Annotated in this window: 49 protein-coding genes and 1 riboswitch (1 of these 50 running past the window's edge); of the genes, 20 read left to right on the top strand and 29 right to left on the bottom strand. The window is 66.7% G+C overall.

Features of this window, described 5'->3' with window-relative positions; all coding sequences use genetic code 11:
• On the bottom strand, positions 1 to 312 hold the 5' portion of the coding sequence (locus VGK32_00385; protein HEY3380188.1) for a sigma-70 family RNA polymerase sigma factor. The gene continues 180 nt to the left of window position 1, outside the view; only the first 312 of its 492 coding nucleotides appear in the window; the start codon lies at positions 310 to 312; the stop codon falls past the left edge of the window.
• 213 nt (positions 313 to 525) lie between these two features.
• Between VGK32_00385 and VGK32_00380 the strand changes: the two genes are divergently transcribed.
• A complete protein-coding gene (locus VGK32_00380; GenBank protein HEY3380187.1) occupies positions 526 to 4,365 on the top strand; it encodes an ATP-binding protein in 3,840 nt (1,279 codons plus the stop codon).
• A 162-nt stretch (positions 4,366 to 4,527) separates the two neighbouring features.
• A complete protein-coding gene (locus tag VGK32_00375; protein HEY3380186.1) occupies positions 4,528 to 5,076 on the top strand; it encodes a hypothetical protein in 549 nt (182 codons plus the stop codon).
• A gap of 45 nt (positions 5,077 to 5,121) precedes the next feature.
• On the opposite strand, the gene VGK32_00370 is transcribed toward VGK32_00375, so the two are convergent.
• The 6 genes from VGK32_00370 to VGK32_00345 form a co-directional block, all read right to left on the bottom strand.
• Entirely contained in the window at positions 5,122 to 5,601 is a 480-nt protein-coding gene (locus tag VGK32_00370; protein HEY3380185.1) for a YbaK/EbsC family protein, read from the bottom strand.
• Positions 5,602 to 5,852: 251 nt separating this feature from the next.
• Complete coding sequence (nrfD, locus tag VGK32_00365; protein HEY3380184.1) at positions 5,853 to 7,112, bottom strand: NrfD/PsrC family molybdoenzyme membrane anchor subunit; 1,260 nt, start codon at positions 7,110 to 7,112, stop codon at positions 5,853 to 5,855.
• Between the two features lie 7 nt (positions 7,113 to 7,119).
• Positions 7,120 to 8,043: a 4Fe-4S dicluster domain-containing protein gene (locus tag VGK32_00360; GenBank protein HEY3380183.1), complete on the bottom strand. Its 924-nt coding sequence runs from the start codon at positions 8,041 to 8,043 to the stop codon at positions 7,120 to 7,122.
• A 14-nt stretch (positions 8,044 to 8,057) separates the two neighbouring features.
• Positions 8,058 to 8,585, bottom strand: coding sequence for a hypothetical protein (locus VGK32_00355; protein ID HEY3380182.1), 528 nt, complete (start codon positions 8,583 to 8,585; stop codon positions 8,058 to 8,060).
• A complete protein-coding gene (locus VGK32_00350) occupies positions 8,582 to 9,067 on the bottom strand; it encodes a cyclic nucleotide-binding domain-containing protein (protein HEY3380181.1) in 486 nt (161 codons plus the stop codon). The genes VGK32_00355 and VGK32_00350 overlap by 4 nt, the downstream gene beginning before the upstream one ends.
• A gap of 68 nt (positions 9,068 to 9,135) precedes the next feature.
• Positions 9,136 to 9,447, bottom strand: a complete 312-nt coding sequence (locus VGK32_00345; protein HEY3380180.1) for a hypothetical protein — start codon at positions 9,445 to 9,447, stop codon at positions 9,136 to 9,138.
• A gap of 333 nt (positions 9,448 to 9,780) precedes the next feature.
• Here VGK32_00345 and VGK32_00340 point away from each other — a divergent pair, with 333 nt between their 5' ends.
• The gene (locus VGK32_00340; GenBank protein HEY3380179.1) at positions 9,781 to 11,652 is read left to right on the top strand and encodes an ATP-binding protein; all 1,872 of its coding nucleotides are present in this window, start codon (positions 9,781 to 9,783) and stop codon (positions 11,650 to 11,652) included.
• Positions 11,649 to 12,995, top strand: coding sequence for a sigma-54 dependent transcriptional regulator (locus tag VGK32_00335; protein ID HEY3380178.1), 1,347 nt, complete (start codon positions 11,649 to 11,651; stop codon positions 12,993 to 12,995). The genes VGK32_00340 and VGK32_00335 overlap by 4 nt, the downstream gene beginning before the upstream one ends.
• Positions 12,996 to 13,034: 39 nt before the next feature.
• Here VGK32_00335 and VGK32_00330 read toward each other — a convergent pair whose 3' ends face one another.
• From VGK32_00330 to VGK32_00320, 3 genes are all read right to left on the bottom strand, one after another.
• On the bottom strand, positions 13,035 to 15,626 hold the full coding sequence (locus tag VGK32_00330; protein HEY3380177.1) for an ABC transporter permease: 2,592 nt from the start codon (positions 15,624 to 15,626) through the stop codon (positions 13,035 to 13,037).
• A 257-nt stretch (positions 15,627 to 15,883) separates the two neighbouring features.
• Positions 15,884 to 19,270, bottom strand: a complete 3,387-nt coding sequence (locus VGK32_00325) for a methyl-accepting chemotaxis protein (GenBank protein ID HEY3380176.1) — start codon at positions 19,268 to 19,270, stop codon at positions 15,884 to 15,886.
• A gap of 100 nt (positions 19,271 to 19,370) precedes the next feature.
• Entirely contained in the window at positions 19,371 to 20,831 is a 1,461-nt protein-coding gene (locus VGK32_00320) for an alginate export family protein (GenBank protein HEY3380175.1), read from the bottom strand.
• A 229-nt stretch (positions 20,832 to 21,060) separates the two neighbouring features.
• Here VGK32_00320 and VGK32_00315 point away from each other — a divergent pair, with 229 nt between their 5' ends.
• Positions 21,061 to 21,615, top strand: coding sequence for a hypothetical protein (locus VGK32_00315; GenBank protein ID HEY3380174.1), 555 nt, complete (start codon positions 21,061 to 21,063; stop codon positions 21,613 to 21,615).
• Between the two features lie 505 nt (positions 21,616 to 22,120).
• Here VGK32_00315 and VGK32_00310 read toward each other — a convergent pair.
• Positions 22,121 to 22,768 (bottom strand): class I SAM-dependent methyltransferase, encoded by a 648-nt coding sequence (locus VGK32_00310; GenBank protein HEY3380173.1) that lies wholly within the window; start codon positions 22,766 to 22,768, stop codon positions 22,121 to 22,123.
• A 180-nt stretch (positions 22,769 to 22,948) separates the two neighbouring features.
• A riboswitch (FMN riboswitch) is annotated at positions 22,949 to 23,065 on the top strand.
• A gap of 136 nt (positions 23,066 to 23,201) precedes the next feature.
• On the opposite strand from VGK32_00310, the gene ribD reads away from it, so the two are divergent.
• The 4 genes from ribD to ribE all read left to right on the top strand — a co-directional run bounded on the left by ribD (position 23,202) and on the right by ribE (position 26,847).
• The gene (ribD, locus tag VGK32_00305; GenBank protein ID HEY3380172.1) at positions 23,202 to 24,392 is read left to right on the top strand and encodes a bifunctional diaminohydroxyphosphoribosylaminopyrimidine deaminase/5-amino-6-(5-phosphoribosylamino)uracil reductase RibD; all 1,191 of its coding nucleotides are present in this window, start codon (positions 23,202 to 23,204) and stop codon (positions 24,390 to 24,392) included.
• Positions 24,393 to 24,448: 56 nt separating this feature from the next.
• Entirely contained in the window at positions 24,449 to 25,081 is a 633-nt protein-coding gene (locus tag VGK32_00300; GenBank protein HEY3380171.1) for a riboflavin synthase, read from the top strand.
• Positions 25,078 to 26,283, top strand: coding sequence for a bifunctional 3,4-dihydroxy-2-butanone-4-phosphate synthase/GTP cyclohydrolase II (locus VGK32_00295; protein ID HEY3380170.1), 1,206 nt, complete (start codon positions 25,078 to 25,080; stop codon positions 26,281 to 26,283). The genes VGK32_00300 and VGK32_00295 overlap by 4 nt, the downstream gene beginning before the upstream one ends.
• Positions 26,284 to 26,370: 87 nt before the next feature.
• Positions 26,371 to 26,847: a 6,7-dimethyl-8-ribityllumazine synthase gene (ribE, locus tag VGK32_00290; GenBank protein HEY3380169.1), complete on the top strand. Its 477-nt coding sequence runs from the start codon at positions 26,371 to 26,373 to the stop codon at positions 26,845 to 26,847.
• A gap of 67 nt (positions 26,848 to 26,914) precedes the next feature.
• Here the strand turns inward: ribE and VGK32_00285 are convergent, their stop codons facing one another.
• From VGK32_00285 to pstC (VGK32_00250), 8 genes are all read right to left on the bottom strand, one after another.
• Complete coding sequence (locus VGK32_00285; GenBank protein ID HEY3380168.1) at positions 26,915 to 27,694, bottom strand: phosphate ABC transporter ATP-binding protein; 780 nt, start codon at positions 27,692 to 27,694, stop codon at positions 26,915 to 26,917.
• A complete protein-coding gene (locus VGK32_00280; protein ID HEY3380167.1) occupies positions 27,691 to 28,452 on the bottom strand; it encodes a phosphate ABC transporter ATP-binding protein in 762 nt (253 codons plus the stop codon). The genes VGK32_00285 and VGK32_00280 overlap by 4 nt, the downstream gene beginning before the upstream one ends.
• On the bottom strand, positions 28,449 to 29,333 hold the full coding sequence (gene pstA, locus VGK32_00275) for a phosphate ABC transporter permease PstA (protein ID HEY3380166.1): 885 nt from the start codon (positions 29,331 to 29,333) through the stop codon (positions 28,449 to 28,451). Before pstA (VGK32_00275) ends, VGK32_00280 begins: the two co-directional genes overlap by 4 nt.
• A 29-nt stretch (positions 29,334 to 29,362) precedes the next feature.
• Positions 29,363 to 30,256, bottom strand: coding sequence for a phosphate ABC transporter permease subunit PstC (pstC, locus tag VGK32_00270; GenBank protein HEY3380165.1), 894 nt, complete (start codon positions 30,254 to 30,256; stop codon positions 29,363 to 29,365).
• A gap of 27 nt (positions 30,257 to 30,283) precedes the next feature.
• On the bottom strand, positions 30,284 to 31,207 hold the full coding sequence (locus VGK32_00265; protein HEY3380164.1) for a phosphate ABC transporter substrate-binding protein: 924 nt from the start codon (positions 31,205 to 31,207) through the stop codon (positions 30,284 to 30,286).
• Entirely contained in the window at positions 31,188 to 32,315 is a 1,128-nt protein-coding gene (gene phoU / locus VGK32_00260; GenBank protein HEY3380163.1) for a phosphate signaling complex protein PhoU, read from the bottom strand. Before phoU (VGK32_00260) ends, VGK32_00265 begins: the two co-directional genes overlap by 20 nt.
• A gap of 320 nt (positions 32,316 to 32,635) precedes the next feature.
• Entirely contained in the window at positions 32,636 to 33,484 is an 849-nt protein-coding gene (gene pstA / locus VGK32_00255) for a phosphate ABC transporter permease PstA (GenBank protein ID HEY3380162.1), read from the bottom strand.
• Positions 33,481 to 34,464, bottom strand: a complete 984-nt coding sequence (gene pstC, locus VGK32_00250) for a phosphate ABC transporter permease subunit PstC (GenBank protein ID HEY3380161.1) — start codon at positions 34,462 to 34,464, stop codon at positions 33,481 to 33,483. The genes pstA (VGK32_00255) and pstC (VGK32_00250) overlap by 4 nt, the downstream gene beginning before the upstream one ends.
• A gap of 164 nt (positions 34,465 to 34,628) precedes the next feature.
• Here pstC (VGK32_00250) and VGK32_00245 point away from each other — a divergent pair, with 164 nt between their 5' ends.
• From VGK32_00245 to VGK32_00220, 6 genes are all read left to right on the top strand, one after another.
• Positions 34,629 to 35,330 carry a response regulator transcription factor gene (locus tag VGK32_00245; protein HEY3380160.1) on the top strand — a complete coding sequence of 234 codons (702 nt, stop codon included), beginning with the start codon at positions 34,629 to 34,631 and terminating at the stop codon, positions 35,328 to 35,330.
• 77 nt (positions 35,331 to 35,407) lie between these two features.
• A complete protein-coding gene (locus VGK32_00240) occupies positions 35,408 to 37,165 on the top strand; it encodes an ATP-binding protein (protein ID HEY3380159.1) in 1,758 nt (585 codons plus the stop codon).
• A gap of 36 nt (positions 37,166 to 37,201) precedes the next feature.
• Positions 37,202 to 38,476 (top strand): glucose-1-phosphate adenylyltransferase, encoded by a 1,275-nt coding sequence (locus tag VGK32_00235; protein HEY3380158.1) that lies wholly within the window; start codon positions 37,202 to 37,204, stop codon positions 38,474 to 38,476.
• Positions 38,477 to 38,607: 131 nt separating this feature from the next.
• On the top strand, positions 38,608 to 39,414 hold the full coding sequence (gene pstB / locus VGK32_00230) for a phosphate ABC transporter ATP-binding protein PstB (GenBank protein HEY3380157.1): 807 nt from the start codon (positions 38,608 to 38,610) through the stop codon (positions 39,412 to 39,414).
• A 16-nt stretch (positions 39,415 to 39,430) separates the two neighbouring features.
• A complete protein-coding gene (phoU, locus tag VGK32_00225; protein HEY3380156.1) occupies positions 39,431 to 40,108 on the top strand; it encodes a phosphate signaling complex protein PhoU in 678 nt (225 codons plus the stop codon).
• A 253-nt stretch (positions 40,109 to 40,361) separates the two neighbouring features.
• On the top strand, positions 40,362 to 41,327 hold the full coding sequence (locus VGK32_00220; protein ID HEY3380155.1) for a M28 family peptidase: 966 nt from the start codon (positions 40,362 to 40,364) through the stop codon (positions 41,325 to 41,327).
• Here VGK32_00220 and VGK32_00215 read toward each other — a convergent pair.
• The 6 genes from VGK32_00215 to VGK32_00190 form a co-directional block, all read right to left on the bottom strand.
• Complete coding sequence (locus VGK32_00215) at positions 41,324 to 41,590, bottom strand: hypothetical protein (GenBank protein HEY3380154.1); 267 nt, start codon at positions 41,588 to 41,590, stop codon at positions 41,324 to 41,326. The two genes, VGK32_00220 and VGK32_00215, sit on opposite strands and share 4 nt — an antisense overlap.
• Positions 41,587 to 43,218 carry a SpoIIE family protein phosphatase gene (locus VGK32_00210; protein ID HEY3380153.1) on the bottom strand — a complete coding sequence of 544 codons (1,632 nt, stop codon included), beginning with the start codon at positions 43,216 to 43,218 and terminating at the stop codon, positions 41,587 to 41,589. Before VGK32_00210 ends, VGK32_00215 begins: the two co-directional genes overlap by 4 nt.
• Before the next feature lie 15 nt (positions 43,219 to 43,233).
• Positions 43,234 to 43,509 (bottom strand): zinc ribbon domain-containing protein, encoded by a 276-nt coding sequence (locus VGK32_00205; GenBank protein ID HEY3380152.1) that lies wholly within the window; start codon positions 43,507 to 43,509, stop codon positions 43,234 to 43,236.
• Positions 43,510 to 43,551: 42 nt separating this feature from the next.
• Complete coding sequence (locus VGK32_00200) at positions 43,552 to 44,469, bottom strand: metal ABC transporter permease (protein ID HEY3380151.1); 918 nt, start codon at positions 44,467 to 44,469, stop codon at positions 43,552 to 43,554.
• A gap of 7 nt (positions 44,470 to 44,476) precedes the next feature.
• Positions 44,477 to 45,406, bottom strand: a complete 930-nt coding sequence (locus tag VGK32_00195; GenBank protein HEY3380150.1) for a metal ABC transporter substrate-binding protein — start codon at positions 45,404 to 45,406, stop codon at positions 44,477 to 44,479.
• Positions 45,407 to 45,487: 81 nt separating this feature from the next.
• A complete protein-coding gene (locus VGK32_00190) occupies positions 45,488 to 46,867 on the bottom strand; it encodes a hypothetical protein (protein ID HEY3380149.1) in 1,380 nt (459 codons plus the stop codon).
• A gap of 425 nt (positions 46,868 to 47,292) precedes the next feature.
• Between VGK32_00190 and VGK32_00185 the strand changes: the two genes are divergently transcribed.
• Genes VGK32_00185 through VGK32_00170 form a run of 4 tightly spaced genes read left to right on the top strand, consistent with a single transcriptional unit; the run spans position 47,293 to position 53,039 of the window.
• Positions 47,293 to 47,958: a rhomboid family intramembrane serine protease gene (locus tag VGK32_00185; GenBank protein ID HEY3380148.1), complete on the top strand. Its 666-nt coding sequence runs from the start codon at positions 47,293 to 47,295 to the stop codon at positions 47,956 to 47,958.
• A 47-nt stretch (positions 47,959 to 48,005) separates the two neighbouring features.
• The gene (gene lon, locus VGK32_00180; GenBank protein ID HEY3380147.1) at positions 48,006 to 50,360 is read left to right on the top strand and encodes an endopeptidase La; all 2,355 of its coding nucleotides are present in this window, start codon (positions 48,006 to 48,008) and stop codon (positions 50,358 to 50,360) included.
• A gap of 31 nt (positions 50,361 to 50,391) precedes the next feature.
• Entirely contained in the window at positions 50,392 to 51,513 is a 1,122-nt protein-coding gene (locus tag VGK32_00175; protein HEY3380146.1) for a hypothetical protein, read from the top strand.
• A complete protein-coding gene (locus VGK32_00170; GenBank protein ID HEY3380145.1) occupies positions 51,510 to 53,039 on the top strand; it encodes a radical SAM protein in 1,530 nt (509 codons plus the stop codon). The genes VGK32_00175 and VGK32_00170 overlap by 4 nt, the downstream gene beginning before the upstream one ends.
• Before the next feature lie 42 nt (positions 53,040 to 53,081).
• Here VGK32_00170 and VGK32_00165 read toward each other — a convergent pair whose 3' ends face one another.
• From VGK32_00165 to VGK32_00150, 4 genes are all read right to left on the bottom strand, one after another.
• Entirely contained in the window at positions 53,082 to 53,792 is a 711-nt protein-coding gene (locus VGK32_00165) for a class I SAM-dependent methyltransferase (protein HEY3380144.1), read from the bottom strand.
• Positions 53,793 to 53,822: 30 nt separating this feature from the next.
• Positions 53,823 to 54,527: a methyltransferase domain-containing protein gene (locus VGK32_00160; protein ID HEY3380143.1), complete on the bottom strand. Its 705-nt coding sequence runs from the start codon at positions 54,525 to 54,527 to the stop codon at positions 53,823 to 53,825.
• A 110-nt stretch (positions 54,528 to 54,637) separates the two neighbouring features.
• Positions 54,638 to 56,470, bottom strand: coding sequence for a bifunctional homocysteine S-methyltransferase/methylenetetrahydrofolate reductase (locus VGK32_00155; GenBank protein HEY3380142.1), 1,833 nt, complete (start codon positions 56,468 to 56,470; stop codon positions 54,638 to 54,640).
• Between the two features lie 30 nt (positions 56,471 to 56,500).
• Entirely contained in the window at positions 56,501 to 56,917 is a 417-nt protein-coding gene (locus VGK32_00150; GenBank protein HEY3380141.1) for an NADH-quinone oxidoreductase subunit I, read from the bottom strand.
• Between the two features lie 91 nt (positions 56,918 to 57,008).
• Between VGK32_00150 and VGK32_00145 the strand changes: the two genes are divergently transcribed.
• A partial coding sequence (locus tag VGK32_00145) for a hypothetical protein (GenBank protein ID HEY3380140.1) occupies positions 57,009 to 57,671 on the top strand: 663 nt, incomplete at its 3' end.

Here is a 57,671-nt window from a genome sequence, read left to right as displayed (position 1 = left end):
CCGCATGCGTCCGTGTGCCTCGGCCTCGCCATCCCTCGACGGCTCGGCCACCCGGTCGAGCGGTATCGACTCCGGCCTGCGGCGGTGGGCGCGACGCCGCGACAGCGACACGTGCAGGGCGACCTGGTAGATCCAGGTGGACACCTTCGACGCGCCCCGAAACGACGGCAATGACTGCCACAGTGCGATGAGAATCTCCTGCATGAGGTCGTCCTCATCCCCCGGGCTGGTCGCGTAGGCGCGAGTGATCCTCACGAGAATGCCGCGGTGCTCTGCAAGCCAGCGTCGGAGTGTCGCTTCACGGTCGTTCATGCGTCTGTCAGATGAGTAGCCGGTGACGGTGGTCCATTACAGCCTAGTCCGGCCGCGTCGAAACCGACAGGGATCCGCAAGCACGCTCCACGCGACCGCGACGTCTGCCCTGTCTTCACCGTCACGATCGCGACCACGCCCGACGTCTCGATTCGGGACATGGAAACGGCTCATGGGTGGTGGTATCGACCAACCGGACCGATAACCTAACCGATGGGCTGGTTGAGGACGGTCATTCTCCGGAGCCTGCTCGCGGGCTGTCTGGTCGTAACAGCTCTCCTTTCCTCGACGCTCGGGGCCGACACACCCCAGTCGCCGGTCTCGTCTGTCCCCTCCTCTCCGTTCGCTGACCAGTGGCGCTGGATCCGCTTCACGGTGGCGTCAGGGCTGCCGAGCGATCGTGCGTTCGGGGTCGTGCAGGTGCCCGGTGACGGTCTGTGGGCAACGGCGGCCGGAGGCGTCTCGAGATATGACGGCCACCGATGGCTCAGGGTCCCGGTCGGCCCGGACGAGGTGCCGAGTTCCCTGACCCCTGATGGTCACGGCGGCGTCGTCGGCGTGACCGAGGGCTTGCTGGTGGCTGGAGACGCGCGGGGCCTGCGCACCGTGCGCATCTGGGCCGATGGCGGCAACGTGCGCTTTCTGACGCAAGCGCGCGCGGCAACCGGACCCGTCCTGCTGCTGGGCGGGAACCAGCGTCTCTACCAGTGGGATGGATCCCGCGTCTCCCCGTATGCCATCCCAGCCCCGGTGGGAACCATCGAGCGCCTCGTGCAGGCAGGTCCGCACGCCGTCTGGGCCAGCACGACCACCGGCCTGTGGAGCTTCAACGGCGATCGATGGTCGCTTCGCCTGGCGGATGTCGGCGCGCCATTCATACTCACGGCGGCGCACGAGGGCCCCAATGGACACGCGTCGGCATGGCTCCAACACCCCGGGGAGCTTCGTGGTTTCTTGAATTGGCGGCCCGGCCGCACGCCGACCCGGTCGCAGGGCCCACTGGCCAGTCCGGCCGTTGCGATTGCGAGCCTTCCGAACGGCGACTCGGTGCTGGTCCACACGACGGGCCAGATGACGCTCCGTGTCGGTACCTCGTGGACGGAGTTTCCGCCGGTTCCCGGACGCCTCGGGGATGCCCGGGATGCCGGGTACCTCCCGAACGGCGACCTGTGGGTAGCCACCGACCACGGGCTCTTCTTCTACCGGGCCTCTTCGCCCCGCTGGCGTACCTGGCGACATCCTCCGGAAATGGTCGGAAACAGCGTCAACCGCATCGTGCAGGGCCGCGACGGCACCTACTGGCTGGCGACTGACGGCGGCGTCGAGCATCGCGACCGCGACGGCCGTCTCATGCCTCTGCCGGCGACTCCAGGCGTTCGTGAATCGGTCACCGCGCTGGCGGTGGACGGGAACGACCGCGTGTGGATCGGCAGCGGCGATGGCTTCCTGGGCGTCCGTTGGCTCGACAGACAGGGCTGGCATCGCTTCGCGACCGACCCGGTGCTCGACCGCGCCCACATTCACGCCATCGAGATCGACCGCCGCGGACATGTCTGGTGTCTCGGTCTGGCATTTGGCGCTCAGCGCGGCAACTACACGTCGCACGAGGGGCCGGGCGCGTTCGAGATCGACGAGAACCTGGTCGTGCGCTGGGCGCGTGCGCAGGGACTGCCGAGCGACCGTGTCTATGCGTTCCAGGAAGGGCCCGACGGGGCCCGGTGGTTCGGCACGAGCGGGGGCCTCAGCCGCTGGATGGATGGTCGATGGCAGCATTGGACACCGGCCGAAGGGTTGCGGAGGGATCGAGTCTTCACGTTGGCCATCGACGTCCGTGGCAGAGTGTGGTTCGGACAGCAGGGCCCGGGCCTCGGCTATATCGACGATGGACAAGTTCGCTATGTGCCGAAGGCCGAGGGACTCATCGACACCGATGTGTGGCAGGTGTGCGCGGGTCGCGATGGCCGGTTGTGGGTGGGTGCGACTGGTGGGGTGTCGATGCTCCGCGACGGAGTCTGGACGTCGTTCGACGACCGGTCCGGCCTGTCGAATACCCGCGCATGGCCCTTGCTGCCGGAAGACGACCGCGTGCTGATTGGCACCCGCGGCGGCGGCACGGCGATCCTCGACCTTCGCACCGACAGCGGACATCCGCCAACGGTGGAGTTGTCCGAACCGCTCATCGAGGGCAACAGAGTGGTCGTACGGTGGACACCATTCTCATGGTGGGCCGAGTTGCCAAACGAGGCGGTTCCGACGCGACTTCGCGTGGATGACGGGCCATGGTCACCCTGGAGCACCATCCGGGAGCAGAGCATCCCGAACCTCCCGGCTGGTTCCCATGTGATTGCGATCCAGGCCAAGAACGCGCTGGGCGAAATCTCGCCGCAGCCGGCCCAGATGCACATCCAGATCGCCCCGTCCTTCTACGCGCGACCCGTCTTCTTCGTGCCCCTCATTGTTCTCGCGGCCCTGGCCGGCACGCTCGGCACCGTGCTCGTCGTGAAACAGCGCCGTCACGCCGTCGCGCTCCGCGAGCGCGAAGAGCGCTTCGCCAAAGCGTTCCAGTCGAGCCCGCTGGCGTCTTCGATCACGACTCTCGACGAGAGCCGCGTGGTCGATGTGAACGCCGCTCTGGTCCGCCAGTCCGGGCGCTCCAGGGACGAGATCATCGGCAAGCTGACGCCGGAACTGCTCGGAGGGCTGAGCGGCTACGACCACGACGCCGTTCGTCGAGAGCTCACGACCAAGGGCTACCTCCATGGAGTGCCCATTCACAGCAGGTCGCGTTCGGGAGATCCGGTGGACGCCATCGGGTACTTCGAGGTCTTCGATCTGTCGGGCCGAGCCTGCGTGCTCGCGCAGTTCCTCGACGTCACCGAGCAGCGGCGCCTCGAATCGGAACTGCTGCAGGCGCAGAAGATGGAAAGTGTCGGACGCCTGGCCGGCGGCGTCGCCCACGATTTCAACAACCTGCTGACCGTCATCATCGGTAACACCGCGCTCCTCGATAATGAACTCATGCCGGGGGATCCGCGAAGGTCCGAGATCGAGCAGATCCGGATTGCGTCGGAACGGGCGGAACGTCTCACGCGCCAGTTGCTGGCGTTCGCCCGCAAGCAGCGTGTCGAGCCGCGCGTCGTGGACGTCAACGGCGTGCTCGTGCACACCGATCGGATGCTCCGACGCCTGATTGGCGCGGACATCGAGATCGTGACGCTGCTCGGGAGCGGGCTCGATCGGGTGGAGATCGATCCGAGCCAGTTGGAGCAGGTTGTGCTGAACATGGTGATCAACGCGCGCGATGCCATGCCCAAGGGCGGGACCTTGACGATCCGAACGGCCAACGTGACGCTCGACGAACGAGAGGCCCGGCAACAGCCGGAAGCCGCGCCTGGCCCGCACGTGCTGCTGGAGATAGCCGATACGGGCGAGGGCATGGACCCGGCGACGCTGGCCCGCGTGTTCGAACCGTTCTTCACAACCAAGCCCCAGGGGAAAGGTACGGGGCTTGGACTGGCCACCTGCTACGGCATCATCCGGCAGGCGGGCGGACACATTCGCGCCATCAGTGAGCCGGGGCGAGGGACGGCGTTCAAGGTGTTCCTGCCAAAGACGGACAAGGTACACTCGGCGCCGGAGTCCGACACCGCCGGCGCGACGCTGGCGACGGGGGCGGAGACGATTCTCGTGGCCGAGGACGAAACGCAGGTCCGCCAGTTGGCCGCTCACGTGCTTCGCTCGCGGGGGTACCAAGTGCTCGAGGCCGGGGATGGCAGTGAAGCGTTGTCGATCGCTGAGGGCCACCACGCGTCGATCGACCTGCTCCTCACCGACATCGTCATGCCGCAGATGCGCGGAACGGAGTTGGCGGTTCGTCTGCGGGAGCAGTGGCCAGACGTGGCCGTCCTCTTCATGTCGGGCTACGCCGACAGCGAGGCCACTCGCGACGGTGGGTACGTAGAGCGCTCGGCGTTCATCGCCAAGCCGTTCAAACCGAACGACCTCGGCGCCAAGGTACGCGAACTCCTCGATCAGGCCCCCCCGCGAGGATAGCGGGCGCCTATTCGCCCTCCCGCCGTCCCCCTACGCCCACCCGCCCATCATCCGTGTCCGTCGAGGATGTAGCCGTCCGGGATGGCGCCCGAGGCCGGCAGGCGCGTCGGTTGTGAGACGGATGAGGTTGTGTGCTAGCCTAGCGCCGAACGAGGTGCCACCATGCCCACGCTTGTCCTGCTGATCGCCGCCCTGCTCTTGCCGTCAGGCTCGCTGACCGCACCTGCTACCGCAGAGTCGACCTATCCGAAGAAGTCCGGAATCTACGCAATGACGCCGCAGGGGCCTGTCGAACTGACGGTGAGCGGCGAGCGGAACAACGTGGCGTTGGCGATTGGCCTCAAGAGTTACTACTCTCCCGAGACCTTCGACCGGATTCCCACGGCTGACTCCGTACAGACCTTCTACGTGAGTGCCATGGGCTGGACGCCCAGGGGTGTCCACTTGGTCGTCGGGCGCGAGTACCTCACGAACGCGCTCGACAAGTACCAGCGCTTCGCCGGTCGCGTGGTGCCTCGCGGAGCCGTGGCGTTCGAGATCAAGTCGGCGGATCTCGAATCCCAGGACTTCCTGCTTCGTGCGGTCCGTAAGCTCGCACCGGCCGGTGTCGCGGATGCCGAGCTGGAGGTATACCTGGTGCTCGAACTGAGGAGCACATCGGGGCTGAACGACCGGGACTACCCGATCCGGATCCCGGTGCCCAAGGGGTGAACCGCTGATTCCGTGCCTCCACGCCGGACACACGGGCCGGACGGGCTAGTGCAGGATGCTGTGCCGCCCGATCCGTACGGCCACCGGGTGGACGAGCTCGACGAAGTCCGAGTACGTCATGCGCATCGCGTCCACGTGCGTACCGGCATGGAACGTGATCACGCGGTCGCGTGCCAGTTCCTCATCCACGAAGACTCGCTGGCCGTAGAGTGGCCCGAACGGGGCCATCGCGCCAGTCTCGCACTCAGGATAGAGCCTGGAGAACTCATGTTCGGCGGCCAGGCGCACCTCCCTCGCGCCGGTCGCCGCCCGCAGGGCTGCGAGATCCACCCGGTCGTTGGCCGGCAGCACGGCGAGTACGGGTTTGCCGTCAGCCAGACAGACGACGGTCTTGGCCCATTCGCGGCCGGGAACGTGCGTGGCCGCAGCCTCCTCCTGCGCGGTGAAGGCCACCCGGTGGTGGATGGGCGTGAAGCCGATGCCATGGGTCTCCACGAATCTGCGGATTGACTCCGGTATCGCCATGACGCACCTCGTGAATGGGGGCTCGTTCCAATGTGGGCCGGCAACACGCCCCAGTCAAGCCGGACAACAGGGCGTCGATGTTCCGCCGGTCAACGCTGACAGGGCCAGCGACCGCTCTTCCCAGCCTCGGCTCGAACTTGGCGCCAACGCATCCACACAGCGCTCGACGCGAAACCCGGGCGAAACACGGCACCCTGTGGATCGTCGCCCGCCCGCTCGCGCCGAAAGGCCAGCTCGGAACGCCAGGCTGCTCAGGGCGCGGTCGCGTGAGCCGCCGGGGCCGGCGCGACGTGCTCGTCCTGCGATAGGAATTCGCCGAGTGAGATCGGCACGGCGACCTTGAGCATGAGCGTGAAGATGAGGAAGCCGAGGGCGAATACGCCGGCGGCCACGCGCAGCTCGTTCATCGAGGGGTAGTACTCGTAGATCTCGCCCAGGGCATCTGGTGTCAGCCCCGGGATGATCAGCCCCATCCCTTTCTCGATGTAGCAGCCCGCGTAAGTCGCCAGGCACCCGACGTTGAGTGCGATCCAGTGTCGTCGCGCGCGGGGAATGATGAAGAGCACGAACGCCACCACGTTCAGCGTCACGGCCGACCACGCGTACGGCACGAGCGTCCGGTGCACGCCGAGCCCCGAATACCAGTAGCGCGTGAACAGCAGGTGTTCGGTGTCCGAGTAGTACTCCTTGAAGGCCTCGGCCCCGTGCAGGAACAGATTCAGGAACATGGCATACGCCATCAGTTCGGCGATCTTGCTGATCGCCTGGTCCTGGATCTCGAACGTCGTGAACCGTCGGAGCAACTGCAGGACGATGAGGAGAATCGCGGGCCCGGCGCAGAAGGCCGACGCGAGGAACTGCGGCGCGAGGATTGACGAGTTCCAATACGGTCGCGCGGCCAGCCCGTTGTACAGGAACGCCGTCACCGTGTGGATGCCCACCGCCATCGGGATCGACAACAGCACCAGGGGTACGACGATCCGGGAATTGTAGTGCCGGCCGGAGAAGGCCCTGTACAGGATGTGCGTCACGACGGTGATGTTGACGAGGAAGTAGAGATTCAGGACGAGCACGTCCCATGCGAGGAGCGACCGTGGGAAGTTGAGGTGCCCGACGATCGGGAGGATGTGCCAGAAGCGGTCCGGCCGGCCGATGTCCACGACCACGAACAGCAGGCACATGATGATCGCGCTGACGGCGAGCAGTTCGCCGTAGACGACAATCTCCCGAATCGGCTTCCAGTCGTACACGTACGCCGGGATGACGAGGACCACGGCGGCCGCGGCGACGCCGACCAGGAACGTGAAGTTGCCAATATAGAAGCCCCAACTGACCTGGTCGCGCATCGACGTGATGACCAGGCCCGAGCGGACCTGGTCCGTGTACGCGATCCCACCGGAGATGACGAGCGCCACGAGAAACGCGACCCATGCCCAGTACGCGCGGTTGCCCTGAAGGACGAGTCGGACGCTTCCCGTCACGAACTGCGAGTAGAGGCGGAACGTATTCACGCGCACCTCACGTGGCGTAGAAGTAGAAGAACTTCGGAACGGTGTTGATGTCTTCCTTGAGGACGAGCACGCGCTTGTGCTCGATGATGTACCGAATCTCGCTGTCGGGGTCGAGCAGGTTGCCGAACTTCCGCGCGCCGACCGGGCACGCCTCGACGCAGGCCGGGTAGCGGCCGTCTCTCGTCCGTTGGATGCAGAACGTGCACTTCTCGACGACGCCCTTCGGACGCGGCCGGTTGCCGAGCACGTGAGTCTTCGCGTTCAGCTGTCCCCGGGGAATCGACGGCTCACTCCAGTTGAAATGGCGCGCGCCGTACGGACACGCCGCCATGCAGTAGCGGCACCCGATGCACCAGTCATAGTCGATGACGACGATCCCGTCTGGCTCGGTCCACGTGGCGCCCGTCGGGCACACCTTCGTGCAGGGGGCGTTGCGACACTGCTGGCAGGCGACCGGTACATAGAAGTGGCCCTCCTCGGGCACCTCCCTGGGCGCATAGTAGGGATCGGCGTGCGTGAAATCCACACCGCGGTCCTTGTCCATCTGGAGCACCCTGATCCAGTGGACCTGCGGGTCGCGGGATTGATTGTTCTCGTCCACGCACGCGTAGACGCACCGGCGGCACCCGACACACCGCGAGATGTCCAGAGCGTAGGCGAACAGGACATTCGGCATGGCCGGCGTGTCGGTCACCGTGACCGGCGCGGCGTATCGCTCCGAGTACTCGCGCTCGAGGTCCCGGAGGCGCGCGCGAAGGCGGTCCTTCGACAGTTCGTGCAGGCGCCGCGGACCGCACGCGGTCATCAGCCACCCGGCGGCAGCCGCCGCGACGCACGAACCGAACTCCCGGCGGGACACCCGGGACGGCTTCGCCGGTCCAACGTCCTCGCGCGCGGCAACGGCCGCCGCGGGAATCACGCGTCGATCCATCGCAACTCTCCTGGCTACCGTCCCGGGCGGCCCGGGCGCACGGGTGCGGGCTTGGGCTCGAGGGCCTTGAAGCGCGGCTGGTGCGGGTTGTGGCAGTTGGCGCAGAGCAGGTATGCCTTGTGCCCGTTCCAGTCGCCGGTCCGGCGTCCGTGCACCCCGACCCGCCAGTCGCGATACTTCTCGCCATGACACTGGCCGCACAGGCGATACGACTCGTCGAACGGCACGCGCTCGCCGCCCGCCAGGTGGAGCACGTCGCGGTTCTCGGCGTCGTGGCAGTCGAGGCACCAGCGGTGCTCGGCGTCGTGCGTCAGGATGATGTCGGTGTGCATGTCGGCAAGCGGGCGACGCGTCCGGTTGACCTTCATCGACGCGTGGCAGGCGGAGCACGGGAAGACCCCGTCGGAAAACGGAGGCGGAGGAACTTCGATCCGCTCGGCCAGCCGCTGCGGCAGGCCCTGCGCACTCAGCCCGTCACCAGTCAGCACGACGAGAAGCGAGGCCACGCCGAGCCCGAGCCCGCATCTCGCGCCCGACCTCACAGCGTGCTCCCGGTGCCGTGCGACAACTCGAGCACACGCTTCATCTCGCGCAACCACATCGCCTGGAACACCTGGAGGCGCTGACCGACCGTTGCGGCGACATTCCTCACGACGGCGTAGCCCACCTCGCTATGGCTGGCAAAGTGGGCCAGCATCGCGGCTCGCGGAAATGCGAGGAGTTCCGTGTCGATCTTCGCCGTCGCCTTGAGCGTGAACCGGTGCGGAGGGATCAAGGCAGACCAGCCCAGCGTCTGACCCGCCACCCGCTCCTCGACGAGGATGTCTTCCTCGGATCCGAACACCTGCATGGGCAGCGTGAGATTCACGCGCCCCCGGTCGATCACGTAGAGATGGTCGGCGTCGGCACCCAATTGGAACAGCACCGCGCCGCTCGGAAGCGAATGACGGCGTGCGAGGGCCACCACGGCGTCGGCGTCCTCAGCCGACATGGACTTCAGCAGATCCGGGTAGGTATCCGTCATCGGTCACCCCTGCAGGAAGACGGCCGAGAGTCGAGGCTTCCATCCGAAGCACTCGGGACGCGGTCAGATCAGTGGACGAGCGGCGACTGCGTCCGGCAATTCAGGACATCGACCGAAGGCAAACTGATGAACGACTCGGCGGCCGCCTGCTCGAGGCGCACGTGCTGCTCGATCTGAAGCAGGAGCACTTCCACCGGAACGTGCGGTTGACGATGGAACGCCGCGCGACTTTCGGCAAAGAACCGCTCCGGCGCCAGTTCCATTCGTGGACGAGCGGGCACCTCCGGCGTCGGCTCGGTGCGTGTCGCCGCGCCAAAGGCCGCCGCGGTCATGGCGAGCCCGAACATCGCGAGCGAGAGTGCCATCAGGAACAACATCATCGGCCGCCCCCTGTCTGCGTTGCGCGTTCACGGCTGTGCGCGATCAGGACCGGTACCGTTGTCCACCGGGACACGCGGTCCCGGTGGATGGGGCAGCAGATTCGATGCCATCCCGGGATCGTGCATTCCGCCCCAAGCCGCGATGAATGCGCCAGGGTCATCCCCGCCGCCTGCCATTCTGTCAGGTCCCGTTCTGACAGGATGGCAGGCCGAGCGATCGAGCAGTCGGAAGGGCGGGCGGGCGCTCAGGCGAAGAAGCGGGGCGGCGACTGGCATTTGACGGGAGCAAGCGGGATCTGTCACGATGCGCCACATCCTGGAACCCATAACCTCATGCGCTCGCGTCTGACCGGCACCACCGTCGGCCTGGCGATTGGCATCACCGTGGCCGTGTCCTCGGCTCTGGTGGTTGCTGCGTATTTCTACTCGACCCACCACTTCGAGAGCCTTCTCGAGACCGCGCGTGAGACATGCGTCGCTCAGGGCGAACTGATTCGCGCTGCCCTCGAGCACCAGATGATCGAGAACGACCGGACGCTGATCGCCGAGATGATCGGGACGTTCGGTCGGCAACCGACCATCGAGCGCGTGGTGCTCCTGGACCGCGAGGGGCATGTGCGCTACTCGAGCGTGCCCGCCGATCGGGGCGCCGATCTTCAGATCGGATCGCCAACCTGCCAGGCCTGCCACCGTTACCCGCCCGAGCAGCGCGGATCGAGCCGCGTCATCGAGACGAGTGGCGGCACCATCCTCCGCACGGTTGTGCCATTCCGCAACCGCGACGCCTGCCACAGGTGCCACGGCGCTACGCGGCGGATGAACGGGATCTTGATCCTCGATCGCAATGTTGGCGCCGTGCGCGCGTCCATCAACCGCGACCTCGTCTGGATGGTCGCGAGCACGGGCGTGCTGACCCTGGTGCTGGTCGGCGCCATCGCGGTTGTCGTGCGGTTCGCGATCCTGCGTCGGCTCCAGCGCTTCGAGACGACGGCTCGCCAGATTGTCTCCGGCGACCTCGCCCGGCGCGTAACGGCCGAAGGCTCGGACACGATCTCGTGGCTCGCCCGGGAGTTCAACGTCATGGCCGACTCGGTCACCGGACTCGTCGGCGAGGTTCGAGATCAGCGCGAGCGACTGGAAACCGTCATCAACAGCATCGACGATGGCATCGTGGTCCTCGATTCTGCACGAACCGTCATCGCGGCCAACGACGCCTTCCTGGCGCGCACGGGCGCGCGCCGCGAGGTCGTGCTGGGATGCTGCTGCCGGGACACGCCGGCGGGTGCCTGCGACCTCGAGCAGTGTCCGACCTCCGCCTGCCTCCAATCCGGCCAGCGTCACGTGCGCCTGTACGAGCGCGCGACCGCTGACGGAAGCGTTCGGTGGGAGGAAATCCACGCCTCGCCGGTCGCCAATGAGGACGGCCGCCTCACTCATGTCGTGGAAGTCTGGCGCGACATCTCGACCCGTCGCGCGGCGGAAGCGTCCCTCGCCGAATCGCACAAGCTCGCGTCGCTCGGCCTCCTCGCCTCCGGATTCTCCCACGAACTGAATACACCGCTCGCGACGGTGCTCACCTGCGTCGAGGGCATCCTGCGTGACGTGCGGTCCTTCGAGACCGATGAGGCGCGTCCAGGGCACATCGCCGAGGCCGCGACGATCGCGCGTGAGCAGATCCTCAGGTGCCGCGGCGTCACGCAGCATTTCCTCCGGATGGCCCGCGGCCAGTCATCCCCTGGAGACATCGTGGACCCGACGGCGGTCGTCTCCGCCGCGGCCCGACTGGTGGAGCCGACCGCGCGTGCCTCCGGCGTCACGATCGCGTTCGCCTCCCCCGTGCAGGGCCTGCGCGTGCGCACGGACGAGGCGGCGCTGCAGCACGCGATCATCAATCTGCTGCTCAACGCCGTGCAGGCGTGCGAGCGGGGCGGGACGGTCGACATCGGCGTGGAGGACGGCGATCAGGTCCACATTCGCGTCCAGGACACCGGCTGCGGAATCTCACCCGAGCATCTGAAGCAGATCTTCGAACCGTTCTACAGCCTGCGAAAGGGCGGCACGGGACTGGGCCTGTTTCTCTCACTGAACTTTGTACGGGGCTGCGGCGGCGACATCACCGTGTCGAGCGCGATTGGCGCCGGCTCGACGTTCGACGTCACCCTGCCCGCCCTCCCCGGCAGGACGACCGAGGATCTGAGACAGTGACACCACGACCATCACTCCTCCTCGTGGACGACGACGATGTGTTCCGCACGGTGATGGCTGGAGAACTCGATCGCTCCGGCTTTGAAGTTTCGGCCGCCGCATCGGGCGGCGAGGCCCTCCGCATCGTGGCCGACTATCAGCCGCAGGTCGTGCTCCTGGACCTCAGCCTACCGGATATGACCGGGCTCCAGGTACTGGAGCGTCTGCGTACGGCAAGCCCGGCGAGCGAAGTCATCATGCTCACCGGCCACGGTTCCATCGACACCGCGATCCAGTCGATCCGTGCCGGCGCGTTCGACTACGTGTCCAAGCCCTGCCCGCTCGATGAACTCGAGGTGCGCATCCAGCGCGCGCTCGAGCGCCACTCGCTGAGCTGTCGGGCGACGCTGCTCGAGCGTGGTTTGACGCCGCCGGACATGGGGAACGCCTTCGTCGGCCAGAGCCCTGAGTTCCTCCGGACCGTCGCGTTGGTCGGGCGCATCGCGCCGGCCGACTCGACGGTGCTGATCACAGGCGAGACGGGGACGGGCAAGGAAATCGTCGCAAAGCTGATCCACGCCCGGAGTCCCAGGCGCTCACGGCCGTTCGTCGTGGTCGAATGCGCGGCACTCCAGGAAGACCTCCTGCAGAGCGAACTGTTCGGCCACGAGCGCGGCGCGTTCACCGGCGCGGAGCGCACGAAGCCCGGGTTGTTCGAGGTGGCGCACGGCGGGACGATCTTCCTCGACGAGATCGGCGAGGTGAGCCCGGCTACGCAAGTGAAACTCCTGCGCGTCCTGGACACCTCGACGTTCCGACACGTCGGAGGCACGTCGGAGATCCGAGTGGACGTGCGCGTGCTGGCCGCGACGAACCGTGACCTGACGTCGATGGTCCGGCAGGGGCTGTTCCGCGAGGATCTGTTCTACCGCCTGAGCACCATCTCGGTGCACACGCCGCCGCTGCGCGACCGCGTCGGTGACATCGAACTCCTGGCGCGCCATTTCGTCGCGCAGCTCAATGACAGGTTCGGCTGCCGGAGGGAGGTGGGAGACGCAGCGCTCGATCTGCTGAGAGGCCACGACTGGCCCGGCAATATCCGCGAGCTGAAGCACGTGCTCGAAGCGGCGCACGTCACGTGTGACGGGCCGGACATTCGGCCGGAACACCTGCCGATCGTCCCCCGCCGCCCTCCGGCCTCGGCGCCAGCATCGGCGCTGCCCACGCTCGACGACCTCGAGCGCGACCACATCCGTCGCGTGCTCGACGCCACGCACGGCCACCGGGGCCAAGCCGCCAAGATCCTCGGGATCAGCGAGCGGAACCTCTACCGGAAGCTGAGGGACTTCGGCTGGCTGTCGTGACCGCGGCGGCGGCGCACCAAGTGGGCTCCGTTCGTTCGGTCACAGCGATCGCAGAGCCACGGTCGGCGCCACCTTGGTCGCCCGCAGCGCAGGGACATAGCAGGCGACCAGTGCGGTCAGCGACAGCAGGACAGCGGCTCCAACAAACGATGCCGGATCGTACTCGCTCACCTGGTAGATCATCCCTCGCAGGCTCATTCCAGCCGCAAAGGCCAGGAACACGCCGATCACGAGCCCCACCGACACCAGCACCATCCCTTCGCGGAGCACCATCCGCAGGACGTCGGCCCGCGTCGCGCCGAGCGCCATGCGTATGCCGATCTCCCTGGTGCGGCGCGCGACGAGGTAGGCTCGCACGCCGTAGATGCCGATCAGTGCCAGGAACGCCGCGACGATGCCGAACGCCGCGAACATCTGGGCGCCCATGCGCACACCCCACGCCGACATGCCGTGGTCGCGGAAATCCGCCATGTTGCTCGACAGGACGATCGGGATCGAGCTGTCGACGCCGCGAAGTTGTTCGCGAATCGCATGGAGTGCGACGGCCTCGGCGGCGGGCCCGGAGGACGCCACCCGGGCGTGAAAGGTCATCGTCGATCGATAGCGCTGCCCGAACGGTACGAAGATGTGCGGCCCCGGCGTGGTGTCGAACATGCTGTGGCGCGTACCCGCGACGATGCCCACGACCTCCATCGGAGCGCGCTCGGCCTCGACCGGATCGGGCATGTACACGTGTTGTCCGATGGGATCGGCCCCCTTGAAGAGCCGTTTGGCCATCGGCTCGTCGATGACCGCCACGCGAGGGCCGGTGGCGTCCGATTCCTCTGTCTCCGTGAATCCCCGCCCTCTCAAGATCGGGATGCGGAGCGTCTGGAAGTAGTCCCGCCCCACCACGTAGAAGGCCGCGGTCACGCCGTTTCTGTCGTTGCCGCCCCCATCACCGCCGCCGGCGCCGTACGATGTGCTCGAACCGCCGAGCTCGTTGTCGGCGTGCACGTCGGCCACCGGCTGGCCGACAAAGCGCACGCGCCGCGTCTCACTCATGTTGCCGAAGGGCACGATCGAGGCCATGCTGGCCGCCTCGATGCCCGGCGTGGCGCGCAGGCGGTCGAGGGCGCGCCGGTAGAAGTCCCGTCCCCCCTTTTCGTCGATCCGCGTGAGGCTCGGATCGACTCCGACGACGACGCTGCGATCGAGAGCGAATCCGGGTTCGGCGTGCGCGGCCTTGGTCGCACCACGCACGAACAGACCGGCGGCCGTCAGTAACGCGAGCGACAGCGCCACCTGACCGACCACGAGCACATGACGCATGCTGACGTAGCGATGCCGTCCCGTCGCAGCCGCCCGGGCCCCTTCCTTCAACTCGCCGAACACATCGGTCCGCAGCAGCTGCAGCGAGGGTCCCAGACAGAAGGTCAGCGTGGCGAACACCGCGAACCCGAGGGCCACGCCGAGGATCCGAAGGTCGGGACGAGGGTCGAGAACGATCATCAGTTCCGAGAGCGGATCCAGAGACACACCGAACGCGCGCAGGGCCCAGTAGGTGAAGAGCAGGCCGACGGCGCTCCCGGCGAGCGAGAGCACGAAGCCCTCGATCAGGAGTTGTCGCACGACCACCACCCGATTGGCCCCCAGCGCGAACCGCACCGCGATCTCGCGGCGTCGGCTCGTCGAACGGGCGAGCAGCATGTTCGCCAGGTTCATGCACGCGATGACCAGCACAATGGCGGTCACGCCCTGGAGCAGGCCGGACATGGTGTACGCGTCGCCGTCATTCTGCGGATTCGTGCTGATGCCCGTCCGCGAGATGGACCTCACCTTCAAACCGAGGTGTCGGTGTTCGGCCGGAAACGCCTGCTCGAGTTGCCCCGCCAGGGCGGTGAGCGGGGCCTGGGCCGAGTCGAACGACACGCCCGGCCTCATTCGGGCGAAGAGCAACAGGGTTTCCTCGGCCCGATCGGCAAAGGCCCGTTTGACCGAACGCCTGAAACCATTCCCGGCGACGAGATCGTACACGCCGGTCGGCAGCCACACCGCCGGTGCGATCATCGTCGTCGGGCCGCCAAACCCCCGCGGGGCGACGCCGACCACCGTGAACGGTTGGGTGTTGATGCGAATCGTCTTCCCGACGATGTTGGGGTCGGCCCCGCTCCGTCGCCAGTACTCCTCGCTTAGGACGGTGACCAGCCGGTTGGCGCCCGGTGTCTCCTCGTCCGGCAGGAACGCACGGCCCTTCGGGGGGCGGGCGTCGAACAGCGTGAACAAACTGGATGTCGCGATGAACGCAAACCCGCGGCGGGTCATCTCGCCCTCGCCCAGCCCGACCATCGTGACTGCCAGTCCGGCCGTCTGGGCGAAGACTCCGTTCCGGTCGCGGATGTCCACGTAGGCCGGGTAGGAGAACTCGTGGTACGAGTCAGGATGCGTGCGGTCGTATGCATACAAGGCGGCCAACTGGCCCGGCTTCGACTCGCCGGACAGGGGCCGCAGCAGGATCATGTTGGTGAGGCTGAAGACGGCGGTGTTCAGCCCAATCCCGATGCCCAGGATGAGCACCGCCACGGCCGTGAAGCCCGGGGTGCTGGCAAGAGTCCTCACGCCGTAGCGGAGATCCGACAAGATGGTGTGCATGCACTCTCCGAGAACGGGTTACAGCTCGCCGCCGGCCCGACCGTTCGTGGCCGCAACTCCGGGTCCTGCCGCGGGCAGAGGACTGCCGTTGTACCCCAATACGTATGGCGGCCGGTGCAGGTTTCCGCGGGCGTGGCTGGCTGGGTCTCGGATGGGAGGCGGGACAGGTTCGGGCCGGCCTCCGCAGCGCGAAACACCGCGCGACTGCGAAGGCCGGCACTACTCACTCTCGGCTGTCGGCTACTGACTCTCCACTGCTACGTTCTGAACTGACCAACAAGCGACTGCAGTTGCCCCGCCATCTCGGAGAGCATCCGGGCGGCCTTCTGGGTGTCAGTCGCGCCCTGGGCCGCGGCCTGGGCGGCGTCCGCGACGCTCGACACGTTCCGGGCGATCTCGGAGGACCCCCGGGCGGCCTCGGCGATGTTCCGGCCGATCTCGTTGGTGGTCGCCGACTGTTCCTCGACGGCCGATGCGATGGTGTTCGACACGTCGTCAATCTGCGTGATGAGCCCGCTGATCTGGCGAATGGCCTCGACGGCGCCCTTCGTCTCCCCCTGGATGGCCTCGATCTTGTGGCTGATGTCCTCGGTGGCCCGCGCCGTGGCCTTGGCCAGTTCCTTCACCTCGTTCGCCACGACCGCGAAGCCCTTGCCCGCGTCACCGGCGCGGGCCGCCTCGATCGTCGCGTTGAGCGCGAGCAGGTTGGTCTGCTCGGCGATCGAGGTGATGACCTTGATGACGTTGCCGATTTCGACCGAGCTGTCGCCCAGCTTCCGCACCGTCTGATCGGTGGCGTCGGCGACGCTCACCGCATTCTTGGCCATCCGGGCCGCCTCGTTGGCGCTCTTGGCAATCTCGCGGATCGACGCCAGCATCTCCTCCGCGCTGGTCGCCACCACCGTCAGATTCTGCGACACCTGCTCGGACGCGGAAGACACCACGCCCGTTTGCGTCGCCGTCTCGTCGGCGCTGCTCGCCATCTGCTGGCTGATCGCGGTCAGTTCCTCGGACGAGGCACCGACCTGCTGCGCGTTCCGGCCGATCGCGCCGATCGAGGCGCGCAGGTCCACGATCATCGTGTTGATGCTGGTCTTGATCGCGGCGTGGTCGCCCGCGTATTCGCCCTGGACCTCGACTCGCAGATCCTGGGCCGCCACCTTGGCGAGCACCGCGGCGGATTCGTCCACGGGCCGGACGACCGCATCGAGCGTCCGGTTGAAGCCGTCGACGATCCTCCGGTAGTCGCCCTGGTGCCGGCTCACGTCAGACCGGGTGTGCAGTCGTCCTGCGACGGCCGCCTCGACGAGAGTCTTGCTGTCGGCGACGAGCAGGCTGATGGACTCGATGCAACGGTTGAGGCTGGTCTTGATCGCATCGAAGTCGCCGGTGTAGTGATCCGTGTTCACGGGCGGAATGTCACCCTTGCTGATGCGATCCACGTAGGCAGCCGCCATGTTCAACGGCCCGATCACCGCGTCGAGTGTTGCGTTCACGCCCTCGATCACCCGGCGGTAGTCGCCCTTGTGGCGGCCGGCGTCGGCGCGGTTCGCCAGCCGGCCTTCGACCGCCGCTCGAGAGAGCATGTCGGCGTCCTGCACGAGGGCGCCGATCGCCTCCATCATCTGGATGAATGCCGGCACGAGCTGGTCGTTCTCGGACCGTCGGCCAGTACGCTTGTAGGCGTCGAGGCTGGCCAGGTCGCCCTTGCTGACCTCGACGACCGTGGTCTGGATGAGGCTGAGGCGCTCTCGCGTCTCGTTGACTGCCCGGGCCACGTCGGCGAACACGCCCTGGTAGTGGCCTTCCACCTTCAGGGTCAGGTCGTTGACGGCCACGCGCTGCAGGACGCGATTGGACTCGACGAGGCCGCCCAGGCCGTCGATGCAGGCGTTCAGGTTGTTCTTCAGCTCGTTGAAGTCTCCCTGATAGTTGTCTGCAATCTTCGGGGGGATATCGCCCTTGCCGATCCGATCCACGTACTCCGCCGCCACGTTCAGCGGCCCGATGACGGCGTCGAGCGTGTCGTTCACGCCCTTGATGATCGCCCGGAAGTCGCCCTGGTGCCGCGTCGCGTCGGCGCGCGTCGCCAGCCGGCCTTCCACGGCTCCCTTGGCGAGCATGTTCGAGTCGGCAATCAGGGCGTTCACCGCATCGATGCATACGTTGAGGTTGTTCTTGATCTCGTTGAAATCACCATCGTACTTGTCGGTGATCTTCGGCGGGATGTCGCCCTTGCTGATCCGATCCACGTACTCCGCCGCCATGTTCAGCGGCCCAATCACGGCGTCGAGCGTCGCATTCACGCCTTCGACGATTTTCCGGAAGTCACCACCGTGCCTGGAGGCGTCGGCCCTGGCGGACAGCTTGCCTTCGACGGCGGCCTTCGACAGCATCCCGGCATCCGCCACGAGGGCGTTCACGGCATCGATGCAGGTGTTGAGGTTCAGCTTGATCTCGTTGAAGTCGCCCTGGTAGCTCTCCGTGATCCTCGGCGGGATGTCGCCCTTGCTGATCCGGTCCATGTACTCCGCCGCCATGTTCAACGGCCCGATCACCGCGTCGAGTGTCGCGTTGATTCCGTGCACGATGTCGCGGTACCCACCGTCGAAGCGATCGGCGTTGCCGCGCGTGGACAGCCGGCCCTCGACGGCGGCGGCCGCCAGCGTCCTGGTCTCGTCGGTCATCGCCCGCAAGGTCGCCGTCATCGCCTCGAAGGCGCCCGCGGCTTCCTGGAGCCGTCCGATCATCTCGTCGAACGTCCGGGCCAGCACGCCGAATTCGTCGGTTCTCGGGTCATGCAACGTTTCGGTCGAAACGGCGAAATGCCGCTGGAGGTCGCCCTTCGCGAGCGCCTGGAACTCGGTGGTCATGGTGGCCAGATCCGTGTTGGCCACCTGCCGGGCGCGGGCCACGATCATCGACAGCGAGCGGGTGAAACTCGACGCCGTCAGCAGCGCCAGGCCGAGCCCGAACACCAGGGCCAGCCCCGCCGTCAGCCATACCATCCGACGCGAGAACGCCGCGGTCCGGGCCGCGTCGTCGCGACCCGCTGCCGCAAGGTCCTCGCTCGCGCGCGCCAAGTCGGACAGGCCAGTATCGATGAAGCCGAGGACCTGCTGGTAGCCGCCGCTCATGGCCGCCTGGGCCTCCGCTTTCTTCATCTGGCTGCTGAGCGTCAGGACCTCGGTCGCCATCGGGCGGAACGCCTGCCACGCCTGATCGAGCTGCGCCAGACGCTCCTTCTGCAACTTCGCCTGTTCGGTCTTGCGGAACTCGTCGAGCAGCGACTTGAACTCCTTCTCCTCCTTGTCGAGCTGCTCGGTGATCCGGCTCATCTCCGCGGTGTCGTGCGTCAGGACGTGGCTGCGCACGTCGCGGTCGAAGTAGACGACGTTCTCGTTCGCGGTGATGATGAGCCGGATCGGCTGCAGGCCCTCGTCGTACATCTGCTCCAACTCGACGCCTATCATGCCGACGCCAGCCAACCCCGAATAGGCCACCGCCATGGTCAGGGCGAGCACGATGCCAAATCCACCCAGCAGCTTCGTTCTCACGCTCCGGTTGCCAACCCAACGTGCCGTCACGGCCCCGCCGCTCATCACCCGCGCCAAGCCGGCCTTCGCCTTCTGGAGGCCACTCATAGCTCACCCCTCATCACATCCTGCGCTGTCGTGTCACCGGGAGAGAGGCCGCGAACGGGCGGCCTCGTCTGCTCAATAACCCATCCGAGCGGCACTGCGCTCAGAACTTGAGGGTCCACATCACGTACGGCGTCCAGATCCGCTCGACGTCGGTGGACTGCGTGACGAAATCGCCGCCGACCAGCACGGCCAGGCCGAGCCCGATCGAGAGATCCTTGGTGACCGTATAGGTCCCGAAGATGTCCGGTTCCCAACCGAGATCACGGCTCGTCGCCTTCTTGTTGGTGACGACCTTCGAACCCGACGAACCGTACCAGGCGTCGTTCACTGTCGCCAACTGCAGGCGGTTCAGCGCGGTGTTGACCTTCAGCTTCGGCGTCGGCGATACCTCGAATTTCACCGCCATGTGCTGCATGTTTCGCCAGCCCACGTTGTCGCCGAGCCCCCACTTGCCGTGGGTGCTCGCGTAGAGCTGATCGAACGTCTGTTTGGTGCCGTCCTTGGCGTTGTCGTCGCCCGACGCGTAGTTGTACTCGACGCCGAGCTTCGGCTTCATCCGCGATTTGCCGATCGTCCACGTCACGCCCTCGTGCGTGGCCCACGCGGACAGGCTGTCGGCGGCCGAATGCCCGCGCTGGACGGCGGTATCGGCCTCCCACGCGATCGTCTTGCCGACCGGGCCACCCAGGCGCACGCCGGTCGTGTAGACCCGCTGATCACCTTTGGTCCCGGTTTCGCCGGTGGCCGTGTAGTTGCTCTTCCCGACCATATAGCCGTCCACGTAGGCGAGAGGCTTCACCTTGTCGAACGTCACCCATGTGCCGAATGCACGCTCGCCGTATTTGGCGCGCGAGAACGCATTGGGCGTCACGTCGACGGGCGCAGCGCCGAACACTTCCACTTTCACGCCGGGCCGGTAGGCTGCGAGGCGGACGGCCTCGTAGGTACGACCGACGTTGCCCCAGTCCGGGCTGGCCACGAGGCGCCCATCCGCGAACGTCATCTCCTGGCGACCGACGATGGCCGACACGCCGCGGGCGCCTTTCTTGCCGAGTTCGACGTAGGCCATGCGGAGGTCGAGGCTGTTCTGCATGCTCTTGGGCGCCGGCGAGGTCGCGTAGGCCCCAATGCGCGAGTCCTGGACCTGCACGGTCGCCTGCATCCACGGCGTGGCTCTCACCATGGTGGTGAGGCGGAACCGGTTCATGACGTAGCTGTCGTACTCCGCGCCCTTCGTGGCGGGCGGGCGTACAGCCTCGACGCGACTGCGGTCAACCAGGGTGACCGTCAGCCACTTCGGCCAGGTATTGTTGACGCGGGCGAAGCCGACCTTCTCCGGCGGCTTCGGAGCGGGCTTGACGGCGCCAGTCTTCTTGGGCTCTGCAACTCCGGCAGCGGGCGTCGCCGCCGCCTTCGTGGTCGCGGCCACGGGAACCGGCTTGGCCTGCTGCGCCACCGCCTGGGCTCCCGATACCTCCGGCTTCTGCTGCGCGCTCAGCTGAGCGGCACCGAGAATGAACGACATCGCGACCACGACCGTGGGAATAGCTCTCGTACGCATAACCAACCTCCACCCTGACCTGACTCCGGCACGAGAAAACGTGCACCCGACGCGTGATGATCGAGTCATCCTCGCAATGGTAGAATCGACCCGTCGTGTCCATTCTTGAGTCGCTTCTGATTCAAGTTGGGCTCCGTGGCGCCGATTACAGACAATGCAGGCGGTATCGGCACGCTTCGCCCGACTTGCAGGCTGTGCCGCGTACGCCGGAAAGAAGCGGAGGATGGCTATGAGGAGAGGTTCCGTATTGGCGTTCGCGCTGTTGGCGGTTCTTGGCTGGACGGCTTCTACCCTGGCTGCGGCAGCCATCGACCCCGCCATGCAGGCGAAGGTCAATGAGCAGGTGAAATACGTCCAGAGCTGGGCCAACGATCCCACGATCGTCAACGCGGTCAAGGCGATCAACGCGTCGATGCCGGCCGCCAACAAGGCCATGACGCAGGAGAAGTGGACAACGCTGACGCCCTTCGATCCGTTCGTCCTGTCCTTTTCCAGCAACCCGGTCGGTCTGCTCCTGAAGGCCAAGAAGAACCAGGTCATCAGCGAGGGGTTCGTATCGGCCGCCGACGGCAGCAAGGTCGGATTCCTGCAGAAGACGACGAGCTGGATTCACAAGGGCAAGCCGAAGCACGACGTGCCCATGACCGGGAAGACGTGGCAGGGTGAGGTGGAAACCGATCAGTCCACCGGTCTCCAGCAGATCCAGATCGCGGTGCCGGTGCTCGACGGCGGCAAGCCGATCGGCTCGCTCGTCGTCGGTCTCCAAGTGGCCCGCCTGAAGTAGGTCCCCAGTTCTGCGCTGGAACGGGGTCGGAATCAGTATCCGGTCCCGTCCAGCCCTCGCCTTCCACGACGGTGCCAGGCCCCTCAATCCCTGCACAGCGTCGGTCTCCCATTCTTCGCCATCCACAACGTGCCCCGTCCGACGGCGATCCGCTGTTTTGACCGACCGTGAACCGAGTTCGGCATCCGGAAAGAGCCGAATGCCCAGGCCCGCACGCTGCCGCGGCTAATCGAAACGAGCGTCGACCGCTTCGGAGCCGGACTCCTGCGCGTCGGACGCCGGCTGCCCTTCCGGGGTGTGTTCGAGGTCGATGGCAAGCCGATCCGCGATCGAGAGGACAGGTTGAGGCAGCCGTTCCTCGTGGCGCCAGTCACCGTTGGACGGAATTCACAGTCGGAAGCCGCCCGGGATCGCTTCCATTTCTCTCACGGATGGGTGACATCCGCGTGTGATCCGGAGCTTCACGCCCGCCCCGCGGCGTCCGTAGCACGCAGGCCGCGGTCCGCTAGAGCGCGACGTCGCCCCTGATCGGGCGCGGCTTCAGGACGATGATCAGGTGGCTGGAGATGTTGTCGATGAGCTTGGTCATCTCGTAGCCAGCGCCGGTCGCGTGTCCGAGAATCTGCTCGCGCGTCCAGAAATGGCTCGCCCGCGCACCCTGGGCGGGGTCGAGGTCGATGATGGCCACGCTGCCGCCCGGCCGCAGGTATTTCCTGAGGTTCACCAGCCACTCGACCGGACGATCGAAATCGTGGAACGCGTGCACGACGACCACGAGTTGCAGGTCGCGCCGCGGGAACAGTGGGTCGTCAACGACTCCCTCGACGGTATGGACGTTGGAGAGGCGCTCCCGCCTGGCGTCCTCAGCCAGGGCATCCAACGACCGTTTGCTGATGTCATTTGCGTAGACGGCACCCGCCGAGCCGACCCGCCGAGCCATGGGCAGCGTGAAATACCCCTCGCCAGCACCGGCGTCGCCCACGATCATCCCCGGCGCGACCCCTACGGCGTCCATGGCCCGGTCGATGTCGAGGTGCCATCCGTCGGCCGACGCGACTCGGGGCGCCACGGCGCAATACACGGTCGAGCCCACGCCGGCGGCAAACACCAGCGCGAAGCTCCAGAACAATCCCACTCGTACGGCGCGACGCATGTGTCTTCCTTTCGACAGAGTGGCCGACCGAACAACCGGCGGCTGCAAACGAGAGACGATCATCTCGATGCCGGGGACGTCATGGATTCATTCGTTCTGCATCCACGGGGTGTGACATTTTCCTTACAGCCAGCCCCCTGACCTTGACATGCCTCGCCCGCGGTCGGTATCGTTGAACAGCCACAACTTCGGGGCGGGGTGCAAGTCCCCACCGGCGGTAGAGCCCGCGAGCCCGCAAGGGCAGATCCGGTGAGACTCCGGGGCCGACAGTCACAGTCTGGATGGAAGAAGTTGGGGTGCTTCGATGGCTGCCGCCTGCGCGTCGGCCGGCCCGTGGGCCGCGCCGCGTGTGTGACTGCCGCTCGTCGTTCACCCGCCTTCATCTCAACCCCGAACAACCTGACGCGCGAACGCCAGCAGGCCCGAGGACTCGGTGGACGATCGAGCAGCACGCGACGACCTGTCGTTCATGAGAGAGGCGCTACACGTTGCCGGACGGATTCCGCGGCGGCCGTGGCCGAATCCTCCGGTCGGCGCGCTCGTGGTGCTGGACGGGCGGATTGTCGGACGGGGTGCGCACCATGGCGCCGGCGCCGCCCACGCCGAGATGGTGGCGCTCGATCAGGCCGGACCGCGAGCCCGCGGCGCCACGCTCTACTGCACACTCGAGCCCTGCAATCACCAGGGCCGCACTCCGCCCTGTGCGCCACGCGTCGCGTCGAGCGGCATCGGCCGCCTCGTCGTCGCGGTCATCGATCCCAACCCGCATGTGGCGGGTCGGGGCCTCGATGTCGTGCGTGACGCGGGCATCGAGGTGACGGTCGGAGTCGCCGCTGAGGAGGCGCTCGAACTCGTCTGGCCCTTCGTGATCACCGCGGCGTTCGAGCGGCCGTTCGTCGTACTGAAGACCGCGACATCACTGGACGGGCGCTTCGCCCCGACCTCCCGACGTGCCGAGGGGGGGCCGGCCTATCTGACCGGCCCGGAAGCCAGGCATGACGTACATCGGCTCAGGCGCTGGAGCGACGTCGTGCTCGTCGGCAAGCGCACGAAGGAAGTGGACGAGCCGCAACTCAACGGCCGCCTGACCACTGACTGCGACGCATGCCCCGCGGCGGAACCGCTGCCTGCATACGTCGATACAGACCTGACGCTCACCGCTGGCTGGCCGGGGCGAGCGCACTGGGTATTCGCCGGCGTCAGCAGTGCGCCAGTCGATCGTCAGCAGGACGTCGAGCGGCAGCACGGAACCGTCGTCCTCTGCGACGAGCGCGACGGCCACGTGGCGCCAGAGGCCCTCGTCGACGCGTTTGCGCGTCGGGGTGGACACTGCCTGCTGATCGAGGGCGGGCCGACGCTCGCCGCCGCCTGCCTGCAGGCTGGGATCGTCGACCGCTGCATCTCCTACGTGGCCCCGCAGGTGCTGGGGGACGGCGTCTCGTGGCCCTCGTGGATCATGCCGGGCGATGGCGCACACGCCGCAACGCTGTTCACGCTGACGCGCGTGATGCGGTCCGGGCCGGACGCGAAGCTCGTGTTCGACCGGGCAGACTTCGCACAAGCGTTGGCACGCGTGTCGGGAGGGGTCGGGACTGTTTTTCAACAGTCGATCACAACTCCGTAAGGCACGGAGGAGAGAGCCGCCAACCGGCTCCCCCTCACGTGGAGTTCAGGCACACGATGTTCACTGGCCTCGTTCGGGAGATCGGCACGGTTGAGGAGATCGGCTCGCGCTCCGGCGTCACCGCGCTCGGAATCTCCGCTCCGCGCACTGCCGATCAACTCGCCATCGGCAGCAGCCTCGCCGTGAACGGCATCTGTCTCACGGTAACCTCGCTCACCGGCGCGCGGGTCAGCGTGGACGCGTCCGTCGAGACCAGACGTGTCACCACGCTCTGCCGCTGGCGAGTGGGTGATCGCGTCCATCTCGAACCGTCGCTGCGGATCGGCGATGAGGTGGGCGGCCATTTCGTCCTCGGACACGTGGACGGCACCGGCCGCGTCGTGCGGCTGGAGCGGTCGCACGGCGTCGTTCGCATGACCGTCCGCGTGCCCGCGCGGCTCACGACGCAACTGCTCCCGAAAGGCTCCATCGCGGTGGACGGAGTGAGCCTGACGCTCGACGCGGGCCCCTTCCGCGGCCAGTTCACCGTCACGCTCGTCCCCCACACGCTGCGCGCGACGCGCTTCGACGAGCTACGCGTGGCCGACGAGGTCAACATCGAGGTGGATGTGCTGGCGAAAGCGGCGAGCCAGCCGCAACTTGCCCAGCTGACGATGCGGTCGATTCTCGACAAAGGATGGCAGTGGTGAAAGCACTCGATACGATCGATGCGGCGCTCGACGCGCTCCGGCGCGGCGAGATCATCGTCGTCGTGGACGACGAGGACCGGGAGAACGAAGGGGACTTCGTGCTGGCCGCGGACAAGGCCACCGCTGACGCGATCAACTTCCTGAGCAAGCACGGGCGGGGCCTGATCTGCATGCCAGCGACGCGAGAGCGCCTTCGTGCGCTCGAACTCCACGCGATGGTCACGGAGAACACGGCGCCGCTCGGCACGTCCTTCACCGTGTCCGTCGATGCCGCCGACGGGATCTCGACTGGGATCTCTGCGGCCGATCGTGCCCACACCGTGAGGGTCTTCATCGATCCGGCGACACGGCCGCGCGACCTTGCGCGCCCCGGACACCTCTTTCCGCTCGAGGCGCAGCCGGGCGGCGTGCTCCAGCGCGCCGGTCACACCGAGGCGGTGGTCGACCTGTGCCGGCTGGCCGGCCTCTACCCGGCCGGTATCCTCTGCGAAATCATGGACGAGGACGGCTCGATGGCACGGCTGCCGCGACTCCGGCAGGTCGCCGACCGGTTCGGCCTGGTGATGGTGTCAATCGCCGACTTGATCGCCCATCGGCGACGCCACGAGAAGCTGGTGCGTCGGGAAATCGAAGTGACGCTGCCCACCCGCTACGGGCAGTTTCGGCTGCTCGCCTACAGCACATCGGTCGACAACGCGGTACATCTGGCGCTCGTCAAGGGCGCGGTCGAGCCGGACACGACCGTGCTCGTGCGCGTGCACTCGGAGTGCATGACCGGCGACGTGTTCCACTCGCTCCGATGCGACTGCGGCGAGCAGATGGAGGCGGCCCTTGCCGCGATCGAAGCGCGCGGCACCGGTGTGTTTCTCTACATGCGACAGGAGGGCCGCGGCATCGGCCTGCTGAACAAGCTCAAGGCGTATGAGTTGCAGGACGAAGGCAGCGATACGGTCGAAGCGAACCAGCAACTCGGCTTCCCCGCCGATCTGCGCGAGTACGGCCTCGGTGCTCAGATTCTGCACGACCTCGGTGTGAGCCGAATGGAATTGATTACGAACAACCCGCGCAAGATCGTCGGCCTCGACAGCCACGGCCTCGAGGTCGTGAGCCGCGTCCCGCTCGAGGTGCCGGCCAACACCCGCAACATCGAATACCTGCGGACGAAGAAGACAAAGCTCGGACACCTGCTCGAGCAGGTGTAGCGGGCCTGGAGCCGGGGGTCGGGCAACAGTCGGAAGTCGGGGCCAGGGTTCTGGAATTCCGCAGGCATGACAAGGGAGACGACGCATATGGGCACGGTGTTCGAAGGACGGTTTGACGCACGGGGACGCAAGGTGGCGCTGGTGGCGTCGCGATTCAACGACTTCTTCACGAAGGAACTGCTGGCGGGCGCCGAGGACTGTCTCCGGCGTCACGGGGTGGCGGAGAGCGACGTTGATGTGGCCTGGGTACCCGGCAGCTTCGAGATCCCGATTGTGGCGCAGCGCCTCGCGCGCACCGGGCGTTACGGAGCTGTGGTCTGCCTGGGCTGCCTGATCCAGGGCGACACACCCCACTTCCACCTGATAGCGGGCGAGGTGACCAAAGGCATCGCGCAGGTCTCGCTCGAATCCGGCGTGCCCGTGGTGTTCGGCGTCATTACCGCTGAGACGCTGGAGCAGGCGATGGAACGCGCGGGGACCAAGGCGGGCAACAAGGGATTCGACGCGGCGGCCACGGCGCTCGAGATGATCGACCTTTGCGCGTCGATCGACGGGACGCGGTAGAGGATGTGGGCGGAACGGAGAGCGGCACGACGCGAGCGTCGTCGCGGCCGTCCCGGCCGCGGCGTCTCTAGCCGTATCGTCCCTCGATGTAGTCCCCGGTCCGCTCGTCCCGGGGCGTGAGGAAGAGGTCCTCGGTTCGGGCCATCTCGACGAGTTCTCCCATCAGCATGAAGGCGCACTCTCTGCTCACGCGGCGAGCCTGCGCCATGTTGTGGGTCACGATGAGCATGGTGTAGTGCCCGGCGAGCGTCGCCATCAACTCCTCGACCGCGAGTGTCGCTTCCGTGTCCAGGGCCGAACACGGCTCGTCCATCAGGATGACCTCGGGCTTCAGCGGCAGGAGGCGGGCGATGCACAGTTTCTGCTGTTGCTCGAGCTGAAGCGCCGTCGCTTTCAGGTGCAGGCGATCCTTCAGGTCATCCCACAGGGACACTTCGCGGAGCGCCTTCTCGACGGCCTCGTCCAGGTTCTTCCTGCGGAGCGCGGCGAGGCCGCTGTGGACACGGAGGCCGAAGACCACGTTTTCGTAGACGGAGATCGGCAACGGATTCGGCCGCTGGAACACCATGCCGACCGACTTCCGCAACTCCACCAGCGAGACATCCGGCGCGTAGATGTTCTGTCCGAGAATCCGGATCTCCCCCGTCGTCTTCACCGACCCGTAGCGTTCGTTGATCCGGTTGAAGCACCGCAGAAGCGTGGTCTTGCCGCAGCCGGACGGGCCGATGAGCGCCGTGATGTGACCGTGTCGGACGTTCAGCGTGACGTCCTTCAACGCCTGGAACGTCCCGTACCACAGGCTCAGGGTCTTGGTCGCGATGCTGTAGTCGGCGCGGGTCTCGCTCATCCGAAGATTCCGCTGACGTAGTCGTACGTCCTCGAGTCGGCCGGGCGCTCGGAGAAGATCACCTCGGTCCGGTCGATCTCCACGAGTTCGCCGTTCAACAGGAACGCCGTGCGATCCGCGATCCGTCGGGCCTGCTGGACCAGATTCGTCACGAGTACAATCGTCATCCGATCGCGAAGTTCCTTGAGTACATCCTCGATTCGCATCGTGGTGACCGGGTCGATCGCGATCGAGAACTCATCGAGGCACAGCACCTCGGGTTCGTGCGACAGCGCGCGGGCGATGGTGAGGCGCTGTTGCTGGCCGCCGGACAGTTTCGTACCCAGGTTGTCCAGCCGGTCCTTCACCTCGTCCCAGAGGGCGGCCTGGTGCAGACACCGCTCGACGCGTTCGTCGAGCGTCCGACGGTCGCGGATACCGGCCATCCGTGGCGCGAACGCCACGTTGTCGTAGATGGACAGCGGCAACCCGACCGGCAGCGGCGCCACCATGCCCACCTTGCGCCGGAGAGCGAACACGTCGCGCACCTGGCGCACGTTCTCGCCGTCGACCGTCACGGTGCCGGTCACGACCGCGCCCGGCACATCGTCGATCGTGCGGTTCAGGGTCCGCAGCAACGTGCTCTTGCCCGACTGCGCGGGGCCAATGATGCCCAGCACCTCGTTGCGACGCACGTCGAACGTCACGCCCTTCAAGGCCTCGCGCTGCCCGTAGCGGACGCAAAGCCCGTCCAGCGCGATCATCGGGGCGGCGGTCACCACTTCCTCCGGCCGCGCAATCGCACCCGCACGGCAATCGCCGCGGCGTTCACGATCAAGACCGTCGCCAGCAGGACGACCGCCGTGCCGTACGGCAGTGCTGGCGGCACATCCGGCACCTGTGTCGAGATCGTGAACAGGTGCATCGAGAGCGCCATGCACTGATCGAAGGGGCCGTAGGCGAAGAGGCTGCCGGGTTCGATCGCCTTGAAGAACACCGCGCCGGTGAACATGATCGGCGCGGTCTCGCCGGCGGCGCGCGACACCTGCAGGATCACGCCTGTCAGGATCCCGCTGATTGAATTCGGGAGCACCACGTGGCGGATCGTCTGCCAGCGGGTCGCCCCCACGTTCCAGCAGGCCTCGCGAAACGCCTTCGGCACGGATGCGAGTGCTTCCTTGGTGCTGGCGATGATCACCGGCAGCGTCATGATGGCGAGCGTCAGGGACGCCGCGAGAATGGACTTACCCAACCCTGCGAACAGCACGAACGCACCGAGCCCGAATAGCGCGTGGACGATGCTCGGCACGCCTGCGAGGTTCACGACCGCGAGGTTCACGACCCGGGTGAACCAGTTGTCCCGCGAGTACTCGTTCAGGAACACCGCCGCCAGCACCCCAATCGGTGTGGCGATCATGAGTGAAATCACGACAAGGTAGATCGTGCCGACCAGCGGCGACCAGATTCCGCCCGCCCGCATGCCGTTCCTCGGATTCTCGAGCAGGAAGTCCAGCGAGAGGATCGGCCACGCCTCGTAGAACAGGTAGGCCACGATGAGCAACAGCGGCACCACCATCATCAGCGTCATGGCCAGGAAGACAGTCCTGGCGGCGAGTTCGCTGACCGATTTGCGGCGCGTGAAGGAGGTGGCTTGGAACACGGGAACCTATGCGGCAGCACTCAACGACGTCACCGGTTGCGAATCCCGCGGACGACGAGGTCGGCCGTCAGGTTGACCACAAACGTGATCATGAACAACAGAATCCCGATGATGAACAACACCTGGTAGTGATCCGAATGCACGGGCGCCTCGCCGAGTTCGGCGGCAATCGTGGCAGTCAGCGTCCGCACCGAGTCCATCACGCTCGTCGGAATCTTCACGGCATGGCCGGTTGCCATCAGCACGGCCATCGTCTCGCCGACGGCGCGGCCGACGCCGAGCAGGACCGCGGCCAGCAGGCCGTTCTTGGCGGCCGGCAGCAGGACCCGGTGGACCAGTTGCCATCTGGTCACGCCCAGCGCGAGCCCCGCTTCGCGATACGAATCGGGCACCGCCTTGAGCGCGTCCTCGCCGATCGACACGATGATCGGGACGCTCATCAGCGCGAGGATCACGCCGCCGTTCAACACGTTGAGGCCGATGGGAGCGCCGAACAGGCGCATGATCAGCGGATTCATGACCGTCAGGCCGATGAATCCCCAGACGACCGACGGGATCGCGGCGAGCAGTTCGATGACGATCTTCAGCGTTTCCTTGGCACGGACTCCACAGAACTCCGAGATGAAGATCGCCGACCCGATGCCGAACGGCACCGCGATCGCCATGGCCAGCGCGGTGACGCCGGCCGTCCCGGCGATCAGCGCGAGCACGCCGTACCGCACGTGGCTTTGCGACGTCGGGTACCACTCGACGCTCGTGAAGAACTCGCGGGGATTGAACCCGTGGACCAGGAAACCGGCGCCCTCCCGGAAGACGAAGAAGAATATCCCGAAAACGAAGACGATGGCGCTGATGCCACATAGGCGAATCAGCGCTTCAATCCCCTTCTCCACCACCAGTTCCCAGCGTCGTCGATGCTGCACTGACGCTCCTGCCCCCTCTCGACGTGACTACTTCGCCGTGTCGCCGCCCCGCGGCAGCGGCACGTAGCCGCTCTTCACAACAATCTGCTGACCGGCGTCCGAGTGCACCCAGTCCATGTATTTCTTCACTCCACCGGACGGCTCACCTAGAGTGTACATGAACAGCGGGCGCGCGATCGGGTACGTGTGGTTCAAAGTGTTCTCCACCGTCGGCGCGTAGAACTGGTCCCCCGCCTTCCGGGCAACGTGCAGCATCTTCACCTCGGGCGTGGCATACCCCATCCCGCTGTACCCGATCGCCTGCGGCGTCTTCGACACCAGTTCCACGACGTCCTTCGAGCCCTGCATGTCACGCGACCCGAGCTTGAAATCGCGGCCCTTGCCGAGGACCGCCTCTCGGAAGTAGGCATACGTGCCGGAATTGGACTGGCGACTGACGCGGATGATCTCATCCGCCCCGGCGGGCATCTTCACGCCGAGTTGCGACCACTTCGTCACGGTCTCGCCTTCACCGTAGATCTGCGCCAGTTGCTCGAACGTGATGTCCGTCATCGGGTTGTTCTTGTGGACGTAGACCGCGAGCGCGTCGTAGCCCACCTTGAACTCACGCGGCTCCTTGCCCGTGTTCTTCTTGGCCTGCGCGACCTCCTGCGGCTCGACGCTGCGGCTGCAGTTCGCAATGTCGACCGTTCCCTCGATCAGGGCCGCAATGCCCGTTCCGGATCCCCCGCCCGACACCTCGACCGAGACGCTCGGGTCGACTTTCGCGTACTCCTCGGCCCACGCCTGAGCGAGATTCACCATCGTGTCCGAACCGGTGTCCTGGATCACGTTCTTCGACGGCGCCTTGCCGCGCGAACAGGCGGCCGATACGGCCAGGAGACACACCACGAGCGCGACACCTGCCGCCCGGAGCGGGAGGCGTCCACCGTCACTTCTGAGCTTGGTCATGGGTCGGGTCATCCAATATGGCTTGAACGAGATCTCGAATGTGATCGTTGAGCGATTCGAACGCCGCCTCGTAGGCCGCCGTGACATCGGCGGGCCTGCCTCGGCTTTCCGACGGGTCCGGGACGTACCAGTCAATCCCGAGCGTCTTCGACGGCCGCTGCGGAATCGCCTTGTGTGCCTCGGTGCCGAGCCCAACCACCAACTGGAGTTCGTCGCGACTGGGAATGCCGTCGAGCGCCTTCGACACCTGATGTGACGCGTCGATCCCCTTGTCGGCGAGGAACTGGATCGTCTGCGGATCCACCGGGCCGGCCACAAGGCCCGCGCTGGCAAAGGAGAACCGTTTGGGGCCCAGCCGGTTCGCAACAGCCTCCGCCATCTGGCTCAGGCAGCTGTTCGACTCGTCGACGAACAGGACGCGGAACCCCTCACGTGCCTTGTGGCGCTGGTACTCCCCGGTGGCGAAATAGAGGGCCTCTTCGCAGATGTTCGTCGCCTGGTCCGACACGCGCTCGAAACGGCGCGCGACGGTGATCATCGGGGGCAGCGCCTCGAGCGGCAGCCGGCCCTCCTGGCGCCATTCGACCAACTGGGCGTTGATGGCGTCGCGAACCTGGTTCACATGGGGTTCGCTCGCGAGCGTCGTCCGGGCGAGGTCCGGGTTCTTCTCGAGAAACGCCCGCATCGCGTTGTGCAGCATGGGAATCGCCAGGTTGGCAATCTCGCTGTACTTGTCGGTCGGGATGTCGTAGGGCAGGGAACTGGCGAGCAGCACCTGGCGCGCGATGCTCTCGGCGTAGTCGCCGATTCGCTCCAGCGCGCCGACGATCTTGCTCGTCGCGTACACGAAGCGAAGCAACCCGGCGGCCGGCTGGTGGCGAACGATGAACTCGACGCAGAGCTTGTCGAGTTCGGTCTCGAAGGCGTCCACGTCCTGGTCGCGAAGAATGACCGAGTAGGCCAGCTGACGGTCCCCTGTCAGGAACGCCTGCAGGGCCCTCGTCAGCGCCCGTTCGTCCAGGGCCGCCATCTCCAGCAATTTCCGCCGGAGCAGTTCCACGTCGTGCTGCAACAACGCCTCGAGATGCGGCGTCGATGGTGTCGTCACGGTCAAATCCCCCGCCAATTCTCTACCTCATTTGAGCGCCCTGACACAAGAACTATTGGCACGCGCAGACCACGCCGCTCCCTATAGTGACAGTGTCACGACGGTGTAACAAGAGGCAGGTTGCGCGGGCCGCGGAGACCGGCAGGAGGGCGAGCGAGAGAGCAACAGTGGACGGACAGGTGACGCTCGAGGTCGGCTGGGGGCCCGGCCGGACTCGGACCGAGAAGTCACCGGTGTCGTCGGCCCGTTGGCAGCCGTCCTCGAACGTCCAGTGTCCGCACGGGGACAGACTGCGGAGTCCAGCTGGCGCGAAGCCTCGGTCAGCTCTCCTGCCGTCCGCCCAGCAGGTACCGCGCGCTGAGGTTGGCGACCAGCACGAGCGTGAGAAGGACGAGGCCGGCCGCCCAAGCCTGCCGGTGCCAGTCGTCGTAGGGAGCGACCGCGTAGTTGAAGATCATGACGGGCAGCGAGGCGGTCGGCTGGTTGATCCCGGGGCTCCAGAACCGGTTGCTGAGGGCCGTGAAGAGTAGCGGCGCCGTCTCGCCGGCCACGCGGGCCAGGCCGAGCATTGCGGCCGTCACGATCCCGCGGGCCGCCGCAGGGACGACGACGCGGATGATGGTCAGCGTGCGCGTGGCGCCGAGGGCGAGCGATCCCTCGCGGAGCGTCACCGGGACGGCCCGGAGAAACTCCTCGGTGCTGCGCGTCATGATCGGAATCATCATGATGCCGAGCGCCAGCCCGCCGGCGAGCGTCGAGAAGTGCTGCATCGGCAGCACCACGAGCGTGTAGACGAAGATGCCGATGACGATCGACGGCACGCCGTTCAGCAGATCGGCGGCGTACCGCACGACGGTCGCCATCGTTCGACCGGCGAATTCGCTGAGATACAGTCCGGCGAGAAACCCGATGGGCAGGCCGGTGACCGCCGCGATCCCGAGCAGCTTCGCGCTGCCGACCAGCGCATTCGCCATCCCGCCGCCGTCTTCCCCCGGCGGCGTGGGCAGCTTCGTGAAGAAGGCCAGGTTGACAGACGATCCCCCCTTGATGAGGAGGTATCCCAGGACGAAGAAGAGCAGGGAAATGCAGAGCACCGTGAACAGGGCGCTCAGGCCGAGCATGAAGTCGCTCAGGATCTTCCGGCGGCGGTTGCGGGTCAGCACGCTCATCGTGCGCTGCCCTGGTCAGCGGTCGCCGCGATGAGGCCGCGAGCCACCACGTTGATGACCATCGTGAGCGCGAACAGCACGAGGCCGACCTCGATGAGCGACTGGAGATAGAGTTCCTCGGTGGCTTCGCTGAATTCGTTCGCGATGACAGCGGCCATCGAGTACGCGGGCGCGAACAACGACGCGGCGATTTCGGGACGGTTGCCGATGACCATCGTCACCGCCATCGTCTCGCCGAGCGCGCGGCCGAGCGCCAGGAAGACGGCGCCGTACAGGCCTGGCCGGGCGTAGGGCAACACGACCTTCCACGTGCTCTCCCACCGCGTGGACCCCAGGGCCAGCGCGGCCTCGCGCTGCTCCCGCGGCACGGCGAGCAGGACTTCCCGACCGACCGACACGATGAAGGGCACGACCATGACCGCGAGCACGATCCCGGCGGTCAGCAGGCCGATCCCGTACGCGGGGCCGCTGAACAGCGGGAAGCCGCCCGTCGCCGCCTTCAGCGCCGGCTGAACGTACACGCGCATGATCGGCACGAGGATCGACACGCCGACGAGCCCGTAGATGACGCTCGGCACCGCTGCCAGGAGTTCGAGCAGCATGCCGGCCATCGCCGAGAGCCGCGGCGGCGCCAGCTCCGCGAGGAAGATGGCCACGCCGATTCCAAGAGGCACGGCAATCAGCAACGCGAGGGCCGACGTCATCACCGTGCCGTAGACGAACGCCGCCGCGCCGAACTGACCGGCCACCGGATCCCACGTCTGCGAGAAGAGAAACCGCCAGCCGAACTGGCGGCGGGGCAGCACCGAGTTGACCCACAGCTGCCATGCGAGCAGACCGGTGACGACGAGCACGGACGCGCCGAAGACGAGGGCGATGGCGTGCGCGAGCGCGTCGCCGCGGCGCAGCTGCAGGCCCAGGCGGGTCAAGCTGCTCCACGGACGCCCCATCGTGATTGTCGGCGCCGCACTCTCGGGCACTATCCCCTCTCTTCCTGGCCCAGGGGCATTCTCACCTCGACGAGAAGTGTAAGCAGGCGAGATTTCGGCACCATGTCGCGGGTGTTAAAACGGTGTTACGGCACGTCTTCTCCGTTGACACGACGCAGCCGGGCTGACACGATCGACCGCGGCAAGGCCTTCTTGTGAGCCACATTCTCATCGTCGAAGACGACCACGACATCGCTGAGTTGATTCGTCACTACCTGGTCAGGGCCGGGCACACGGCGGAGGTGCTGACTTCGGGCACCGATGTCCTGCCGCGCGTCCGAACCCGGCGCCCGGATCTCATGGTGTTGGATCTCATGCTCCCGGGCCTTCACGGGCTCGAGATCTGCCAGGCCCTGCGTCGCCAGTCGGCCACGGCCGATCTTCCGATTATCGTCGTCACAGCCCGGGCCGAGGAATCCGATCGGGTCTCCGGACTGGAATTGGGCGCGGACGACTACCTGACGAAGCCGTTCAGCCCGAAGGAACTCGTGGCCCGGGTCGCCGCGCTGCTCCGTCGTGCCAACCGCGCGGCCGGCACGAATGGCCTGCGGTCGAGTTGCGGCCCGATCTCGATCGACCGGGAGCGTCACGTTGTCACCGACGCGGGGCGTGAGGTGACACTCACGGCCAAGGAGTTCCTGCTGCTCGAGTACTTCGTCCAGCATCCCGGACGGGTCCTGTCACGCGACCGCCTTCTCCAGGAGGTCTGGGGCTATCAATACACGGGCGGCACGCGAACCGTCGACGTCCATGTACGCCGGCTCCGGGAGAAGATTCCGCTCCTGACGGACGCGCTCGTCACCGTCAAGCAGTTCGGGTACAAGCTGGTCGATCCGGCCGCGAAAGGCGACGACTAGCGGCGACGCCGGGAGGCCGGCACAACTGTGGAGCCGATTTCCCGCCGGCGTGCTGACCGGTGAACGGCGAGGCTTCGATGCACCTCGGATTCCGCGGAAAGATCTTCCTGGCGATCTTCGGCGTTGCCAGCGCCGTCCTGCTCCTCGTCGCGATCCTCCTTTCCCTTTCGCTGGCCGGTCAAACCTCGCAGCGCATCCAGCAGGGACTCACATCGGAGGCCCGGCTGGTCGCCGACGTGCTGATGAAGCACCAGGCCACGCTGACCGCGGACGCCCTCGAGATCGAAGCGCAACGGATCGGCAAGACACTTCCCGCCCGCGTCACGTTCATTGCCGGCGACGGGACGGTGGTCGGCGATTCCATGGTCGGAGCCGAGGCCCTGCGTTCGCTCGACAATCACGGGACCCGGCCGGAGGTCGTCCAAGCCCGCGCCGCAGGTGCGGGAGTGTCGGAGCGCTTCAGCCAGACCCTCCAGACCAGCATGATGTACGTGGCGGTGCGGGCCACCCATCCAACGGTCGCCATCGTGCGACTGGCGCTGCCGCTGACCGACGTCGAACGGCAGGTGGCGTCGGTGCGGAACCTCACGCTGCTGGCGCTGGCGGCCGCGCTGGTCGGTGCGCTGGCACTGGCCTGGCTCTCGTCCGTGTTGCTGGCGCGACGGCTCAACGCGATCGCGGCGGGTGCCAAACGGTTTGCCTCAGGCGACCTGTCGCGGCCGGTTCGGGACTACGAGCACGACGAACTGGGCACGGTGGCCCGTGTCCTCGACGACACCGTGCGCGAACTGGCAAGCCGTGTCGCGGAACTCGCGCAGGACCGCGCGCGGACTGACGCGATCCTCTCCGGGATGGTGGAAGGCGTGCTGGTGGTCAACGCCAAGGGCCACGTGCAGCTGGTCAACCGCGCGGCGCGGACGATGCTGGCTATCGACGACGCGGCCGTGGACGGGCACTACCTGGAGTTCGTGCGGCATCCGGATGTGGCGGCGCTTCTCACCAAGGCCCTCGAGGGAGCGGAACCTGCCGGCGTCGAACTGTCGCCGGTCCGTACGCCTGACCGGCGCCTGGTCGGCCGCGCGGCCCCCGTCACCGCGCCGGCCGCCAGGGGCGCCGTGCTGGTTCTCCACGACATCACCGACCTGCGCAGGGCCGATCAGGTGCGCCGCGACTTCGTCGCGAACGTTTCGCACGAATTGCGGACGCCATTGACGGCGATCCGCGGCTACGTCGAAGCGTTGTCGGACGAACCGGCCAGCGTGGAGGACCGCGCGCGATTTCTGGAGGTCATCGCCCGTCACGTCAGCCGCATGGAACGCCTCGTGAAGGACCTCCTGCGGCTGGCGGGTCTCGACGCGCGGCAGGAAGCCGTCGAGAAGACCGATTGTCCGCTGCAGGCCTTGTTTGCCGGCGCGGCCGCCGACCTCGCCCCGGTGATCCAGTCGCGCCGACAGTTGGTGGACATCCAGGTCGAACCATCGGTCGCCACCATTTTGACGGACCCGGCCAAGCTGCAGGATGCCTTGCGCAATCTCATAGAGAATGCCGTCAACTACTCGCCCGAGGGCCGCCGGATTCTGCTCGACGGCAGGCAGAGCGACGACCGTGCGATACTGACCGTCGCGGACGAGGGGCCTGGCATTCCCGAGGCCGATCTCGATCGAATCTTCGAGCGCTTCTACCGCGTGGACAAGGCCCGCTCGCGCGAATCGGGCGGCACGGGGCTCGGGTTGTCCATCGTCAAGCACCTCGTCGGTCTGCTGGGGGGCCGCGTGTGGGCGACGAATCGTCCTGAGGGCGGCGCCGTCTTCACCATCAGCCTTCCGCTTCGTTGACCTTGCATCACCGATCGTCTGGTCATAGGCTTCGACATGATGAAACACGTCCTCGCACTCATACTCGGCGGCGGCCGCGGCGCCCGCCTGTTTCCTCTCACGCACCTCCGATCCAAACCGGCCGTCCCGATCGCCGGCAAATACCGGCTGATCGACGTACCGATCAGCAACTGCCTCCACGCCGACATCCGGCGCATCTACGTGCTGACGCAGTTCAACTCCGCGTCGCTCAATCGCCACATCGCCGAGACCTACCGCATGGACCTGTTCTCGCGCGGCTTCGTCGAGATCCTCGCCGCCGAGCAGACGCCCGACAACCCGAACTGGTTCCAGGGCACGGCCGACGCGGTCCGCCAAGCCGCGCGACACTTCATCTACCACGATGCCGAGTACTACCTGATCCTCGCCGGCGACCATCTCTACCGCATGGACTACGCGGCGATGATCGAGGAGCACGTGGAGCGGCGCGCGGACGTGACGATCGCGGCGCAGCCGATCACGTCCGACGACGCGCCCGCGATGGGGATCTTCCGCTTCGACACGAATGGCCAGATCGTCGGGTTCGAGGAGAAGCCGAACGCGGAGCGTCTTCGAGCCATCGGAGCCAGCGTGCCGTCCGGCTCGAGGTTCCTGGCGCCGTCGGCGGACAAGCCGTTCATTGCCTCGATGGGCATCTACGTCTTCACTCGCGACGTCCTGCTCGACGCCCTGGAGCGGCATCCCGGCGTGGATTTCGGCCACGAGATCATTCCGGCCGCGCTCGACAACCGGCGCGTGAACGCGTACCTGTTCCGCGACTACTGGCAGGACGTCGGAACCGTGCCGTCGTTCTACGACGCGAACATCATGCTGACGCGACCGCGCGCGCCCTTCAACTTCTACGACCCGCGACGCCCGGTCTTCACGCGGCCGCGTTTCCTGCCCGGGTCGCGCCTGAACCACTGCACGGTCAATGAAGCCGTGGTCGCCGAAGGCTGCTACATGGACCAGTGCACGGTCGAGCAGTCGGTGGTCGGCATCCGCACGCGGGTCGGCCGGAACTGCGAGATCACCCGCTCGGTCCTGCTCGGTGCCGACTTCTACGAGAAGGACGATGATGCGCCACTTCACGACGGCGGGCCCGAGCTGGGCATCGGGGCCGATTCCGTGCTCGATCGGGTCATCGTGGACAAGAACGCCCGTATCGGCGCCGGCGTCCGCCTCACGAACGAGGCCGGCGTGCAGCAGGCAGACGGCGCCGGCTACTACATCCGCAACGGCATCATCATCGTCCCCAAGTGGGGCGTCGTGCCGGCGGGAACGGTGGCATAGCCCGCGCGGACGAAACGCGGAATTTACACGAGCGTAACCGCTGCGCAATGGCCAGGGGCTATTCTCGGGCCATGTCCTACGCGTTCTCGGCGCCCGCCTCGGGGGCCCGCACGGCGGTTCCGATGCCCGCGATGAGCGGGTTCAGACGCTCGGACGAGCCGGCTTGGCCGGCGGCAGCCAATCAGCTTCGGATCTCCGTCCGGCAGACCAGCTTCTTCTACGGCGCCAAGCAGGCGCTCTTCGACATCTCGCTCGACATCCGAACGAATCTGGTCACGGCGTTCATTGGCCCGTCGGGCTGCGGCAAGAGCACGCTCCTGCGGACCTTCAACAGGTTGAACGACACGATCCCCGGGACGCGGCTCGCGGGCACGGTCGAGCTCGACGGCGAGAACATCTATGGGCCGGCGACCGACGTCGTCGACCTCCGGCGCCGTGTGGGGATGGTGTTCCAGAAGTCGAATCCCTTTCCGAAGTCGATCTTCGACAACGTGGCGTACGGCATCCGCGTGAACGGGTTGGCGTCCGGGCGGTCAGACCTCGAGGGCCGGGTCGAAGAGAGCCTCAAGGCCGCGGCGCTCTGGGACGAGGTGAAGGACCGCCTGCGCGAATCTGCCCTGTCGCTGTCCGGTGGTCAGCAGCAGCGCGTGTGCATTGCGCGGGCGCTCGCGGTGCAGCCCGAGGTGCTGCTCATGGACGAACCAGCCTCGGCGCTCGACCCGATTGCCACGCAGCGCATCGAGGAACTCATCTACCAGCTCAAGAACGACTACACGATCGTCATCGTCACGCACAACATGCAGCAGGCGGCGCGCGTGTCGGATTACACGGCGTTCTTCTGGCTCGGGCGGCTCGTGGAATTCGAGAGGACCGAGAAACTGTTCACGGCGCCCGGTGAGAGACTGACGGAAGACTACGTCACCGGCCGATTTGGCTGATGGAGAGACAATCCAGATGGAATCGCGCGAGAACGTCCGCCACTTCCAGGAAGCGCTCGAGCAACTCACCACCCGGCTGCTGGCGATGGGGGGCCTGGCCGAGGAGCGGGTGCAGGCAGCCATTTCCGCGCTCGTCGATCGAGATTCGGCACGAGTCTCGGGCGTCATCGGCGGCGACGAGCCGGTGAACCAGTTGCACCTGGACATCGACAACCGCGCGTTCAAGCTGCTCGCCCTTCACCAACCCGTCGCGTCGGATCTTCGGGCCATCGTGGCCGCGTTGAAGATCAACACGGACCTCGAACGGGTCGGCGACATGGCGGTCAACATCGCGGAGGCCGCGGAACGCTACCTGGCCGGACCGCCCGTCAAACCGCTGCTGGACCTGCCCCGCATGGCCGACTACGCGCAGGGCATGCTCCGCGATTCGCTCGACGCGTTTGTCAAGAAAGACACGCGGCTGGCCCAGACCGTCCTCGATCGCGACGACGTGCTCGACAACCTCAAGATGCAGATCTTCCGCGAACTGCTCACCTACATGCTGCAGGACCCGTCGAAGATCACAGGGTCGCTCGAACTCATCCTCATCTCGCGCCACCTCGAACGGATCGGAGACCACGCCACCAACATCGCCGAAGACGTCATCTTCATGGTGTCCGCGAAAGACGTTCGTCACACGACCCCCGAACCCTGAATCCGGCCGGGGGCGACGTGGCGCGCCCCTTCCGTTTCGCGCTCGACTCGAGTTATCCCCGTTCCTCCTCCCCCGATCCCTCATTTCTGCGATAATTCGTCCGTGACGGACAGGAAGTGCGTGTACTGCCGGATACGGCCCATCGACTCGCGGTGGCGTCCCTTCTGCAGCGAGCGGTGCAAGCTGGCGGACCTTGCGAAGTGGGCGGATGGAGCCTACCGCGTGCCGGGTGAGCCGGTCGAGGAGCAACGTGATGACGATGAGGACCAGGAACGATGAGGGGCGTGGCCGGCTGCTCTCTGTGCTGGTGGGCCTCGCCGTCGCCGTGGCTGCGATGACCGCGCTCGAGGCGGTCGCACCTGTCTTCGACGGCGCCAGAGCCTACTCGTACGTCCGCGACATCGTCGCCTTCGGCCCGCGGCCGGCCGGGTCTCCCGCCCTCGAATCGACGCGGCACTACATCAAGAAGGAACTGGCGACGATCGGCGTCCAAGTCACCGAGCAGGCCTTCGACGCGGACACGCCGCTCGGCCGCATACACATGGTGAACCTGATCGCTCTCATCCCGGGAACCTCACCCGATCGAATCATCTTCGCCGGACACTACGACACCAAGCTCTACCGCGAATTCCGGTTCGTCGGGGCGAACGATGCGGGCTCGAGCACGGCGTTCCTGCTCGAGTGGGCACGCGTCCTGAAGGCGCGCCAGAGCCGGCTGACGATGGAACTCCTGTTCCTCGACGGCGAAGAGGCCATGCTGCCGGATTGGGGAAACAACGACCACACCTACGGAAGCCGTCACTACGTCCAGGCCGCCCGGCGCGCCGGCACCCTCGCAACCATCCGCGCGATGATCCTCGTGGACATGATTGGCGACCGCGACCTGCGCATCCGTCGCGAATCGGCCTCGACGCCCTGGCTCACCGACACGATCTGGGCGGCCGCCAAGCGCGTTGGCCTGAAGGATGTCTTCGTGGATGACACGATGCTCATCGAGGACGATCACGTGCCGTTCCTCAACGCTGGCGTGCAGGCGGTGGACATCATCGACCTCGAGTATCCGCCGTGGCACACGGCCGGCGACACGCTGGATCAGGTCAGCGCGCGGAGCCTGCAGTCGGTCGGAAACGTGTTGGTGGACGCCCTGCCGGACATCGAGAAACGGCTGGCGACCGGAAAGCCGGCGGGGAAGAAGCAGGCTCCGGGCTCCAGGTTCTAGGCGCGCCGGCGCCGGCAGGCCCACGCGAGCACCAGGCCGCCGGGAATCAGCTCTGCGAGCGCCCAGCCGGTGGCCGACCGCAGGCCCGATGCCCTTGCTTCGTCCATCACCCGGTCGATATTCGCGCGCGGCCCCCGCCCCTCGACGTAGGCCTGCTGCTGGTCCAGGTACGCGCGGGCACCGATTTCGATGTGCCGGTCGAACACGCCGTTCCAGATGACGAGTCCGCCGACGAGCCAGGCGGCGACGGCCACCGCCCTCATCCGGTCGCTCCGTACCGAACGACGACGGCGGTCATGTCGTCATTTTGCATCGTACCCGCCGCGAACGCCTTGACCGTGGCGACGAGGTCGTCGAGCATCTCCGCCGCGCCGCGCCCCGCGCCGCGGGTCAGGCACGCCAGGATGCGATCGTCGCCGAACTCCTCGCCGGCCGCGTTCAACGCCTCGGAAATTCCGTCGCTGAATATCACGAGGCAATCGCCCGGCGCGAGCGTCACCGTCTCCTCTTCGTACGTCGCGTGCTCGAACAGGCCGCAGATGAGCCCCCCGACCGACAACCGGCGCACCGACGAGCCGCTGATCAGAAAGGGCGGGTTGTGCCCGGCATTGCAGCAGGTCAACCGGCCATCGCTCGTCAGCGCGGCATAGAACATCGTGACGAAGCGAGAACCGATCGCGCGACGGATGAGCACCTCGTTGACCCGCGCCAGCGCGGCCGCGGGACCGCCCCCGTACGACGTCTGCGTGACGAGCACGCCCTGGATGACCGCCGTGAGCAGCGCCGCAGGCGCGCCCTTGCCGGAGACGTCCGCCACGACGAAGCCCGACGACCCGTCCGCGAGCGTCAGATACTCGAAGAAGTCGCCGCCGATGGCCCGGCAAGGCACCGTGCGCCCGACGGCCGCGAAGTGTGCGGCCGACCAGCAGGGCGGCGGAAGCAGGGCTTGCTGGATCTCGGCCGCGATGCGCAGCTCGTGCTCCATCCGCGCCTTCTCCATCGCCTCCCGATAGAGCCGCGCGTTCTCAATCGCGACCGCGGCCTCGGTCGCGAGCGTCTCCAGCGCGCCGCGCACGGCCATCGAAGCCAGCGTTCCCCGTTCGCGGCTGTCGAGATACAGCACGCCGATCCGCTTCTCCTCCGCCGACGCATCGGCTTGGTCGACGTAGCGGACCAACCGCAGCGGCATGCAGAACACGTGACGGATCCCCAGTGCGATCGTGCCGGTGTGGACGGCCGGGAGGTCGCCGTCGAGGAGGTCGGCCATCATGCGCACGGACCCGGTCGTGAAGACCTCTTCCGGGATCTTGCGGCTGGTTTCGAACGTCCCGCCGGAGAGCGTGATGTGGCCGCGCGCGCGGGCGAGCTTGAACTCGAGGCTTCCCTGCGCATCGGCCAGCATGATGAACCCGCGCTCGGCTCCGCTCAGATCGATGGCCGAGTCGATGACGAGCGCGAGCACCTCGTCGAGGACGCGGGCCGATCCGAGTGCGCGCAGCCCCTCGAGCAGCGTGGCCACCTGGCGCAGTTCACCTCCAGCCGAGGTCGCGGTGCGTTCGGCCGAGGCCTCCAGAACCATGGTCTGCGCCATGGCTTCGGACAGGAACACCATCTCGACGCCGCCGCTCTGCCCGAGGCGGATCAAATCGCCGTGCATCAGCGCCCGCTCGGCCACCTGCTCGTTGTTGACGAACGTTCCGAAGCGCGACTGCCGGTCCCGAATGAGGTAGCCATCACCGCCACGCGCAATCTCGGCATGTTCCCGCGAGATGTCGGCTCCAACCAAACGAAGGTCGTTGCCCGTACGCCGGCCGATCGTGAAGGCGTCCTTCTCGATCGGCACGGTCCGCCGTCCGGCTTCGTCATTGATCTCGAGCCGAGCATCAGACATGGCAGTCTCCAGGTGCTACCGCCTTCTCGTCGCGAGCCGCCACACGAGCACGATGACGGCCAGCCCTGCCACGACCCACGATACGCTCCGCGGAGCCTGTCCTGCCGCCGCTTGCGACATGAACAGCGCCGAGAGCATGAGGACCAGCAGGGCCGCGATCACAATGACGCCGCGGCCGCGCGGGGGCGCCGCCTGCCCTTGCCGAACCGTCGGCTCGGACGTGGCGTGTCCACAGCGGTAGCATACGAGCGCCTTGTCTGCGATTTCGGTTCCGCAGTGCTTACAGATCATTGGTTCGCCACATCCAGCGGGCACGTCGGCTCGCGACCACTTCTAACGGGCACGGCCAGTATCGCCGAGGCCGTTCGGCGAAGGCGTGAGGCCCGCGGCCACGACTGGCCGTGGCGGGTCGCCGCCTGTCCGCGGCCGCACGAACAGCCGCACGATGGCCATCAGTATCAGAACCAGGCCGAACGTGCACACGATGGTCGCGCCGGTCGGCAGGTCGAGCTTGAGCGACAGGTACACGCCAACCGCCGAGACGACGGTCCCCATCGTCCACCCGATAGCCAGGCGCCGGCCGATGCGCTCCGCGAAGAGCATGGCGGCAACCGATGGCACGATAAGATAGCAGAAGACGAGCAGAACGCCTGCAATCGAAACGGAAGACGTCACGACGAAGCCGAAGGACGCGTAGAAGAGGAAGTCCCAGAACCGCACCGACATGCCCGCGATCGCCTTCTGACCGTGGTTCATCGAGATGGCCAGGAACTTCCGGCGGAAGACGAAGTGGAACAGGCCGACAGCTCCGTACAGGAGCGCCGTCTTCGCCACCTCTCCCCACGACACCGCCAGGATGTTGCCGACGAGCATGTCCTTCAGGTGCTCGCTTTCCGAGGTCGCCTTGCTCATCGCCAGAATCGCCGCCGCCGACGCCACGGCGTAGCAGATGCCGATGATCGCTTCCTGCGGAATGCGGGCGCGGTGTCCACGAATCGTCGAAAAGACCGCCGCGCCGATGAAGGTGAATCCCAGGCTGACCCAGTAGACGAACGGCGAGTGCGGGTCACTGCCGCTCGCGGGCATCAGCAGGGCGATCGTCGCCCCCAACGCGGCAATCTGCGCCAGCGACAGATCCACGAAGATCACGCCGCGCTCGACGACGTGCACGCCGAGGTACGCGTGGATCCCCGTGAGGATCAGGCTCGCGACGAACGGAGCCGCCAGGAACTGGAGAATCGTCAGGTCCATCGTCTACCTATTTCGCGCCGGTCTGTTTGATCGCCGTCACCAGCAGATTGATATCGTAGTCGAAGAGCTTGATGTAGTCCGCGATCTCCTTCTCGCCTCCCACCGACGGCGCCATCACCACGACCTTCGCCCCGGTATCGCGGGCGATGGCGTTCGGCGTCTTCAGGTCGAAATACGGCTCCACCAGCATCACCTTCACGTTCTGACGCTTCATCTCCTGGATCAGTTCAAGGGTGTGGCTCGGCGAGGGCGGAATGCCCGGACGCGGCTCGACGTAGCCGATGACGTCGAGGCCGAAGCGATCGGCGAAGTTCGGCCACGACCGATGGTAGGTGACAATCTTCAGCCCCTTGTACGGCGCCATCTCGACGGTCCAGCTCTTCTCGGCCTCCGCGAGGCGGCGGTCGAAGTCGGCGTACCGCTGCGCAAAGTAGGCCGCATCGGCCGGGCTCCTCGCCGACAGCTTCTGCTGAATCGCCTGCGCGATCCGGCGTCCGTTGCCCGGGTCGAGCCAATAGTGCGGGTTACCCTGCGGATGGACGTCGCCCATCGCACGCGTGATCTGTCCGGTGGGCAGCTCGAGAATCTTCACGGTCAGCGAGGCGTCGAGGTGGCCGTCCGCGCCCGGCTGGATCTTTGGATTGCGGCTCTGCGTGATGAGCGGAGGCAGCCAGCCAATCTCCAGTTCCCGGCCGATGACGATCAGGAGATCGGCCTTGTTGAGCTTCAGGATGAAGCTGGGTTTCGCCTCGACAAAGTGCGGGTCCTGGTAGCCGCGGGCCAGGCTCTCGATGTCGATGCGGTCGCCGCCGATCTCGCGGGCGATCGACGCCAGGTCCTCGGTCGTCGCGACGACGATGATCTTCGCCTGCGCGGTGGAGACAGAGAGCGCCGTGACCAGCAGCGCGAGCGACGCAAGTCCGGTGAATCTCCTCATAGAGTCACTTCCCTCAGTAGCAGCGGACCCGACGCCTGCGCCGAACGGCTTCGGCGATGCAGGCCGTGCCCGCACGTCCATCTAGAACGGGTGCGCCCCGTGCGCACCAATCGAGAACAGGAACTGAAACAGGAACTCGTTGGCCGTGTAGCCCTCTGCATACTGCGTGCGCCGGAACTGGCCACGCACCTGGCTGAACTCACTCGGCCAGTAGGTCAGCAGCAGCGATCCGCCCTTGTCGGTGAGCCGGGAATCGGTCGCGCGATCCGAGTAGTCCAGGCGCGCACCCGCGAACCAGCGCCGCGCGAACTGGTATTCGCCCGAGACGTAGGTGCCGAAGGACTGGGGCCGACCGGACAGTTCGCTCCGGCGGCTCCAGACCATCTCGGTACGCGCGAGGAACCGCTTGTAGATCGCGCGCCGTAGCGGCCGGTAGCGGAACGTGGCGTCGATGCCGACCAGACGCGTCGTCGTGTCGGCGCCCGCACCGTTGTGACCGTACGCGACCGACGCACCAAAATCGAGGTTCGTCCCCTCTGTCACGTCCTGGTATCCCCGCACGTGGCCGACGTAGGAGAGATCGCCGCGGCCCGGCGCGTGGAACACCGCAGACTGGCCACGATAGACCTCGCCCGTCGCCTCGAGGAACAGCCACTTGTTCGGAATCAGGCGCGACACCGAGATGCCAGCGTCGGAGATCCCGTCCTCGCCGCCGACCAGGTTCTCCGTCATCAAGGGGCGGTCGGTCCACGGCAGGATGTGGTTGTGCATCGTGTTCACCTTGCCGAACGCGCTGTGCAGCTTGCCAACCTTCGTCAGCAGGCCGCCCGGCAGGCTGGTGAGGGTCAGGAATCCTTCCTCGACGCCGAGCGAGCCGTCCTGTCCGACGGTGAGGAAGAAGTCCGCCCGCGCATAGGGATCGACCACGGCCTGGAGGGAGAGCTCGGTCTCGTGCATCTCCAGTGCCGGACCGGGCGCCTGGGTGTTCCGGCCGACCGCACCGAGGAAGTCGCCAATCACGGCGATGTCCGGGTTGAACACCTTGGACAGCGCGGAGGCGTTGCCGTAGACGGGCAGGCTGCCTTCAGGGCCGCCCGCTCCGGCAGCGCCGCTGGGCACGTCGACGGTTGTCGGGGCTCCACCGGCCGGCACGGACACAGGAGGCGCCGCGGGTTGGACCGGTTCGCCGGCAGGCGGCGGCGCGGATTGCGGCCGGGTGCCTTCGAGGGCCGTCAGTCGCGACTCGAGCGCTGCCAGCCGGTCGCCATACTGGCGACGTACGGTCTCGAATTCCTGGCGCAGACGCTCGACCTCGGCCCGCAGCGCCTGCGCCGCCGCCTGGTCTGCCTGGGCCGACGTGGCTCCGGCGGCTGCAGGCACCGATTGCGCCCTCGCGGCAGGCACAGCCACACCAATCGAGACGACAACGAGAACAGGGAAACAGCGCACTCTCAACCACATGGCCCGCTTCTCCTCGAGCGATTGGGACACCCAAGATGGTGAATGCCGAACCGATCGCACGACGGCTACGCAGCCGGCGGTCCGCGCTCCACCGAGGCACCGGCGACCGGTGCGGACCACGCGTCGACGGGAGCGGCCGCGACCATACCGGCGTCCGCGCCAAGGGACGGCGTGGGAGGCGTCAGCTCATCGACTCTCAGTGCCGAGTTCGCAGTTCCGCAAGCCACGCAGTGTGGGAGGGGATGGTTCGCGCAGGCGAGTGGATGCAGGAGGGCCGGGACGCCCAGCAGCACGAACAGATAGAGAACGAAGGCCAACGCCGCGAAGACCCGCAGCGGGGGGCTGCCCGGTTGTCGCATGTAGTTCGATTATAGACGGACGGGCCGGAAATGGCGAAGTCGAGGGGGTTCTCTTATACTCTCTGCATGATCCCCCTTCGGGACGTCATTCCCTCGCGCACGACGCCGGTCGTCACGGTTGCAATCATCGTGGTCAACGCGGCCGCGTTCGTCTTCGAGCTGTGGCTTCCCGGCACCGAGCGCCAGCAATTCCTGCGTGACTTCGGCATTGTTCCGGCGGCGTTCAGTTGGGTGACCCTCATGACGTCGATGTTCCTGCACGGCGGCTGGCTCCACGTGCTGGGCAACATGTGGTACCTGTGGATCTTCGGGGACAACGTCGAGGACCGGCTCGGTCACGGCCGCTATCTGGTGTTCTACCTGCTGTGCGGCGCCGTCGCGGGGTTCGCGCAAACGCTGTTCAGCCCCGACTCCTACGTGCCGACCATCGGTGCGAGCGGCGCGATTGCCGGGGTCATGGGCGCGTACTTCGTGCTGTACCCGCAGTCGCGAGTCCTCACGCTGATCCCGCTGTTCATCTTCGTCGAGATCGTGGAAATCCCGGCGCTGTTCTTCCTCGGGTTCTGGTTCCTGATGCAGTTGTTCGGAGGCGTCGGATCGATCGCCCACACCACCGGCACCCAGGGCGGCATCGCCTTCTGGGCCCACATCGCAGGGTTCGTGGCGGGACTGGGTGGCGTGTTCGTGTTGAGGAGGCCGGAGCGCCAGCGCGTCGAGTGGTGGCACGAGTAGCGAACCGCCACGGAATGGGGCCCGAACGACTGTGCGACAATGAGTGCATGGCGACCCTGACCCCCACGTCGACGTCCCAGTTTCCAGCCGAGCTCCCGGTGCTGCCGTTGCGCCGGACGGTCTTGTTCCCGCTCACGATCCAGCCGCTCGCAGTGGATCGCCCCGTGTCGATCGAGTCGATCAACCGCGCGCTCGCCTCCGACCGGATGTTGTTCCTCTCGCTGCAGAGCAACGACGTGGACGACCCCCAGCCGGGAGATGTCCACACGGTCGGCACCGTCGGCATCATCCGGCAGATGGCGAAGGCGCCCGGCGGCGTTCACGTCATCATCGAGGGCCTCGCCCGGGCCACGGCCGTCGTCACGCGCACCGAGACGACGATGAGCGCGACGCTGACCGCGCGTCCGGAGGACGTCGAACAGTCGATCGAGATCGACGCGTACGTCCGCAGCCTGCGCGAGCTGATCGACCGGGCGCTGAATCTCGCGACCGGGCTGTCGCAGGAACTGCGCGGCATCGTGATGAGCATCGACGATCCGCTGCGTCTGTCGTACCTCCTGGCCAGCCTGATCGACATGAAGGCGGAGGACAAGCAGGAACTGCTCGCGGAGGACCGCCTCCTCGTGAAGCTGCAGGCCGTCTCGGCCGCATTGAACCGCGAGATCGCGCTGCTGGAGCTCAAGGGGAAGATCGAGTCGCAGGCGCAGCAGGAGATGACCGACGCACAGCGCCAGTACTACCTGCGGCAGCAGTTGAAGGCCATCCAGGAGGAACTCGGCGAGAAGGAGGGCGTCGAGTCGGCCGACCTGCGTGAACGGATCGCGAAGGCGAACCTGCCGGACGAGGTCGGCGCAGTGGCCACGCGCGAAGTCGATCGGCTGGATCGGATGACGCCCGCCTCGCCCGAGTACCAGATGATCCGGACCTATCTCGACTGGATCCTCGAGGTCCCGTGGTCGGCTACCACGGCCGACCGCCTCGACCCGGTCGAAGCCCGCCGGGTCCTCGACGAGGACCACTACGACCTCGACAAGGTCAAGGAACGGATCGTCGAGTATCTCGCCGTTCGCGGCCTCAAGGGCGACATGAAGGGGCCGATCCTCTGCTTCGTCGGGGCGCCGGGCGTCGGCAAGACCTCCCTCGGCCAGTCGATCGCGCGGGCGATGAACCGGAAGTTCGTGCGGGTCTCGCTCGGCGGCGTGCGCGACGAGGCGGAGATCCGCGGCCACCGGCGCACGTACATCGGCGCGTTGCCCGGGCGGGTCATCCAGGCCCTCAAGCAGGCGGGCTCGGCAAACCCGGTGTTCATGCTCGACGAGATCGACAAGATGGGCGTTGGATTCCAGGGCGATCCGGCCGCCGCGTTGCTCGAGGTGCTCGACCCCGCGCAGAACAACTCGTTCCGCGACCACTACCTCGAGATCCCCTTCGACCTGTCCCGGGTGCTCTTCATCGCCACGGCCAACCAGCTCGGCCCCGTCCACCCTGCCCTGCTGGACCGGATGGAGGTCATCTCGCTCTCCGGCTACACCGAAGACGAGAAGATCCACATCGCGCGGCAATACCTGATTCCGCGCCAGATCTCCGAGCACGGCCTGCCACTCCACGCGGTGGATCTGGACGATACGACGCTGAGCGCGGTCATCTCGCAGTACACGCGCGAGGCAGGCGTCAGAAGCCTCGAACGGCAGATCGGCACCATCGCGCGGAAGGTGGCGGCACGCGTGGCAGGCAGCCGGTCACGAGGCGAAACCGATCCCCTGCCGGTTCGAGTCGGTGCCGGTGAACTTCCCGAATATCTCGGCCCCGCGCGCATCCACGGAGAGGTGGCGTTCCGCACGTCGCGTCCCGGCGTGGCAACCGGTGTGGCCTGGACGGAAACGGGCGGAGACGTCCTGTTCGTGGAAGCGACGCTCGTGCCCGGCGGCCACGAGAACCTGATTCTCACCGGACAGCTCGGAAACGTCATGCAGGAGTCCGCTCGCGCCGCCGTCAGCCACATCCGGGCCAACGCCGCCGCGTTCGGCATCGACCCGGAGTTCATGACGAAGCACGACCTGCACGTGCACGTGCCGGCCGGCGCCATCCCGAAGGACGGACCATCTGCCGGCGTCACGATGGCGACCGCGATCCTGTCAGCGGTGCGGAGCGAGGCAGTGCAGCAGGACGTCGCCATGACCGGCGAGATCACGTTGAGCGGCCTCGTACTTCCCGTGGGAGGCATCCGCGAGAAGGCGCTGGCAGCCAGGCGTCACGGCATCACGACGTTCATCCTGCCCGACCGCAACGAACCCGACCTCGCGGAACTCCCGCCGGGCGTGCGGAACGGCATGCGGTTCGTGCCCGCCCGCACGATCGAGGAAGTGCTGCGGGTGGCGCTCCCGGACGCCCACGGAACCTAGCCCATCGATGCCTAGCCACGACCAGCCACCTATGTGCCAACCTGTCGTCTGGTATGTGTCCGGTCACGGCTTCGGCCATGCCTCTCGTGACATCGAGATCATCAACGCGCTCCGCGACCGCTGCCCGGGCTTGCCCGTCGTCGTCCGCACGGGCGCACGACGGTGGATCTTCGACCTCACGCTTCGTCACCCCGTGGATTTTCAGCCCGTCGAGTGCGATACGGGCGTGGTCCAGATCGACGGTCTGCGTCTCGACGAAACCGAGACCGTGCGACGGGCCGCATCCTTCTATCGGGATCTCGACGCGAAAGTCCGGGACGAAGCCGAAGTGCTCAATCGACTCGGCGCCGCGCTCGTGGTCGGCGACATCCCGCCGCTGGCCTTCGCCGCGGCGCACGCCGCCGGCTTGCCCTCGGTCGCGGTGGGCAACTTCACCTGGGACTGGATCTACGAGGGCTACGAACCGGAACTTCACGGGGCGCCGAATCTCGTTCCCCTCGTTCGCGCCGCCTGTGCGCACGCCGACCTCTTCGTGCGCCTGCCCATGTGGGGCGGGTTCGACATGGCGCCGGCCGACGCCACCATCGACGTCCCCCTGGTGGCCCGCCGATCGGTACGGGAACCGGCCGAAACACGGCGCGCCCTCGGGTTGCCCCTCGACCGCAAGCTGGTGCTCCTGTCGTTCGGCGGCCACGGCCTCAAGGGCCTCTCGCCGGAGGCGTTCCGCGTTTTTGGCGACGAGTATGTGGCGGTGGTCACCGGTCAGCTGGAGATGTCCGACGCGGCCAGGCGGAGCGGGGGCGGTGTGATCGACATCGATGAGCAGGCCCTGTACGGCGCGGGCTGGCGCTACGAGGATCTCGTCGCGGCCGTCGATGTGGTGGCCACCAAACCGGGCTACGGCATCATCGCCGAGTGCGCGGCGCACGACACGGCGCTGCTCTACACCTCGCGCGGCCACTTCGTCGAGTACGAAGTCCTGGTGCAGGAGATGCCGCGATACGTCCGGTCGCAGTTCATCCCACAGGAGGCGCTGTTCGCCGGCGACTGGAAGCCGTATCTCGAGGAACTGCTGTCCCAGGACCGCCCAGAGCCGGCCGACGTGGGCGGCGCCAGAATCGTGGCGGACCTCATCCTGGAACGCCTCTCATGACTGCGCCGCGGACCGTCTTCATCGAGCTGACGAGCCACTGCAACATGCACTGCGAGTTCTGCCCGTCAGACCTCCTGCGGCGGCCGAAAGGCACGATCGACGACGCCACCGTCCGGCGATTTCTCGACGGCCTGCACGCGACCGGCGCCCGCCCGCCGGTGATGTTGAACGTCCTCGGAGAGCCACTCCTGAACAAGCGGGTCTTCGAATACCTCGACCTGCTCGAGCGGGACGGCCATCCCGTGACGCTCATCACCAACATGACGCAGTTGGCCGCGCCCGCCGTTCGCCGCGAACTCCTCCGCCACGCCAACCTGACGCTTGCGCTCAGCCTGCAGACCGCCACGCGCGAGTCGTTTCGCCTGCGCGGCTATCCGCGCCTGGGCGTCGACGACCTGATCGACCTGGCCTACGCGACGGCCGAGGACAAGTTCCGGTACGGCAGCGGCACGCGCCTCGAGATCCACGTCGCGTCCACGTGGGTGCTGCATCACGATCCGAGCATCCAGTCGGACTACCCGCTGGACCTCTGGCCGAACTTTCCCGACGAGAAGTCGGAACGGCGCTGGATTGGAAAGACGCTGCGTCGGCTGCAGTCGTTCGGCCGGACGATGCGGCGGCGGTATCCGGAGGCCTATGCGGCCGAGCGGGCCCGCGCGCGGTCGCTCTACGCGGCGCAGATCGGAACCCGCATCGCCACGACACGGGCGATGCTGCCACCCGACTTCCACCGGCTGAAGGAGGATGCCTTCTGGGGCTACATGCCCCTGCCCAACGCCTTCCTCGTCTTCAAATCGTTCGAGCTCTGGACCCGCGAAGAGGCGTTTCTGCGGCGGTCACTCCCGGCTGGCGCCTTCGTGTTCATCGAGGAGAACCCGGGGCCGCAGGGCTGCGTCATGGCTGACAGCCTCGGCGTGCTGGCAGACGGCCGCTACGTCCTCTGCTGCCTCGACTACGAAGGGGACATGAATCTCGGGCGGGTCGGGGACCTCGATGTCGGCGCCGTGCTGGCCGGCGAGCATCGGGCCCGCATCAGGGCCGACGCGATGACCGAACCGCTCTGCCGCCGATGCAAAGGATGCTTGCTGGTGTTCGAGACGACGCCCGTGAACGCCGCGGAGCAGGCGGTCGACAAGTTCGGGCGGGGGTGGTGGCCGTACCAGCCGGCCGTGCCCGGTACGACCAGTCAATGGACCGGCGACCGGTCGAACGCCTACGTGCTCGTGCGCATTCCGGCCAGCAGGCTCGACGTCGACTACAGCCCCGGGTTTGGGGCGCCGGGCCCCGCCACGGTACGGCTGGAGTCCTACGAGCCCGAGGCGCGAACCTTCACGACCGAGGCCACGGTGGATCTTCCCGGCGCGCCTGGCGAGCGACGCACCGTGCAGATCGACTTTCCGTTCGACCTGGGGCGAATGTACAGGGTCAAGTTCGACTCGCCGACCTTCGTGCCAGCCGAGCAGTTCGGCGGCGACGACACCCGTCGCCTGGGTGTTGCCGTGCTCGACCTGCGGCTGCGGGCGTGACGTGCAGGGCGCGTCCCACCCACGGCGCATCGAGCTGCACTCCTACGCTTTGCTGGCTAGCGCGATCAGCGTGAGGCCCAGAGGGAGGCCGGCGCGACGAATCAACGGAGCCTCGGCGCTCAGAATCGACGCGAGCGGGCCGTTCCACGCGCCGACGTCGATCGCGAGGTCGGACGCCACCGCCCCGCGCGCCAGCAGGCGGTCGCTCAGGCGCCTGGCCGCGGCCGCAGGCAGCAGGAACATGTTGGCGTAGCTCATCTTCGTGGGCTCGAGCCCCACGCGGCGCAACTGCCCGCGCAACTCCCCCTTCGTGAACCGATGCGACACGTTCACGGCCGCGTCGTGCGTCCCGCGCAGCCAGGAGAACGCCGGAAGGCGCAGCAGCAGGTGTCCGCCCGGCCTCAGCACGCGCGCGAATTCGCCGAGCGCCCGCTCGTCATCGGCGTCGCCATCGCTGATGACGTCGAACGACACGACGAGGTCGAAGTGGCTGTCGGGGTATGGGAGGGCGTCGACCGACGCCCGCGCCAGCCGGCCGAGGCCGCGCGCGGTGCAGAACCCCAGCGCCTCGGCTGAGAAGTCGCAGCCGACCACGCGTCCGTAGTCCGCGATGTACTCCATCGCGCCGCCGGTACCGCAACCCGCGTCGAGGATTTCGAGCGGTCGGCCGCGGCCGACCGCGTCGTCGAGGAGGGCACAGGTGATACGCCGCATGCCGACGTACCACCAGTGGTGGTCCTCGGCGCGGTACATCAACTCGTATTCTTCGAGGTTCAGGCCGCCCTACTCCTTGACGCAGGTCACGAGCGACCAGATGCGGGGTATGTTGACCTTTTCAATCGATACCGGCTGGATGTCCGCCTGGGCGAGGAATGCCGGCAGGTCGAGGTCGGCCTTGAACCCTATGTAGAGCGTGAACGGTGAGATCAGACGTTCGATTCGAGACAGGAGGAAGTTGGGGCTGCGGAAGTGGTTGAGGAAGATGATCCTGCCGCCCGGCTTGCACACGCGCCGCATCTCCGAGGCCACGCGGACCGGGTCTGGCACCACGCTGATCACGTACGGCGCGTAGACGATGTCGAAGGTGTCGTCCGCGAACTTCAAATCGGCCGCGTCCATCTCCAGGAGGCGGATGTTCGAGATCCCCTTGCGCGCGACCCGGTCACGTCCCTTCTCGAGCATGTTGGCGGAGAAATCGACGCCGGTCACGGAGCAGTCGCGGGGATAGAGCGCGGCATTGATTCCTGTGCCGACGCCGACCTCGAGGATCTGATCGCCAGTCCGAATCCCCATCCGCTGAATCGCCTGCAACCGACCTGGATGGAGGGTTGGGCCGAAGGTCCAGTCGTACACCGAGGCGAGTTTCTCGTACACGCCCTCGACGAAATCGTTCTCGACCGCCGTCACCGACAGGGCCCGGGTGGCGGCGTCGGACGAGGAGATGTACTCGTCTGCGGCCGATCGGTCTCTTCGTTCGAATAGCGCCATTGAGCTCTCCATGGCGGACCCAGCGGGCAGGTGGCCCGATCACCGCCAAGGTAGCGACTATATACCCGGCCCAGCGGAACCGACAAGCGGGAAGTACCCGGTCCCTCGGCTCAGAGCCCCTCCAGCACCTGGAGCGCCGTGCCAATACGGCCGGTCGCGTTGGAGAGCTGTACTCCCTGAACGCGGCCGCGGATCTCCCCGGCAATCGCCCTCGCGATCGCGACGCCCTCGGCTGCCGCGGCCTCCGCCGTGTCCAGGCGCCGCATCCGCCGCAACCATTCGTCGGGGACGGCCACGCCGGGCACTTCATTGGCGAGGAACTCGGCGTTCAGCAGACTGTCGAACGGCCAGAGGCCGGCAATGATCGGCACGCGCAGATGCTCGACCCGCTTCATGAAGGCGTCGAACGCCTTCAGATCGAAGACCGACTGCGTGATCGCGAACTCGGCCCCAGCTTCGACCTTGAACTCGAACCGCCGGATCTCGTCGTCGAGATTGAGCGCGGTCGGGTTGACCGCCACGCCGATGTGATAGGCCGTCTGCCGGCTGAGTGCCTCGCCGCCGATGTCGATGCCGTGGTTGAGGCGGCTCACGACGTTGGTCAGACCGATCGAATCGACGTCGTACACGCCGGTGGCGAAAGCGTAGTCACCGCGGCGCGGCGGATCGCCGGTCACCAGCAATACGTTGCGCACGCCCATTGCGTGGGCGCCGAGCAGGTCGGATTCCATGCCGAGCAGGTTGCGATCGCGGCAGGCGTAGTGCAGCACCGTCTCGATGCCGGCCCGCTGCTCCACCAGCACGGCCGTCGAGATCGCGCTCATGCGGGCTGCCGCAACCGGACCGTCCGGTATGTTGATCGCATCGACACCGCGGATCTTCAACGTGCGCGCTTCCTCGACCGTCGCAGCGAATTCGTGCCCCTTGGGTGGCAGCAACTCCACGAGGCGCACAAACGTGCCCCGCGCCATCGCGTGAGCGAGGCGCGATCTCTGCTCGCGCGGCAGGGGCGCCACCGCGAGATCGCCGGACGTCACGGCGCTCACCCGCACCCCGGCGGTCCGCCGGACGGCCGACGACGATCCGACCGCGAGCTTGATTTGCCGGATGTGTTCGGACGTCGTGCCGCAGCAGCCCCCCACCAGCCGCACACCCTTCGCAATGAAGCGGCGAGCGTACGATGCGAGGTACTCGGGCGACGACAGGTAGATCGTGCGGCCCTCGATGTGACGCGGTTTCCCGGCGTTGGGCTGCGCGGAGAGCGGAGCATCCGTGGTCGCCGCGATCCGCTCGATCGTCTCGAGCATCGGAGCGGGGCCCACGCTGCAGTTGACACCAACCAGGTGGGCGCCGCGGCGGACCAGTTCGGGACCGAACTTCTCGGGGGGCGTGCCGTCGAGCGTGTTCCCGTGGTCCTCGATCGTCATCTGCGCGACGATGGGCAGATCGCACAGGCTGCGCACGGCGGCAATCGCCGCGCCGATCTCATTCAGGTCGCGGAACGTCTCGAGGATGAACAGGTCGACGGGCGCCTCGAGCAAAGCCGCCGCCTGCTCGCGGAAGTAGTCGCCCGCCTCGTCCACCCCCGTCTTTCCCCACGGTTCGATCCGGATTCCGAGCGGCCCGATTGCCCCGGCGACGTACACCTGATCGCGCGCCGCATGGCGCGCCACCTTCGCCCCGGAGATGTTGATCGCCCGCACCTTGTCGGCCAGGCCGAACGACGCCAGCTTGACCCGGTTCGCCCCGAAGGTGTTGGTTTCGATCACGTCGGCGCCCGCCCGGACGTACCCCAGGTGGACCTCCGCCACGAGGTCGGGTTCGGACAGGTTCAGCGACTCGAAGCATCGGTTGACGAACACGCCCTTCGAGTACAGCATCGTGCCCATGGCGCCGTCGCACACCAGCACGCGCTCATCGATATCGTCGAGGAAGGAACGCATCAGCGGTAGCGCAAGCCTCCTGGCTTGCGGTCAGTTGGCTGCCACCAACAGGTCGGTCTTGTCCCAGATGAACTCGTCCTTGCTGTAGACGGCCAACTCGTAGTCCTTGCCCATGAAGATGGCCGACACCGGACAGGCTTCCTCGCAGTAGCCGCAGAAGATGCAGCGGGTCTTGTGAATCTGGTAGACCTTCGCGTACCGCGGACCGGCCTTCGCCGTCCCGTCGTTCTCGGCCGCCTCGAGGTAGATGGCGTCGGCCGGACAGGCCACCGCGCAGAGCCCGCATGCGACGCATTTCTCCAGGCCGTTCTCGTCGCGCATCAGGACCTGCTTGCCCCGGTACTTTGGAAACACGGGGACCTTCTGGTCCGGGTAGTTCACCGTGACTGGCTTGGTGAAGATATAGCGGAACGTGGTCGCAAACCCGACCAGCAACGCACGAATCATGTGTGGGGCCTCCGGGGTGTGAAACCATGATAACACTTTCGCCCTGAGCGGTTTGACAGCGGGCCGAACCCTGACGCAAGCTATCGGTCTAGTGCCACACGAGTCTCGATTCCTGTCGACCGAGCAGATCTTCCTGACGACGCTCGTCGTCAGGCTGGCCGTCATCGCGCTCATCGCGATCGTCCTGGTCCGTTACCATCGGTTCCGCGCCATCCTGCTGACCGAGCGCCGCGCGTGGCCCGATCGCCTCACCTTCGCCCTCGGCCTCGGCATCCCGATGGGCGCGGGCGTCGTGGCCCGGCTGCTGCTCGGCTACAACGCCGCCGACCTCACCCTCGAGGCGACGTTCCTCGCAGGCCTGATCGCCGGCCCCTATGCGGGCGCCCTCGTGGGCGTCATGTGCGGGCTGCCCCCGATGTTCGCGGGCGAGTTCGGCGCGCTGCCGTTCGCCGTCGGCTGCGGGTTCGCCGGCGGCGGCCTACGCGAGTTGTGCCCGAAACCCGCCATCTGGCACTTCTCACCGTTTGTCTTCACCAGCCTGCACCGACGAACCTGGCACCTCCTCCGGACGCTGCAGATCGACTGGCAGGTCGTGCTGGTCCTCGCCCTGATCGGGATGGAACTGATCCACCTGGCGATCGGCCACCGCTTCGGCGCCAATCGCCTCTTCTACCTGCAGTTCGCCACAACCTGGATGGGGGCGCTGCTCATCCTGGCGACGGTGCTGGCGGTGTCGATCCCGATCAAGATCTGG

Source organism: Vicinamibacterales bacterium, assembly GCA_036504215.1.
Taxonomy (GTDB): domain Bacteria; phylum Acidobacteriota; class Vicinamibacteria; order Vicinamibacterales; family Fen-181; genus FEN-299.
This window is presented reverse-complemented; position numbering and strand designations above follow the sequence as displayed.

Excerpts from the sequence above, each read along its gene's own strand:
- VGK32_00380 (HEY3380187.1), top strand. The coding sequence starts at position 526 with ATGGGCTGGTTGAGGACGGTCATTCTCCGGAGCCTGCTCGCGGGCTGT.
- VGK32_00375 (HEY3380186.1), top strand. The coding sequence starts at position 4,528 with ATGCCCACGCTTGTCCTGCTGATCGCCGCCCTGCTCTTGCCGTCAGGC.
- VGK32_00370 (HEY3380185.1), bottom strand. The coding sequence starts at position 5,601 with ATGGCGATACCGGAGTCAATCCGCAGATTCGTGGAGACCCATGGCATC.
- VGK32_00360 (HEY3380183.1), bottom strand. The coding sequence starts at position 8,043 with ATGGATCGACGCGTGATTCCCGCGGCGGCCGTTGCCGCGCGCGAGGAC.
- VGK32_00350 (HEY3380181.1), bottom strand. The coding sequence starts at position 9,067 with ATGACGGATACCTACCCGGATCTGCTGAAGTCCATGTCGGCTGAGGAC.
- VGK32_00345 (HEY3380180.1), bottom strand. The coding sequence starts at position 9,447 with ATGATGTTGTTCCTGATGGCACTCTCGCTCGCGATGTTCGGGCTCGCC.
- VGK32_00340 (HEY3380179.1), top strand. The coding sequence starts at position 9,781 with ATGCGCTCGCGTCTGACCGGCACCACCGTCGGCCTGGCGATTGGCATC.
- VGK32_00330 (HEY3380177.1), bottom strand. The coding sequence starts at position 15,626 with ATGCACACCATCTTGTCGGATCTCCGCTACGGCGTGAGGACTCTTGCC.
- VGK32_00325 (HEY3380176.1), bottom strand. The coding sequence starts at position 19,270 with ATGAGTGGCCTCCAGAAGGCGAAGGCCGGCTTGGCGCGGGTGATGAGC.
- VGK32_00320 (HEY3380175.1), bottom strand. The coding sequence starts at position 20,831 with ATGCGTACGAGAGCTATTCCCACGGTCGTGGTCGCGATGTCGTTCATT.
- VGK32_00315 (HEY3380174.1), top strand. The coding sequence starts at position 21,061 with ATGAGGAGAGGTTCCGTATTGGCGTTCGCGCTGTTGGCGGTTCTTGGC.
- VGK32_00310 (HEY3380173.1), bottom strand. The coding sequence starts at position 22,768 with ATGCGTCGCGCCGTACGAGTGGGATTGTTCTGGAGCTTCGCGCTGGTG.
- VGK32_00300 (HEY3380171.1), top strand. The coding sequence starts at position 24,449 with ATGTTCACTGGCCTCGTTCGGGAGATCGGCACGGTTGAGGAGATCGGC.
- ribE (HEY3380169.1), top strand. The coding sequence starts at position 26,371 with ATGGGCACGGTGTTCGAAGGACGGTTTGACGCACGGGGACGCAAGGTG.
- VGK32_00285 (HEY3380168.1), bottom strand. The coding sequence starts at position 27,694 with ATGAGCGAGACCCGCGCCGACTACAGCATCGCGACCAAGACCCTGAGC.
- VGK32_00265 (HEY3380164.1), bottom strand. The coding sequence starts at position 31,207 with ATGACCAAGCTCAGAAGTGACGGTGGACGCCTCCCGCTCCGGGCGGCA.
- pstA (HEY3380162.1), bottom strand. The coding sequence starts at position 33,484 with ATGAGCGTGCTGACCCGCAACCGCCGCCGGAAGATCCTGAGCGACTTC.
- VGK32_00240 (HEY3380159.1), top strand. The coding sequence starts at position 35,408 with ATGCACCTCGGATTCCGCGGAAAGATCTTCCTGGCGATCTTCGGCGTT.
- VGK32_00235 (HEY3380158.1), top strand. The coding sequence starts at position 37,202 with ATGATGAAACACGTCCTCGCACTCATACTCGGCGGCGGCCGCGGCGCC.
- pstB (HEY3380157.1), top strand. The coding sequence starts at position 38,608 with ATGAGCGGGTTCAGACGCTCGGACGAGCCGGCTTGGCCGGCGGCAGCC.
- phoU (HEY3380156.1), top strand. The coding sequence starts at position 39,431 with ATGGAATCGCGCGAGAACGTCCGCCACTTCCAGGAAGCGCTCGAGCAA.
- VGK32_00220 (HEY3380155.1), top strand. The coding sequence starts at position 40,362 with ATGACGATGAGGACCAGGAACGATGAGGGGCGTGGCCGGCTGCTCTCT.
- VGK32_00215 (HEY3380154.1), bottom strand. The coding sequence starts at position 41,590 with ATGAGGGCGGTGGCCGTCGCCGCCTGGCTCGTCGGCGGACTCGTCATC.
- VGK32_00210 (HEY3380153.1), bottom strand. The coding sequence starts at position 43,218 with ATGTCTGATGCTCGGCTCGAGATCAATGACGAAGCCGGACGGCGGACC.
- VGK32_00205 (HEY3380152.1), bottom strand. The coding sequence starts at position 43,509 with ATGATCTGTAAGCACTGCGGAACCGAAATCGCAGACAAGGCGCTCGTA.
- VGK32_00200 (HEY3380151.1), bottom strand. The coding sequence starts at position 44,469 with ATGGACCTGACGATTCTCCAGTTCCTGGCGGCTCCGTTCGTCGCGAGC.
- VGK32_00195 (HEY3380150.1), bottom strand. The coding sequence starts at position 45,406 with ATGAGGAGATTCACCGGACTTGCGTCGCTCGCGCTGCTGGTCACGGCG.
- VGK32_00190 (HEY3380149.1), bottom strand. The coding sequence starts at position 46,867 with ATGTGGTTGAGAGTGCGCTGTTTCCCTGTTCTCGTTGTCGTCTCGATT.
- VGK32_00185 (HEY3380148.1), top strand. The coding sequence starts at position 47,293 with ATGATCCCCCTTCGGGACGTCATTCCCTCGCGCACGACGCCGGTCGTC.
- lon (HEY3380147.1), top strand. The coding sequence starts at position 48,006 with ATGGCGACCCTGACCCCCACGTCGACGTCCCAGTTTCCAGCCGAGCTC.
- VGK32_00175 (HEY3380146.1), top strand. The coding sequence starts at position 50,392 with ATGTGCCAACCTGTCGTCTGGTATGTGTCCGGTCACGGCTTCGGCCAT.
- VGK32_00170 (HEY3380145.1), top strand. The coding sequence starts at position 51,510 with ATGACTGCGCCGCGGACCGTCTTCATCGAGCTGACGAGCCACTGCAAC.
- VGK32_00165 (HEY3380144.1), bottom strand. The coding sequence starts at position 53,792 with ATGTACCGCGCCGAGGACCACCACTGGTGGTACGTCGGCATGCGGCGT.
- VGK32_00160 (HEY3380143.1), bottom strand. The coding sequence starts at position 54,527 with ATGGCGCTATTCGAACGAAGAGACCGATCGGCCGCAGACGAGTACATC.
- VGK32_00155 (HEY3380142.1), bottom strand. The coding sequence starts at position 56,470 with ATGCGTTCCTTCCTCGACGATATCGATGAGCGCGTGCTGGTGTGCGAC.
- VGK32_00150 (HEY3380141.1), bottom strand. The coding sequence starts at position 56,917 with ATGATTCGTGCGTTGCTGGTCGGGTTTGCGACCACGTTCCGCTATATC.